Annotated in this window: 50 protein-coding genes and 1 pseudogene (2 of these 51 cut by a window edge); 24 read left to right on the top strand and 27 right to left on the bottom strand. The window is 71.6% G+C overall.

The window, feature by feature from the left end; all coding sequences use genetic code 11:
- Positions 1-356 carry the 5' portion of a MerR family transcriptional regulator gene (locus tag ABIA38_RS24635; protein WP_424640976.1) on the bottom strand. It extends 28 nt beyond the left edge of the window, so 356 of the gene's 384 nt are visible here — the first part of the coding sequence; it begins with the start codon at positions 354-356; its stop codon lies off the left edge, out of view.
- 64 nt (positions 357-420) lie between these two features.
- Here ABIA38_RS24635 and ABIA38_RS24630 point away from each other — a divergent pair, with 64 nt between their 5' ends.
- From ABIA38_RS24630 to ABIA38_RS24620, 3 genes are all read left to right on the top strand, one after another.
- A complete protein-coding gene (locus ABIA38_RS24630) occupies positions 421-1,638 on the top strand; it encodes an MFS transporter (protein ID WP_424640975.1) in 1,218 nt (405 codons plus the stop codon).
- A gap of 181 nt (positions 1,639-1,819) precedes the next feature.
- Positions 1,820-2,599 (top strand): SDR family NAD(P)-dependent oxidoreductase, encoded by a 780-nt coding sequence (locus ABIA38_RS24625; RefSeq protein WP_424640974.1) that lies wholly within the window; start codon positions 1,820-1,822, stop codon positions 2,597-2,599.
- A gap of 103 nt (positions 2,600-2,702) precedes the next feature.
- Positions 2,703-3,272 carry a GNAT family N-acetyltransferase gene (locus tag ABIA38_RS24620; protein ID WP_424640973.1) on the top strand — a complete coding sequence of 190 codons (570 nt, stop codon included), beginning with the start codon at positions 2,703-2,705 and terminating at the stop codon, positions 3,270-3,272.
- Positions 3,273-3,371: 99 nt separating this feature from the next.
- On the opposite strand, the gene ABIA38_RS24615 is transcribed toward ABIA38_RS24620, so the two are convergent.
- Complete coding sequence (locus tag ABIA38_RS24615; RefSeq protein ID WP_424640972.1) at positions 3,372-4,811, bottom strand: PLP-dependent aminotransferase family protein; 1,440 nt, start codon at positions 4,809-4,811, stop codon at positions 3,372-3,374.
- On the opposite strand from ABIA38_RS24615, the gene ABIA38_RS24610 reads away from it, so the two are divergent.
- Positions 4,810-5,721 (top strand): DMT family transporter, encoded by a 912-nt coding sequence (locus ABIA38_RS24610; RefSeq protein ID WP_424640971.1) that lies wholly within the window; start codon positions 4,810-4,812, stop codon positions 5,719-5,721. The two genes, ABIA38_RS24615 and ABIA38_RS24610, sit on opposite strands and share 2 nt — an antisense overlap.
- Positions 5,722-5,787: 66 nt before the next feature.
- Here ABIA38_RS24610 and ABIA38_RS24605 read toward each other — a convergent pair whose 3' ends face one another.
- A complete protein-coding gene (locus ABIA38_RS24605) occupies positions 5,788-6,396 on the bottom strand; it encodes a hypothetical protein (RefSeq protein ID WP_424640970.1) in 609 nt (202 codons plus the stop codon).
- Between the two features lie 460 nt (positions 6,397-6,856).
- Between ABIA38_RS24605 and ABIA38_RS24600 the strand changes: the two genes are divergently transcribed.
- Together ABIA38_RS24600 and ABIA38_RS24595 are read left to right on the top strand one after the other, a co-directional pair.
- Positions 6,857-8,137, top strand: coding sequence for a GNAT family N-acetyltransferase (locus ABIA38_RS24600; protein WP_424640969.1), 1,281 nt, complete (start codon positions 6,857-6,859; stop codon positions 8,135-8,137).
- Positions 8,138-9,234: 1,097 nt separating this feature from the next.
- The gene (locus ABIA38_RS24595; protein WP_424640968.1) at positions 9,235-9,519 is read left to right on the top strand and encodes a hypothetical protein; all 285 of its coding nucleotides are present in this window, start codon (positions 9,235-9,237) and stop codon (positions 9,517-9,519) included.
- A 137-nt stretch (positions 9,520-9,656) separates the two neighbouring features.
- On the opposite strand, the gene ABIA38_RS24590 is transcribed toward ABIA38_RS24595, so the two are convergent.
- Together ABIA38_RS24590 and ABIA38_RS24585 are read right to left on the bottom strand one after the other, a co-directional pair.
- Positions 9,657-10,034 carry a MerR family transcriptional regulator gene (locus ABIA38_RS24590; protein ID WP_424640967.1) on the bottom strand — a complete coding sequence of 126 codons (378 nt, stop codon included), beginning with the start codon at positions 10,032-10,034 and terminating at the stop codon, positions 9,657-9,659.
- Positions 10,035-10,137: 103 nt separating this feature from the next.
- Positions 10,138-10,977: an SDR family NAD(P)-dependent oxidoreductase gene (locus tag ABIA38_RS24585; RefSeq protein WP_424640966.1), complete on the bottom strand. Its 840-nt coding sequence runs from the start codon at positions 10,975-10,977 to the stop codon at positions 10,138-10,140.
- 226 nt (positions 10,978-11,203) lie between these two features.
- Between ABIA38_RS24585 and ABIA38_RS24580 the strand changes: the two genes are divergently transcribed.
- Positions 11,204-12,256, top strand: a complete 1,053-nt coding sequence (locus tag ABIA38_RS24580) for a 2-dehydropantoate 2-reductase (protein WP_424640965.1) — start codon at positions 11,204-11,206, stop codon at positions 12,254-12,256.
- A gap of 6 nt (positions 12,257-12,262) precedes the next feature.
- Here ABIA38_RS24580 and ABIA38_RS24575 read toward each other — a convergent pair whose 3' ends face one another.
- The gene (locus tag ABIA38_RS24575; protein WP_424640964.1) at positions 12,263-13,252 is read right to left on the bottom strand and encodes a LysR family transcriptional regulator; all 990 of its coding nucleotides are present in this window, start codon (positions 13,250-13,252) and stop codon (positions 12,263-12,265) included.
- 103 nt (positions 13,253-13,355) lie between these two features.
- Between ABIA38_RS24575 and ABIA38_RS24570 the strand changes: the two genes are divergently transcribed.
- Positions 13,356-14,051, top strand: a complete 696-nt coding sequence (locus ABIA38_RS24570) for a type 1 glutamine amidotransferase domain-containing protein (RefSeq protein ID WP_424640963.1) — start codon at positions 13,356-13,358, stop codon at positions 14,049-14,051.
- Positions 14,052-14,274: 223 nt separating this feature from the next.
- Here ABIA38_RS24570 and ABIA38_RS24565 read toward each other — a convergent pair whose 3' ends face one another.
- Positions 14,275-14,586, bottom strand: a complete 312-nt coding sequence (locus ABIA38_RS24565; RefSeq protein WP_424640962.1) for a PhzF family phenazine biosynthesis protein — start codon at positions 14,584-14,586, stop codon at positions 14,275-14,277.
- A 183-nt stretch (positions 14,587-14,769) separates the two neighbouring features.
- Here ABIA38_RS24565 and ABIA38_RS24560 point away from each other — a divergent pair.
- Positions 14,770-15,804: pseudogene (locus ABIA38_RS24560) on the top strand (acyltransferase family protein); the annotation flags it as partial.
- On the opposite strand, the gene ABIA38_RS24555 reads toward ABIA38_RS24560, so the two are convergent.
- The 6 genes from ABIA38_RS24555 to ABIA38_RS24530 all read right to left on the bottom strand — a co-directional run bounded on the left by ABIA38_RS24555 (position 15,718) and on the right by ABIA38_RS24530 (position 23,966).
- Complete coding sequence (locus ABIA38_RS24555; protein WP_424641047.1) at positions 15,718-17,019, bottom strand: cytochrome P450; 1,302 nt, start codon at positions 17,017-17,019, stop codon at positions 15,718-15,720. The pseudogene ABIA38_RS24560 and the gene ABIA38_RS24555 sit on opposite strands and share 87 nt — an antisense overlap.
- 386 nt (positions 17,020-17,405) lie before the next feature.
- On the bottom strand, positions 17,406-18,785 hold the full coding sequence (locus ABIA38_RS24550; protein WP_424640961.1) for a cytochrome P450: 1,380 nt from the start codon (positions 18,783-18,785) through the stop codon (positions 17,406-17,408).
- The gene (locus ABIA38_RS24545) at positions 18,778-19,914 is read right to left on the bottom strand and encodes a terpene synthase family protein (RefSeq protein ID WP_424640960.1); all 1,137 of its coding nucleotides are present in this window, start codon (positions 19,912-19,914) and stop codon (positions 18,778-18,780) included. The genes ABIA38_RS24550 and ABIA38_RS24545 overlap by 8 nt, the downstream gene beginning before the upstream one ends.
- Positions 19,915-20,333: 419 nt before the next feature.
- Positions 20,334-21,587, bottom strand: coding sequence for an MFS transporter (locus ABIA38_RS24540; RefSeq protein WP_424640959.1), 1,254 nt, complete (start codon positions 21,585-21,587; stop codon positions 20,334-20,336).
- Between the two features lie 330 nt (positions 21,588-21,917).
- Positions 21,918-22,763: a serine/threonine protein kinase gene (locus ABIA38_RS24535; protein WP_424640958.1), complete on the bottom strand. Its 846-nt coding sequence runs from the start codon at positions 22,761-22,763 to the stop codon at positions 21,918-21,920.
- A gap of 207 nt (positions 22,764-22,970) precedes the next feature.
- Positions 22,971-23,966, bottom strand: a complete 996-nt coding sequence (locus tag ABIA38_RS24530) for a PQQ-binding-like beta-propeller repeat protein (protein WP_424640957.1) — start codon at positions 23,964-23,966, stop codon at positions 22,971-22,973.
- 243 nt (positions 23,967-24,209) lie between these two features.
- Between ABIA38_RS24530 and trpS the strand changes: the two genes are divergently transcribed.
- The gene (trpS, locus tag ABIA38_RS24525) at positions 24,210-25,283 is read left to right on the top strand and encodes a tryptophan--tRNA ligase (protein WP_424640956.1); all 1,074 of its coding nucleotides are present in this window, start codon (positions 24,210-24,212) and stop codon (positions 25,281-25,283) included.
- A 46-nt stretch (positions 25,284-25,329) separates the two neighbouring features.
- On the opposite strand, the gene ABIA38_RS24520 is transcribed toward trpS, so the two are convergent.
- Positions 25,330-26,049, bottom strand: coding sequence for a TetR/AcrR family transcriptional regulator (locus ABIA38_RS24520; protein ID WP_424640955.1), 720 nt, complete (start codon positions 26,047-26,049; stop codon positions 25,330-25,332).
- 101 nt (positions 26,050-26,150) lie between these two features.
- On the opposite strand from ABIA38_RS24520, the gene ABIA38_RS24515 reads away from it, so the two are divergent.
- A complete protein-coding gene (locus ABIA38_RS24515) occupies positions 26,151-27,356 on the top strand; it encodes an FAD-dependent monooxygenase (protein WP_424640954.1) in 1,206 nt (401 codons plus the stop codon).
- A 71-nt stretch (positions 27,357-27,427) separates the two neighbouring features.
- Here the strand turns inward: ABIA38_RS24515 and ABIA38_RS24510 are convergent, their stop codons facing one another.
- The gene (locus tag ABIA38_RS24510; protein WP_424640953.1) at positions 27,428-29,008 is read right to left on the bottom strand and encodes an MFS transporter; all 1,581 of its coding nucleotides are present in this window, start codon (positions 29,006-29,008) and stop codon (positions 27,428-27,430) included.
- Between the two features lie 177 nt (positions 29,009-29,185).
- Here ABIA38_RS24510 and ABIA38_RS24505 point away from each other — a divergent pair, with 177 nt between their 5' ends.
- Both ABIA38_RS24505 and ABIA38_RS24500 read left to right on the top strand, forming a co-directional pair.
- Positions 29,186-29,950, top strand: a complete 765-nt coding sequence (locus tag ABIA38_RS24505; RefSeq protein ID WP_424640952.1) for a TetR/AcrR family transcriptional regulator — start codon at positions 29,186-29,188, stop codon at positions 29,948-29,950.
- 454 nt (positions 29,951-30,404) lie between these two features.
- Positions 30,405-32,534 (top strand): MMPL family transporter, encoded by a 2,130-nt coding sequence (locus tag ABIA38_RS24500; RefSeq protein ID WP_424640951.1) that lies wholly within the window; start codon positions 30,405-30,407, stop codon positions 32,532-32,534.
- 72 nt (positions 32,535-32,606) lie between these two features.
- On the opposite strand, the gene ABIA38_RS24495 is transcribed toward ABIA38_RS24500, so the two are convergent.
- Both ABIA38_RS24495 and ABIA38_RS24490 read right to left on the bottom strand, forming a co-directional pair.
- Positions 32,607-33,278, bottom strand: a complete 672-nt coding sequence (locus ABIA38_RS24495) for a response regulator (protein WP_424640950.1) — start codon at positions 33,276-33,278, stop codon at positions 32,607-32,609.
- A complete protein-coding gene (locus tag ABIA38_RS24490; RefSeq protein WP_424640949.1) occupies positions 33,275-34,468 on the bottom strand; it encodes a sensor histidine kinase in 1,194 nt (397 codons plus the stop codon). The genes ABIA38_RS24495 and ABIA38_RS24490 overlap by 4 nt, the downstream gene beginning before the upstream one ends.
- 230 nt (positions 34,469-34,698) lie before the next feature.
- Between ABIA38_RS24490 and ABIA38_RS24485 the strand changes: the two genes are divergently transcribed.
- Together ABIA38_RS24485 and ABIA38_RS24480 are read left to right on the top strand one after the other, a co-directional pair.
- On the top strand, positions 34,699-35,676 hold the full coding sequence (locus ABIA38_RS24485; RefSeq protein ID WP_424640948.1) for an ABC transporter ATP-binding protein: 978 nt from the start codon (positions 34,699-34,701) through the stop codon (positions 35,674-35,676).
- Entirely contained in the window at positions 35,673-36,470 is a 798-nt protein-coding gene (locus ABIA38_RS24480; protein ID WP_424640947.1) for an ABC transporter permease, read from the top strand. The genes ABIA38_RS24485 and ABIA38_RS24480 overlap by 4 nt, the downstream gene beginning before the upstream one ends.
- Positions 36,471-36,494: 24 nt before the next feature.
- Here the strand turns inward: ABIA38_RS24480 and ABIA38_RS24475 are convergent, their stop codons facing one another.
- The 4 genes from ABIA38_RS24475 to ABIA38_RS24460 form a co-directional block, all read right to left on the bottom strand.
- Positions 36,495-37,106, bottom strand: a complete 612-nt coding sequence (locus ABIA38_RS24475) for a GNAT family N-acetyltransferase (protein ID WP_424640946.1) — start codon at positions 37,104-37,106, stop codon at positions 36,495-36,497.
- 392 nt (positions 37,107-37,498) lie between these two features.
- Positions 37,499-39,127 (bottom strand): ABC transporter substrate-binding protein, encoded by a 1,629-nt coding sequence (locus ABIA38_RS24470; RefSeq protein ID WP_424640945.1) that lies wholly within the window; start codon positions 39,125-39,127, stop codon positions 37,499-37,501.
- A gap of 220 nt (positions 39,128-39,347) precedes the next feature.
- Positions 39,348-40,913 (bottom strand): alkaline phosphatase D family protein, encoded by a 1,566-nt coding sequence (locus tag ABIA38_RS24465; RefSeq protein WP_424640944.1) that lies wholly within the window; start codon positions 40,911-40,913, stop codon positions 39,348-39,350.
- Positions 40,914-41,040: 127 nt separating this feature from the next.
- The gene (locus ABIA38_RS24460) at positions 41,041-41,976 is read right to left on the bottom strand and encodes an NADP-dependent oxidoreductase (protein ID WP_424640943.1); all 936 of its coding nucleotides are present in this window, start codon (positions 41,974-41,976) and stop codon (positions 41,041-41,043) included.
- Positions 41,977-42,108: 132 nt separating this feature from the next.
- On the opposite strand from ABIA38_RS24460, the gene ABIA38_RS24455 reads away from it, so the two are divergent.
- Positions 42,109-43,086, top strand: a complete 978-nt coding sequence (locus tag ABIA38_RS24455) for a GlxA family transcriptional regulator (protein WP_424640942.1) — start codon at positions 42,109-42,111, stop codon at positions 43,084-43,086.
- A gap of 70 nt (positions 43,087-43,156) precedes the next feature.
- Complete coding sequence (locus tag ABIA38_RS24450) at positions 43,157-43,945, top strand: SGNH/GDSL hydrolase family protein (RefSeq protein ID WP_424640941.1); 789 nt, start codon at positions 43,157-43,159, stop codon at positions 43,943-43,945.
- A 54-nt stretch (positions 43,946-43,999) separates the two neighbouring features.
- Here the strand turns inward: ABIA38_RS24450 and ABIA38_RS24445 are convergent, their stop codons facing one another.
- Positions 44,000-44,320, bottom strand: coding sequence for a YciI family protein (locus tag ABIA38_RS24445; protein ID WP_424640940.1), 321 nt, complete (start codon positions 44,318-44,320; stop codon positions 44,000-44,002).
- A 108-nt stretch (positions 44,321-44,428) separates the two neighbouring features.
- Positions 44,429-45,427: a DUF5937 family protein gene (locus ABIA38_RS24440; protein ID WP_424640939.1), complete on the bottom strand. Its 999-nt coding sequence runs from the start codon at positions 45,425-45,427 to the stop codon at positions 44,429-44,431.
- Positions 45,428-45,502: 75 nt separating this feature from the next.
- On the opposite strand from ABIA38_RS24440, the gene ABIA38_RS24435 reads away from it, so the two are divergent.
- The 3 genes from ABIA38_RS24435 to ABIA38_RS24425 all read left to right on the top strand — a co-directional run bounded on the left by ABIA38_RS24435 (position 45,503) and on the right by ABIA38_RS24425 (position 47,964).
- On the top strand, positions 45,503-46,834 hold the full coding sequence (locus ABIA38_RS24435; protein WP_424640938.1) for an MFS transporter: 1,332 nt from the start codon (positions 45,503-45,505) through the stop codon (positions 46,832-46,834).
- Between the two features lie 5 nt (positions 46,835-46,839).
- Positions 46,840-47,157 carry a hypothetical protein gene (locus tag ABIA38_RS24430; RefSeq protein WP_424641046.1) on the top strand — a complete coding sequence of 106 codons (318 nt, stop codon included), beginning with the start codon at positions 46,840-46,842 and terminating at the stop codon, positions 47,155-47,157.
- A 234-nt stretch (positions 47,158-47,391) separates the two neighbouring features.
- Positions 47,392-47,964, top strand: coding sequence for a dihydrofolate reductase family protein (locus ABIA38_RS24425; protein ID WP_424640937.1), 573 nt, complete (start codon positions 47,392-47,394; stop codon positions 47,962-47,964).
- Between the two features lie 17 nt (positions 47,965-47,981).
- Here ABIA38_RS24425 and ABIA38_RS24420 read toward each other — a convergent pair whose 3' ends face one another.
- The 3 genes from ABIA38_RS24420 to ABIA38_RS24410 form a co-directional block, all read right to left on the bottom strand.
- A complete protein-coding gene (locus ABIA38_RS24420; RefSeq protein ID WP_424640936.1) occupies positions 47,982-48,494 on the bottom strand; it encodes a VOC family protein in 513 nt (170 codons plus the stop codon).
- Between the two features lie 88 nt (positions 48,495-48,582).
- A complete protein-coding gene (locus ABIA38_RS24415; RefSeq protein WP_424640935.1) occupies positions 48,583-49,200 on the bottom strand; it encodes a hypothetical protein in 618 nt (205 codons plus the stop codon).
- 639 nt (positions 49,201-49,839) lie between these two features.
- Positions 49,840-50,454, bottom strand: coding sequence for a GNAT family N-acetyltransferase (locus tag ABIA38_RS24410; protein WP_424640934.1), 615 nt, complete (start codon positions 50,452-50,454; stop codon positions 49,840-49,842).
- Positions 50,455-50,862: 408 nt separating this feature from the next.
- Here ABIA38_RS24410 and ABIA38_RS24405 point away from each other — a divergent pair, with 408 nt between their 5' ends.
- Positions 50,863-52,821, top strand: coding sequence for a fibronectin type III domain-containing protein (locus tag ABIA38_RS24405; protein ID WP_424640933.1), 1,959 nt, complete (start codon positions 50,863-50,865; stop codon positions 52,819-52,821).
- A 100-nt stretch (positions 52,822-52,921) separates the two neighbouring features.
- Complete coding sequence (locus ABIA38_RS24400) at positions 52,922-55,006, top strand: fibronectin type III domain-containing protein (protein ID WP_424640932.1); 2,085 nt, start codon at positions 52,922-52,924, stop codon at positions 55,004-55,006.
- Positions 55,007-55,132: 126 nt separating this feature from the next.
- On the opposite strand, the gene ABIA38_RS24395 is transcribed toward ABIA38_RS24400, so the two are convergent.
- Positions 55,133-55,597 carry a pyridoxamine 5'-phosphate oxidase family protein gene (locus tag ABIA38_RS24395; protein WP_424640931.1) on the bottom strand — a complete coding sequence of 155 codons (465 nt, stop codon included), beginning with the start codon at positions 55,595-55,597 and terminating at the stop codon, positions 55,133-55,135.
- A 313-nt stretch (positions 55,598-55,910) separates the two neighbouring features.
- On the opposite strand from ABIA38_RS24395, the gene ABIA38_RS24390 reads away from it, so the two are divergent.
- Both ABIA38_RS24390 and ABIA38_RS24385 read left to right on the top strand, forming a co-directional pair.
- A complete protein-coding gene (locus ABIA38_RS24390) occupies positions 55,911-56,546 on the top strand; it encodes a hypothetical protein (protein WP_424640930.1) in 636 nt (211 codons plus the stop codon).
- 85 nt (positions 56,547-56,631) lie between these two features.
- Positions 56,632-56,960 carry the 5' portion of a TetR family transcriptional regulator gene (locus ABIA38_RS24385; protein ID WP_424640929.1) on the top strand. It continues 298 nt past the right edge of the window, so only the first 329 of its 627 coding nucleotides appear in the window; the start codon lies at positions 56,632-56,634; the stop codon falls past the right edge of the window.

Raw genomic sequence — 56,960 nt, 5'->3', positions numbered from 1 at the left:
CCGCCGCGTACTTCGTCGAGGTATTCGGCGATGGCGTCGCGGTTGCGGGTCAGGCAGTCGACACGTTCGGTCATGCGCTGGAGTTCGTGTTCGAGGGTGGCCAACATTTCCGGGGTGGCGTCCGGGAAGTGGATGATTCGGGGCTTGTTCAGGCACGGGAGGATCTGTTTGATGATCCGGGTGGGCAGGCCGGCGTCGAGCAGGCCGCGGATCTGCAGCACCCGGTCGACGAAGAACTCGTCGTAGTCGCGGTAGCCGTTGGGGGTGCGATCGGCGACGATCAGGCCCTGTTCCTCGTAGTAGCGCAGCAGCCGGCGGGGGGTGCCGGTGCGCTCCGACAGCTCTCCGATGCGCATGTGATCCACCTCACGTCTCGTGGCTTGACCCTCACATCAATGTGATGGTTCGAGCATACGTGGCATGAGCCACGAGATCACCGCACCGGCACCTTCCCACACCCCGACCGACGACCGAAAGTTGCCCATGGCCGCGCTGTTGGCCCTGGCCACGGCGGTGTTCATCACCAGCCTGACCGAGACCCTGCCGGCCGGCGTGCTGCCCGCGATGAGCGCGGACCTGGGGGTCGGCGAATCGGCGATGGGCCAGTCCGTGACGATCTACGCGATCGGCACGGCGCTCACCGCGATTCCGCTGTCCACCGCGACCGCCGGGTGGCGGCGCAAGCGGTTGCTGCTGACCGCGATGGCCGGCTTCGCGGCGGCCAACACGGTCACCGCCGTGTCCGGTAACTACCCGCTGACCATGGTCGCCCGCTTCGTTGCCGGCGTGGCTGCGGGCCTGGCCTGGGCGCTGCTCGCCGGCTATGCCCGCCGGTTGGCACCCGTACGGCTCCAGGGCAAGGCGATCGCGATCGTGATGGCCGGCATCCCGCTCGCGCTGTCCCTCGGCGTACCCGCCGGGACCTTCCTCGGCGACCGGTTCGGCTGGCGGATCACCTTCACGATGATGACCGTGCTCGCCCTGCTCCTGATCGGCTGGATCGCGGCGATCGTGCCCGACCACCCCGGACAGCGCCCGGAGGAACGCACGCCGATGTTGCGTACGTTGGCCATCCCCGGGGTGGCCCCGGTCCTGTTCGTCACGCTGGTCTTCGTGCTGGCGCACACCATCCTGTACACCTATATCGCCACCTACCTCGACCACCTCGGCCTGGGCGGCGCAACCGACCTGGTGCTGCTCGTGTTCGGCGGCGCGTCGCTGTTCGGCCTGTGGCTCGTCGGCGCGTGGATCCACCGCCGGCTGCGCGCGCTGACCATCGCCGCGACCCTGCTGTTCGGCGCGGCGGCGGCCGTGTTGGCGGTGTTCTCCGACAGTCACGCGCTGGTCTACGTCGCGGTGGTGTTGTGGGGCCTCGGGTGGGGCGGCGCACCCACGTTGCTCCAGACCGCCGTGGGTGATGCGGGCGGCGACGAGGCGGACGCCGCGCAGGCCATGCTGGTCACGCTGTGGAACGCGGCGATGGCGGGCGGCGGGGTGGTCGGCGCGCTGCTGCTCGACCTGCTCGGCGCGGGGTCCTTCCCGTGGAGTGTCCTGGTGTTGCTGATCCCGGTGTTGGCCGTGGTGGTCGCCGCCCGGGCGCACGGTTTCCCGGCCCGACGGGACCACACGAACGGGTGACCGCGTCGATCGCAACGCCTCGGAACGAACGCCGCAGAATGCCCTGGAGCGATCCGGATCGTCGCGGAACGCCGTTGCCGAACAGCACGATTGCCCCTGATTCCCCGGCCCCCGCCCCCGCTCCCGCCCGCACCGGCGGGGACGGGGGCGTTCCGTTTCGGCTGCGGATTAGGCTGCGGACATGAGTTCACAGGCATATCTCTCCGGACTGTTCGCGCTGGACGGCCGGGTCGCCGTGGTCACCGGCGGCAGTTCCGGCATCGGTCGGGCCATCGCCGGCGCGCTGGCGCGGGCGGGCGCACGTGTGCTGGTCGTCGCCCGGCGGGAGGCGGAACTGGTGGCCACCGTCCAGGAGTTGACCGCGCAGGGAGCCGAGGCGGCCTGGGTGAGCGGCGATCTGGGCAGCCGGGCGGGGATTCGGGCGGCGGCGGACGCGGCGGCGGCCGTGTTCGGGGAGCCGGACATCCTGGTCAACAGCGCCGGGATCAACCTCCGCCCGCCGCTCGGCGAGTTGGGCGACGACGTCTGGGACGCCACCATGGCGGTCAACCTGGAGGCACCCTTCCTGCTCGGGCAGCGGTTCGGGCCCGGGATGGCCGAGCGCGGCTACGGCCGGATCATCCACGTGTCGTCGCAGCAGGCGCACCGGGCCTTCGTCCAGAGCGGCGCCTACGGCGTGTCCAAGGGCGCCCTGGAGTCGCTGGCCCGCTCGCAGGCCGAGGCGTGGTCGGGCTCCGGCGTCACCGCCAACACCCTCGTCCCCGGCTTCGTGATGACCCCGCTCAACGCCCGCCTGTCGAGCGACCCGGAGCGGGTCGCCGAGCTGGCCGCGCGCACCATGGTCGGGCGCAACGGGCTGGCCGAGGACTTCGAGGCCGCGGCGGTGTTCCTGGCGGGCGCGGGGTCGGCGTATGTCACCGGACAGTCGATCTTCGTCGACGGCGGGCTGAGCGTGCACTGAGCGGGCGGCAGACCGTGCGCCGCCTGCCTGCCTGCCGGGTGGGGCGGGCGGGGCCGCGGGAAATGGATTGCACGGCCGGTCGGTGGTCACCGATGATCCTACGATGACCACTCCCGAGAACCCCGACCGCCCCCGCTCCGCCGCGCCCGAACCCCGGGTGCGCTGGGTCTCCCTGATGGGACGACCGCTGAGCGCGCTGGTGGCGGGCGATCTGACCGAGGCCCGCCGACAAACCGGCCTGGACCTGCCCGAGTTCTTCGCCTCCGAGCAGGCCCGCCGGTTGTGGCGATACCGATTCGATCAGGTGACCGCCGACCCGGAGAGTGCGCCGTGGGTGGCCCGGGCGGCGGTCTCCGAGCCGGACGGCGCGGTGGTCGGCTACGCCGGGTTCCATGGGCCGCCGGACGAGGTGGGCATGGTGGAGATCGGCTACACCGTGGTGCCCGAGGCGCGCCGCCGGGGATACGCCCGCGCGATGCTCAGGGCGCTGCTCGAGCGCGCGGCGGACGAACTCGACGTGGCGATCGTCCGGGTCACCATCTCGCCGGACAACGCCGCGTCGCTCGCCACCATCCGGGGCTTCGACTTCGTCGAGGTGGGCGAGCAGATCGACGAGGAGGACGGCTTGGAGATCATCTACGAGGTGGCGGCCGACCGGATCCGGAAGGTCTGAGCCGGCTCCTCGGGCCGGTCGGGGGTGGGCGGGCCCGGGGCGGTTCCGGGTGGCTTCCTGCCGGGTGCTTCCCTGTCGTGTGGTCGGCCTGGGTGGGCCCTACGGCCGCGACTCGGTCGCGACGTACGCCCGGTACAGCCGCTCGACGCCCTCGATCAGCCGCTCCGGGCCCTCGGCGTACGCGTAGCCGACCCGCACGTACGGCGCCGGCGGCTCGGCGGTGAAGTAGGCGGGCCCGGGGGTGACCGCGACGCCGGCGTGCAGTGCGGCCGAGGTGAGCGCGCGGACGTCCCGGCCGTCGGGCAGGCGCAACCAGAAGTGGTAGCCGCCGTAGGGGAGTCGGTCCGGGAGCAGTTCCGGCAGGAGCCGGTTCAGCGCACCCGCGAGGACCTGTCGCCGATCGCGCAGCGCGGCGCCGAGGGCGCGCAGGTGGTGTGGCCAGGATGGGGCGCCGACCAGTTCGAGGGCGGTCTCCTGGAGCGGGCGCGGGACGAAGAAGCTGTCCACCGCCTGTACCGCGCGCAGCCGCTCGAACGCCGGACCGTGTGCGGTGAGCGCGGCCACCCGCAGGCTGGGCGAGGTGGTCTTGGTCAGCGAACGGATGTGCACCACCACGCCGTTCGGATCGTCGGCGGCCAGCGGCGCGGGCAGCGCGGGCGCGTCGGCGTGGGCCAGTCGGCGGGAGAAGTCGTCCTCGACCACGAATGCGCCCGCCGCGTGCGCGATGTCCACCACCTCGGCGCGCCGGGCGGGCGTCAGTACCGTACCGGTCGGGTTCTGGAACACCGGCTGACAGACGAAAACCCGGGCCCGGGTGGCCGCGAAGGCGTCGGCGAGCAGATCGGTACGGACTCCGTCGGCGTCCATCGGCACTGGCACCGGCCGCAACCCGGCGGCCTGCGCGACGGCCAGGACACCCGGGTAGGTCGGCGATTCGACCAGTACGGGCGAGCCGGGCGCGACCAGCGAACGCAGCGCCGTGGTCAGCGCGTTCTGCCCGCCGGCGGTGATCAGTACGTCGGACGTGGCGACCACGCCGCCGATGTCCCGGGCGAACCACGCACGCAGCTCCGGGAGTCCCTCGAGGGGTGGCCGCTCCCAGGCGCCGGGTCGACGGCCGGCCCGGGTCAGCGCGCCGGCCAACGCGCGTTCCGGTTGCAGCGACGGGTGCAGGTAGCCGCTGTTGAGGTCGACCACCTCGGGCGGCGCGACGGCGAGCGCGGCCAGCACGCCGGACGCGTCCGGGCTGCGTTGTGGGGGTACGCCGGGCTCGGCGCTGAGTGCGACCTCCTGCCACGAGGTGTCGCCGACGGCCGGCGTCGGGCGGCGCGGCGCGGCACGGTAGACCCCGGCGCCGGGGCGGGAGACCACCAGGCCCTCGGCGGCGAGCGTGGCGATCGCGCGCGAGACGGTGACCGGGCTGACCCGGTGCCGGTCGACGAGCGCACGACTGGACGGCAGCTTCTCGCCGGCCGAGTAGCGGTCGAGATCACTACGAAGGATCGCGACCAGATCGACCGCACCGCTACTCTTGTCCATGACAGTACAAGATAGCGCTATTCGACCGGCCTCGATAGCGGTCGGCGGGACCACCCTCGCGGCGGTCGGCATCCTGACCTTCTCGCTCAGCCTGCCGGCGACCGCCTGGGCGCTCGACGGGTTCGGCCCGTGGACCGTCACCGGCCTGCGGGGACTGCTCGCGGCCGGGTTCGCCGGGGCGGCCCTGCTCGCGGTGCGGGCACCGCTGCCCGCCCGGGAGGACCGGTTCGGGCTGATCGTGGTCGCGGTCGGCTGTGTGCTCGGCTGGCCGCTGCTCACCACGCTCGCGCTGCGGACCGCGTCGACCGCGCACTCCGCGGTGGTGGTCGGGTTGTTGCCGATGGCCACCACGGTGTGGTCGGTGCTGCGTACCGGCGAGCGGCCGAGTCGGACCTTCTGGGTGGGGGCGATGGCGGGTGCCGCGGTGGTCTTCGGCTTCGCCGTACAGCAGAGCAGCGGCGGGCTCGGCCTGGCCGACGCCTTCCTGTTCGCGGCGCTGGTGATGTGCGCCGGCGGCTACGCCGAGGGGGGCACACTGGCCCGACGGATGCCGGGGTGGCGGGTGATCGCGTGGGGTGTGGTGGTGGCCGCGCCGATCACCGCGCTGACGGCGGTACTGGGCCTGGCGGCCGAGCCGGTGCATTGGAACGTGCACGGGGTGGGTGGGCTGTTGTACCTGGCCGCGGTGTCGCAGTTCCTCGGCTTCGTGATGTGGTATCGCGGGATGGCGGCGATCGGGGTGCCTGCGGCCGGCCAGCTGCAACTGGCCCAGCCGTTGCTGACGTTGGTGTGGGCGGTGCTGATTCTGGGCGAGTCGTGGTCGCCGGCGATGCCGGTCGCCGCGCTCGGCGTGCTGGGCTGCATCGTGCTGACGCAGGGGGCGAGGGTGGGACGTAGGGGGTCGGTGTAGCGCGGTGTCGAGCGGCGCGCCCGGGACGGTGGCGCGCCGCTCGATTGCTCGCCCTGTCCGGGGTGCTCAGGCGGCCTTGGTGATGTTCTCGCCCAGATAGCCGCCGCAACTGTTCGTCTGGTAGACGTTGGTCACCACCCACCCGCTGGGCACCGTCGAGTTGGCGCAGACCGACATCCCGTTGGACAGCCGGTTGGTGATCACCTCGCCCAGGTACCCACCACAGCCGTTCGTCGTGTAGAGCTGGGTCGCCACCCAACCGTCCGGAATCGCCAGGTTGCCGCAGACGCTGAGGTAGTTCGTGCCCGCCGAATTGGTGATGTTCTCGGCCATGTAGCCGCCGCAGCCGTTGGTCGTGTAGAGCTGGGTCGACACCCAGCCGGCGGGGATCGTCGAGTTGGCGCAGACCGACATCCCGTTGGACAGGCTGTTGGTGATCACCTCGCCCTTGTAGCCACCACAACTGTTCGTGGTGTAGATGCTGGTGATCACCCAGCCGTCCGGGACCGTCGAGTTGGCACAGATGCTGAGGGTGCTCATGATGTGCACCGAATCGGTGGTCCTGGCCGCCGAGTCGGTGCTTGCCTGCGCCGAGCCGGCGGAGAGTACGGCGCCGCCGCCGAGCAAAGCGAGTGCCGCAAGCAGGCGAACCAGCCACATCCCGGTGAGTTTCACGTGGTCTCCCTTGTCTCCCCAGTGCGCTCGTCCGGAACTCGGATGCACCGGTCGGCCACCACAGTGGAGGTGCGGAGGGGCGGAACCAACACCCGGCCGGTTCGGACAATCAATCCCGGAAAACCGGCCATCGCGGGTCAACCGCCGTTCGGCGTACGGAAAATCAACTCCGAGGCCGCTACCAGGGGGAGAACCCGCGACGGGCCGCGAACAACGCGCCTGCCGCCACTGCGTGTACGTCGCTCGGTGGGGGCGGGGTGTCGGCCCTCGCGGGAGTGGTCGACGGCATGGCACGGCTCGGCGACAGGCCGACGCGGGTGGCGGACGGTCGGCCTCGGGAGTGACGGCGGGCCCGACCGCAGGCCGACCGTAATTCGCTTGACCCGGCCGCGGGTCGACGCTGCACTGTGGCGGGCACCGCGAGTCGTGGTGCCGGTATCCCAGGGAGGCAGCGGCAACAATGGAGATCCGTTCCACGACCGACCAGGACCTCGACGTCTTCGTCGACACGCTCCATGCCGCGTTCGGGCGCTTCCGGGATACCCCCGCCGAGGGCGAGGGGGTGTGGTGGTCGGCGCTCGAGATGGACCGCAACCTGCTTGCCGTGACGTCGGACGGGCGGCCCGTCGGCACCGCCGGTGCATTCTCCTTCGAGCTCACCCTGCCCGGTGGGATGCTCGTCCCGACCTCCGGGGTGACCGCCGTCGGCGTCCTGCCCTCGCACCGGCGCCGGGGCGTGCTCCGCGCGATGATGCGGCATCAGCTCACCGAGCTGCGCGCCCGAGGGGAGTTCCTCTCCGTACTGCTGGCCTCCGAGGCCCTGATCTACCGCAGGTTCGGCTACGGACCGGCGACCTACACGCAGCGGCTGACGGTGCCGCGCCACCGGGCCGCCTTCGCCCTCCCCCGGGCGCATGGCACGGCCGACGCGCCGGTGACCGGCTCGGACGTCGGTTCGGATGCCGGCTTGGACTCCGGCTCGGACCTCGGCTCGGACTTCGGCTCGGTCGAGCTGCTACGGCGGGCCGAGTGTGGCGAGATCCTGGAAGAGGTCTACGACCGCTATCGCCGCACCCAGCCCGGTGCACTGTCCCGGCCGCATCACTGGTGGGCCTCGGGCGCGGGGCACGCACCGATCTCTCGGGCGCCGCGTTATGTCGCCGTCCACCGGGACGCCGACGGCGTGCCGGACGGATACGCAAGCTACTCGCTCGGCGAGTCCGACACCTTGACAGTCGACGAGACCATCGCCGTCGACGACGTCGCCTACACGGCCCTGGCCCGCTTCGTGCTCGAACACGACCTGGTCGCGCAGGTCGTGTTCGAGCACTTCCCGCCCGAGCACCCGCTGCGCTGGCAGCTTGCGGACTTCAACGCCGGCCAGGTGAGCCACGACACCGACTGGCTGTGGGTGCGGCTGCTGGACGTCCCGCGTGCGCTGACCGCGCGCGGTTGGCGCACGGACGGCGAGCTTGTCCTCGACGTGGACGACCCGTTCCTCGGCGAGCACGGCCGCCACCTGCTGACCGTCCGGAACGGCCGGGCCGACTGCGTCCCGACGGACCGCGAGCCCGACCTGTCCCTGGACGTGACCGACCTGGGCTCGGTCTACCTCGGCGGCACCACCCCGAGCACGCTCGTGCGTGCCGGACACATCCGGGCCCACCGCCCGGGCGCGGCCACTTTGGCCGACGAACTCTTCCGCGCCGAACGCTCCCCACACTGCCTGCACCGATTCTGACCGCGCACCCGGCGACGCCGTGGGCAGGTCTCAAGAGCGCGCGGGATAGGTCATCGTGTCCAAGCGGACTCGCTACGCCCACTTCCGCTCCCGGGACGAACCGGCGGTTGCCTACCTGCAGGCGCTCGCCTCGTCGGGGGTGTCCGCGAACTGCCCGTCTACGGGGGCGATATGCGTACGGAGGGAGAGTTCCACCCGGAGTTCGGGTTCCTCGGCGCCGAGGTATGGTGCTCGGGCCTTCGGAGGTTCGCGAGGCTCCGGAAGGCATCGTCCCACGGCATGAAGCAGTCGTGGTGCGAGGAGCTCGCCTTGCTCGGGACATTCTTCCTCGGAGCCGCGAACGTGGGTGACGCCGTGGTCGAACCAGCGATGGAACGTTCACTGTTCCAGCGGGAGTGACGGCTGTCACCGTGTATGTCTGGGGCGGTGGCGGTGCGGGCGGCTCGGCAGGTGCCGGCGGGGGCGGGGGCGGGGGCGGCGGCGGAGGCAGCAAGGCACCTTTGATCGCCAATCCCATCGGTGGGGGCGGCGGCGGTGGGGGTGCCGGCGGCAGCGGCGGCGGAGGGGGTGGTGGCGGAGCCGGCGGCAGCTACACCAGCTGCACCCTGGCCGTCACCCCGGGGGAACACCTCGACATCGGCTTCATCGGTGGCCCGCAGCCAACCTCCGGGCCTGGTGGAAGCGCGGGAAGTGGCGGCTCCGGAGGTGCCGAGGGCTCGACCCTGACGAGCGGTGCGCCCGGCAATACGGGCGGCCATGGCGGCGCCGGGGGCTATAGCTCCCAGTCCACGAAGGGCGCGAACGTCGTGGTGGACACCGGCCTCCAGTCCCCGGGGGGATTCAAGAGGGTGCTTGCCCTGGGGGGTCCCAACGGGAATCCGACAGGTGGCGGGAACGGCGGCGGGGGTGGCGGAGGTGGCGAGAACGGCAAGATCGGAGGCTCGGGAGGGGCAGGAGGCGCGGGCGGCGCTGCCGGCCCGGCCGGGCCGGGTGGAGCCGGTGTGAACGGGTCGACGGGCGGTTGCTACGGCGGTACGGGGGCCACGGTTCTCAGCGGTGTCCCAGGCGGCACCGGCAGCGCAGGCACGGTCGGCACGATGGGTATCACCGGCGGCCGGGGCACCACGAACAGGGGCGGTGCCGGCGAGCGTGGCGGCATTGGTGGCAGCGGCGGCAAGGGGGGCGCCGGCGGTGCGCTGCCGTCGACCTCCGTGACCCCGCCCGCCGGCACCGGCGTCGGCGGGAGCGGTGGCAGCGGCGGCGCCGGCGGCGGCGGCATCCTCTCCAACGGCGGCCAGCAGCCTGGAGCGGCCGGAGCCGCAGGCGCGCCGGGCTCGGTGGGCGGCACAGGCAGCAATGGGTACGCCCTCATCACCTGGTGACGCCCCAGGACGATGGTGATCTCGGGGGGCATCAGCCGCAGCCTGAACGGCACTTCGTCGACCCCGTCGTGGTCGGTCGGGTCGGCGGTGTCCCGAACTCGACGCGCCCGCAAGCGCGTTCGCCCGCCCGCCCGGGCTCAGGCCACCGGGCGGATTCGGTCCACGCCGGCTCGGTGGAGGGCGGCGGCGAGGGTGTTGCGGGTCTCGGTCTGGGCGGCGATTCGGGCGTCGAGGACGGCCAGGCGGTCCAGGGCGATGCGGAGGGTGGCGGCGCTCGGGGGTTGGCCGGCCACATCGATGCCGGCGTCGAGGCAGGGGAGGAACGCGCGTACGTCGTCCAGGGTCAGGCCGACCGCGAGCAGATCGCGGATCGAGCGAACCCGGGCCACGTCCCGCTCGGCGTATACGCGATAGCCGTTCGCCGACCGCGTCGACTCGATCAGCCCCGCCTGCTCGTAGTGGCGCAGCGCGCGCGGCGTCGTCCCGGTCGCCTTCGCCAGTTCACCGATCCGCATCCGGACACCTCACACCTCCGATAGGTACCACCACCACACCTATCACGCGGGCCCGGCCCCGAATCCGATCGGGGCCGGGCCCGCGCCGACAGGTGCGCACCGGCTACGACAACACCGCGCCGCCGTCGACCGGGAGGACCACGCCGGTGACGAAGGAGGCGCCGGGTGCGGTCAGCGCGGTGATCGCCCAGGCGACCTCTTCCGGCTCGCCGATCCGGCCCAGCGGGGTGTGCGCGAGCTGCCAGGCCCGGATCGCGGCGCGTTGTTCGGGGCTCCAGCCCTGGTGGTCGGCGATCGGCGTGGTGATCGCGCCGGGGGCGACCGCCACGACCCGGACGCCGCGCGGCGCGAGTTCGACGGCCCAGCTGCGGGTGAGCAGTTCCAGACCGGTCTTGGTCGCGGCGTACAGCGAGTTGCCCGGCCAGGCGCGCTGTCCGACCGACGTGGTGATGTTGACGATCACCCCGCGTGCGGCCTCCAGGATCGGGAGCGCGGCCTGGGTGAGCAGGACGGGTGCGATCAGGTTGGTGGCGAGCAGCGGGTCGATCATCGTGCGGGTGTAGCTGCCGAGGTTGCCGGTGCCGACGATGCCGGCGTTGTTGACCAGTACGTCGAGCCGGCCGTACGTCTCGGCGACGACGCGCACGATTTGCTCGGGCTCGCCCTCGGCGGTGATGTCGGCGGTCAACGGGGTGATCCGGTCCTGCCCGGCGGCGGTCTCGGCGAGCGGCTCGGCGCGGCGTCCGACGGCGATCACGTACGCCCCCTCGGCTGCGAACGCGCGCGCCGTGGCCCGGCCGATACCGGTTCCCGCGCCGGTGATCAGGACGACGCGGGGGTGGGCGGCGGCGGGGGTGTCGGTCCGGGCCTCGGTCTCGTTCCCGGTCTCGTTCTCGTTCTCGTTCTCGGTGAAGTCCATGCGCTCGGTCTCGGTGAAGTCCATGCGCCGATGCTTCAACGTTGCCGCCAACGGCAGGGTCAAGCGCCCCTGCGCTCGGCGAGGATTTCCCGACCGGGTCCGGACTGGGAAGGGCCACCGATCGTGCCCGAACCGGTCCCCGCGCCGGTCGCCGACCCGACCTCCGATGCGTCGAACGCGAGTGCGGGTCCGGGGACGTACCCTTGCGGATTGGTCCCCTGGCTTGTCCCATCCGTAGCGGAGGCTGTACATGTCCCAACCCGCTCCACGTTCGCGGCCCCGACCCCGGATCGCGATCTTCGGCGCCGGCAGCGTCGGCTGCTATCTGGGCGGTCGGCTCGCCGCCCTCGCCGACGTCACCCTGATCGGCCGGCCGGCCGTGCTGGCCGCGCTCGCCGACGGGTTGACGGTGACCGGGGCGGGCCGTCCGCCGACCGAGGTCGCGCCCGAGCGGCTGACCCTGGCCGCCGAGCCGGACGCGGTGACCGGGGCCGACTTCGTGCTGGTCACCGTCAAGTCGGCGGCGACGGCGGAGGCCGGTCGGGAACTGGCCGGGCGGCTGAGCCCGGCGGCGATCGTGGTCAGCCTGCAGAACGGCGTCCGCAACACCGCCGTACTGCGCGCCGCGTTGCCCGGGCACACCGTGCTCGCCGGCATGGTGCCGTTCAACGTGCTGCGTACCGAGTCCGCCGTGTTCCACCAGGGCACCTCCGGTGCGCTGATGGTCGACGCGAATCCGCGCGCGATCCCGCTCGTGGACGTGCTGGCCGAGGCGGGCCTGCCGGTCCAGGTGCGCGAGGACATGCCCGAGGTGCAACACGCGAAGTTGCTGATGAACCTGAACAACGCGATCAACGCGTTGTCCGGCCTGCCGCTGCGCGAGCAGCTCGGGCAGCGCGACTACCGGGCCTGCCTGGCCCTGTGCCAGGGCGAGGCGCTCGCCGCGTTCCGGGCCGAGGGGATCCGGCCGGCCAAGCTCGGCCCCGCGTCCGCCGCGCGTACCCGGCATCTGCTCGCGCTGCCCGATCCGTTGTTTCGCCGGTTGGCGAGTTCGGCGCTGCGGATCGACGCGCAGGCCCGCTCCTCGATGTGGGAGGACCTGGAACGTGGCCGGCCCACCGAGATAGCCGACATCCAGGGCGAGGTACTCGCGATCGCCGAGCGCAACGGACTGACCGCGCCCGCCAACGCACGCCTGGTCGAGCTGATCCACGACGCGGAGGCCGCGCCGGCGGGAGCGGCTCGGCGCTGGAGCGGCCCGGATCTGCTGGCCGAACTCGATGCGGCGGTGTCCGGCGGCTGATCCCGCTCACCACTCCCGCGCCGCCCGCACCAGGTACTCCTGGACCATGGCCAGCTGCGGATGGTCCGCCGTACCCGCGCGGCGGACCAGGTAGCCGGTGTTGATCGGCGGATCGTCCGGAACCAGCAGTGCGACGAGCGTGCCGGCGGCCAGTTCGGCCGCGCACAGGTAGCGGGGCAGTACGGTCAGACCCGCGCCGGCCAGTACCGCCGCCAGCACGCCGCGCAGATCCGGGACGGTGATCGCGGCCCGCTCGGTGAGCCGGGTGCCGAAGACGTGTCGCCAGTAGCGGCGGGCGATCGGCAGGTCCTCGGCGTAACTGACCAGCGGTACACCGCGCAGCGCGGCCGGACCCTCGGCGGCGACCCGCGCCGGCCCGCCGATCCGCTCGGCCCAGGCCGGCGCCGCGACCAGGACGAACTCCTCGTCGAGCAGTGGGACGGCGGCCAGCGTGCGCCCGCGTGGCCGGGTCGTGGCGAGCACCAGGTCGTAGCGACCCGCGCGCAGCCCTTCCAGCAGGTCCTCGGTCATCCCGGTACTGATCCGGAGCAACACCCCGCGCTCGACCAGCGGCGCGAGTGCGGGCAGGGCGAGGGTACACAAGACCTCGGCGGGACCGGCCAGATGCACCGGTTCGGCGGGTGCGTCCGCGCCGTACCGGTCCCGTTCGGCCACCTCCGCCAACGCGTCCAACGGCTCGGCGATCCGGATCGCCAGATCGTCCGCGACGGGTGTGGCCGCGACGCCCCGGGGCAGCCGTTCGAACAACTCTCGGCCCAGCCGGCGCTCCAGCGCGCGGATCTGGGTGGTCACCGTGGGCTGGGACAGGCCGAGCACCCGGGCGGCGCCGGTGAACGAACCGGCCCGATGCACCGCGAGGAAGGTACGCAGCACGGTCAGATCCAGCGGACCGCGCGGAGCGGTGTCCGGTATCGACGCCCCGGCCGACGTGGACCCGGGGGACCCGGGCGACCCATTGGATTCTTCATGGCTCATGGTGGAGAGCCTATTTGAATGGTGATGGGTGCGGGATCTACGTTCGACTACGACAGAGCGACAGAGCGACAGCGCGTCTGCGGTGCCGAATGGAGAAATGACGATGGCGAAGATCCTGTTCGTGCTCAGCGGTTCCGACTTCTGGACGCTGGCCGACGGCACGCGGCATCCGACCGGCTTTTGGGCCGACGAGGCGGCGGCCCCGTTCGCGGCGTTCACCGCGGCCGGTCACGAGGTGGTGGTCGCGACGCCCGGCGGGGTGCTGCCGAGCCCCGATCCGGCGAGTCTGGCGCCCGAGGTGAACGGTGGCCCGGAGGGGGCGGCCGAGGTGGCGGCCACGGTGGCGCGGTTTGCCGCGCTGGGCACTCCGCTGGCCCTGGCCGACGTCGAACTCGCCGACTACGCGGCGGTGTTCTACCCCGGAGGGCATGCGCCGATGGAGGATCTCGCGGTCGACGCGACCTCCGGCGCGCTGCTCACCGCGGCGCTGGACTCGGGCCGACCGCTCGGCGTGGTCTGCCATGGGCCGGCCGCGCTGCTGGCGGCCGAGCGGGCGGACGGCAGCTCGCCGTTCGCCGGCTACCGGCTGACCGCGTTCACCAATGCCGAGGAGACCCAGGCGGGCTTCGCCGACCGGGCCCGCTGGCTGCTTCAGGACCGGCTGGTCGCGCTCGGCGTGGAGTTCGAAGAGAGCACGCCGTGGGCGCCGCACGTGGTGGTCGACCGGAACCTGTACACCGGCCAGAACCCCGCCTCGGCGGCCCCGCTCGCGGCCGAGCTGGTCAAGGCGTTGGGCTGAGCCCGGCGGCCGGGCCGGCCGGTCGAACGACCCGCGGGCCCGGCCCTACTCGGGCGACCCGGCGAACTCGCGAAGGATGCGCGCGCCGTACCGGGTCGCCGACCGCGACCGGTGTCGGGGTCGGGCGCCGGTACGTCCGACCCTTCCTGAGCGCCCTCTCGCGAGCAACGCCGCCGACCGCGCCGGGCCGGGCCGGTCGGCGGCGGTCCGGGCCGGACCGCGCTCAGAGATGCAGTTCGGCCCGGAACGCGGTGACCGCGTCGCCGGTGACCGAGACCGTGAGCGCACCGTCGGCGCCGGCCCGGACGAGCACCTCGACCTCGCCGGGCCGGCCCATCGCGACGCCCTGCCGCCCGGTGAATGCGAACCCGCCGTCGGTGAGCGGCGCCAGGCCGTGCCGGACCGGGTAGGCGCCCAGGGGACCGTGGCCGTTGCCGGTGACGGGGTCCTCGGCGATGCCGATCGCGGGGGCGAACATCCGCGACCAGGTGAGCGGTTCGGCACCTCCGTCGTCGGGGTAAGGAACCGCACCCACACATCGTGATCCGGCCCGTCCGCGGGCAGTACGGACGCCGTCTCCGAGTTCCCGGTTCGGCGCCCCCGCACTGCCGAGAACGGCGTGGGTCGATCACCGCGCGGCCGGCCGGTGGGATGCTCTGGGCCCGGTCACGGTGCCGCATCCCGCCGTGCCCTTCGAGGGGTTCGCCTCGTTGGCAGCATGACGTGCGAGAGGAGGCGGCGCCGGCTCATGACCATCCCGACGCCACCGGCGCGGCTGAATTCGCTCACGAGCCTGCGTTTTGTGCTCGCCGGCGGGGTTCTGACGTGTCACATGGCCTTTGTCACGAAGGTTTTCGACGGACCCGTGCAGCAGGCCCTGCGAACGACGATGCCCGTGGCCACGACGGCGGTCAGCGGTTTCTTCGTCCTGTCCGGATTCGTGCTGGCCTGGTCGTACCGGGAGGGGGACCGACCCCGCTCGTTCTGGCGCCGCCGCGCGTGGAAGATCTACCCCACGCACGTGCTCGCCTGGGTGGCCACCGTGGTGTTGTTCGCGGTCGCGACCCGCCCGCCGCTCACCGTCACCCAGCCCGGCCACGATCCGGTGGTCGCCGTCGCGGGGTTGTTCCTGCTGCAGGACTGGGTGCCGCGCGCGGGCTGGTTCAGCAGCTTCAACGTCCCCGCCTGGTCGCTCTCCTGCGAGGTGTTCTTCTACGCCCTCTTCCCGCTCCTGTTCGTCGCCGCCCGCAGGATCCCGGTGCACCGGCTTCGATCCCGCTGGGCCGCCGTCGCCGTGCTGATCCTGCTGCTGCCGGCCGTGTCCGCGCTCGTGCCGGGCCCGATGTCCCTGGACTGGGTACCGATCAACGAGACCAGTCTGTGGTTCGGCTACGTCCTACCCGTGGTCAGGCTGCCCGAGTTCGTGCTGGGCATCCTCACCGCCCGTCTGGTCCGGGCCGGCCACTGGCCACGGTTGACCCCGTGGGCCGTATACGCCCCGATCGTCCCCGGTTTCCTGCTCCTGCCGGTGCTGCCGCCGCAGTACGGAATGGCGGCCGCGGCGGCGCCGTTCCTCGCGCCGATCATCGCCCACCGGGCCCTGGCCGACCTCCAGGGCACCACGCGGCGCATGGCCCACCCCGTGCTCGTCGCCCTCGGGGAGGCGTCATATGCCCTGTACGTCACGCACTATCCGCTGATGATGGCCGTCCGCGCCGCCCTGGGGGACCGATCCTTCACCCCGTGGGCCGCGCTCGCCGTCGTGTTCGCGTTGATGGCGTCGTCCGTGTTGTTGTCCCTGGTGGTGTATCGCTGCTACGAGGCGCCGCTGCAACGGCGTTGGGCGCGGGCACGGTGCGTCCGTCCGGTCGGGACGGTCGTTCCGGCGATGGTCGAGCGAGACCGGCCTCGGCCGGCCGGACTCGCTCCCTCCCGGCGCGGCCCGGCCCGGCGCACGGGAGGGTCGGGTCGGCCGTGGCTCGTTGTCCCCGGTCTGTTGTCGCCGGGCGGGGCCGAGGAGGACCGGCAGGGACCGGTAGTCGTTGACGATGAACGACGGCACGGGTTCGAGGCCGGCGGACCCGGCGGCGAGGGTGAGCTGCGGGAATCGGCCGAACAGGGCCGATACCGCGATGGTGGACTCGATCCGGGCGAGGTGGGCGCCGAGGCAGAAGTGTGCCCCGTGCCCGAAGGCCAGGTGCTGCTTGTCGGCTCGGTCGAGGTCGAAGTCCTCGGGGCGGTCGTGGACTTCCGGCGCGCGACCGTGCGCGCCGAAGGAGGGCAGCAGCAGGTCGCCGGCGCGCAGGGTGGTGTGTTCGTCGAGGGCGATGTCGCCGGTGACGAAGCGCAGGGGCATGTGCATGATCGGAGCCTGTAGGCGCAGCGACTCCTCGAAGACGTCGTCCCAGCGGTCGGGGTCGCGAAGTGCCGTGACACGTTGCTCGGGATGGGTGAGCAGCGCATGGATGGTGTGGTCCAGGTGCGCGGCGACGGTTTCGGTGCCGGCGCCGATCATCAGGAACAACGTGCAGACGAGTTCCCGGTGGCTGAGCCGGTCGCCGTCTTCGTCGTGGGCGTCGAGCAGGGTGCTGGTCAGATCGGCGCCGGGATCGGCCTTCCTGACGGCGACGAGGTCTTCCAGAACGGTGTAGATCTCCTGCGTGGTCCACGCCGCGAGGTCGGGATCCTCGACCGTGGCGGGCAGGATCTCGAGGGCGTGCAGCAGCCTGGCGCGTTCCCGATCGGGGACGCCGAACAGGTCGCAGATCACCTGGCTGGGGATGCGGCGGCAGAAATGCTCGCGCAGATCGACGACGCCGTCCTCGGCCGGCAGCTCCGCGAGACGGTCGAGGAGAGCGTCGACCGTCGCCTGTACGGCGGGCCGCAGGGCCTCGACGCGGCGAGGGCTGAAGGCCTGGGCGATCAGGCCGCGCAGGCGGCGATGGTCGGCTCCGTCGGTGGTGAGCATGGAGACCTCGTCGATCCACGGGGCCAACCACGGGATGCTGCCCGGCTGGTAACCGGGCCAGTTGTGGCGGGCGTCCAGCGCGACGTGCGGGTGGGTGACCAGGTGCCGGAACACCTCACCGCGAGTCACCGACCAGGCCGTGAGGTCTCCCGGGAGTCGGACCGGGGCCACCGGTCCGTGCGCCCGCAGCTGGGCTGCCTGCTGGTGGAGGAGACGGCCCGAAGTGTCGAGCACGGTCGGTGTGGCGGGGCACAGGGGGGTGCGGTCGGGCATGGCGCTCCTCGTCGTTCCGGCTTCGTCGTTCCGGCTTCGTTGTTCCGGCTTTGTTGTTCCGGGTTCGTCGTGGTGGCTTGGTCGTTCCGGCTTCGTCGTTCCGACTCGGTCGTTCAGTGCGTGGTGGTGTGGCGGGGGTGCAGGACCAGGGGGAGGTGGTCGGGGAGCAGGAGCATTCGGGCCGCGGGGCGAACTCGGGTGTGTGGCGCCGGGGTCAGGGTCCAGCGCTGGGCCAGGGTGGCCAGGATGGTGATGGCCTGGGCCCAGGCGAGGGGTTCGCCGATACAGGAGTGGATGCCCGCGCCGAAGGCGACGAAGGTGTCCCTGGGGCGCCGGCTCGCCGGGCAACCGGCCGGCGAGGTCTGCCCGGTGCTGAAGCGGTCGGGGTCGAACCGGTCCGGATCGGGATACCAGGCCGGGTCGTGCTGGACGGCATGCGGCACGTAGCAGACCGCCGCCCCCGCCGGGATGCGGAAGGGGCCCAGGCGTACGTCGGTCAGGGCGCGGCGGGTGAGCAGCCAGACCACCGGGTACGCACGCAGGGTCTCGGTGATGACGCTGCGGGTGTACGGCAGCCGGTCCAGCTGGTCGGCCTGCACCGGTTGCCCGGCCAGGACGTCGTCCACCTCGGCCTGCACCCGGCGTTGCATCTCGGGATGGCGGCCGAGTTCGTGGCAGACCCAGCTGAGCGTGGAACGGGTGGTCTCCGCACCGGTCATCAGGACCGTGATCACCTCGTCGTGCACCTGCTGCGGCGACATGGCTTCGCCGGTGTCCGGGTCCCGGGCCTCCCGCAACATCGTCAACAGGTCGGCACCGCCGCCGGCATGGCGGGCGATCACGGTGTCGACGGTGGTGTGCATGTCGGCCAGGGCCGCGGCGAAGCGCCGGTTGGCGGGCAGCGGCAACTTCTCCAACAGTTCGGTGGTGTCCAGACAGCGCCACAACACTCCGTCGAGGATGACCGGAAGCGCGGCCTGCAAGGTGGCCAGGTGTCGTTCCTCGACCGCGACGGCGAAGAGATTGCGCAGCACCATGCTCAGGGTGAGTGCGTACAGTTCCTCGTCCAGGGCGATCGTCCGGCCGCTCGGCCAGGCACCGATCCGCTCCTCGGCGACCTCGCGCATGGCCGGGACGTAGGCGGCGATCTGCCGCCGGTGGAACGCCGGTTGCATCAGCCGCCGCTGCCGCCGGTGGAAGTCACCCTCCGAGTTGGCCAGGCCGTTGCCCCACCATGGGCGCAACTTGTCGTACTGCCGCCCCTTGTCGAAGGAATGCGCCTGATCGACGAGCACCTGCCGGACCAGAGCCGGGTCGTTGACCACGTACATCGTCTGCGGTCCGATCCGGATCGTCACCACGGGCCCGCGTGAGCGCAGCGAGCCGAAGAACCCCAGGGGGTCCCGGACCAGCGGCACCGCGCTGCCCAACAGCGGCCATCCGCGCACCGTGGGCACGGCCCGGGCCCGCCCGGCAATGGTCGCGTCACCCATGGCCCCGCCCTTCGAGTACGCCGTCGCGGGGGTAGCGGCCGGTCTCCAGGGACCAGGCCAGATTCCCGCTCATCCAGAACCGCAGGCCGTCCAGGTAGCGCCGCAGCGGCTCGGAGGCCCGGGCCCGGACCGGCCGTTCGGCGGCCAGATAGCGCTCCACCTGGTCGTCGTGCATCCGGGCGGCGACCCACAGCGCCTCCTGCGGGTCCAGGTCGCGCCAGGAGCCCAGGACGGCGGGAAGGCTGTGCACGACACTGCTGCGGGCGACCTCCTTGGGGTAGGACATGATGTCGTTGGCCCAACAGGCCACGTCCACCGCCATGTCCGTCAGCGCGACCACCTCGGGATCGTCGTAGTCGTCCGCCGACAACTCGAATCCGGCGGCGACATCCGTCAGCGCGATACAGGTCCGTACCGCGCCGCTGTGCCGACGCATCCGCACGTATTCCGCCGGCGACGGCGGTGCGCCGCCCGCGCCGGCGGCCGACCTGTTGGCCGCCTCCCAGCACTGCGACATGAAGTAGCCCTGTACGGCGGCGAGGAACCGGGCCTGCTGAAAGCCCGTCGCGCGCTCACGCACGCGCACCCCCAACTCGCCCAGCACGCCCCGGAAACGCGCCTCGACATCGCGCCGAGACTCCGCGCCGGCCGGTGGCGGCTGCGCAAGCGGCGCTTCCGTATCCGCGTCCGTGTCCCTATCCGTGTCCGTATCCGTGTCCGTATTCGTGTCCGTATCCGTGTCCGTATTCGTGTCCGTATTCGTGTCCGTTGCGTGTCCGGTTCGGAAATCATCCGGCCCCGCTTCCAACACGCCCAGGAAATCCACCACACGCCGGATCATCGTCGACGGACAGGCGCCGTGTTCGGACTCGTCACAGAACCCGTCGTCGAACGCGAACAACCACATCTGCCAATCAGCCAGCAGCCGCAGACCCGCCGGCGTGGCATCCGGAGCCGTCCAGGCCGCCAACCACCCCACCCGGGTCCCGCGATACTCCCCCGGATCCCCCAGGCAGTAGATGCCACGCTCCAGCCCCCACCGATAGGACCCTTCATCCACCTCGTCGGCCAGCGGACTGACCTGCCACCCGAACGGATACTCCAGAAGCGGAAGTTCCAGACCAGACACGAACAACTCCCTCGACCGAACCCAAGACCCGCCGCACCCCACGCCACATCGCCAAGACCGAGAGGCGGCTTTCGGGCGGCAGCGGCCCACAAAGCGCAGCCGACGAACGCGCCGACACCACATGGCGAGACGACCGCGCAGACCGGAGCGACGAACCAACTCGAAGCCGCCCCATCCGAAGTGCGAACCCGAACAACACCGCCATGATTTCCCCCGATCCGACCGATCACGCCCACCCGTGAGCCCCGGATGGAGCACAAAACCCCCACCACCCCACCCACACGCCGGAGCACACACACGCGCACCCCGGGCGATCCACCCCCCGTCCCGCCCACCCTCGTCGTTTGCCGATCACCTGGCGGCCAGGCCGGCCCGGCGGCTTTGGGGTCGGCTGGTCGAACTCGGCGGTTACCGGATTCTCATCGGCGGAGAGCCCAACGCCCGGCCCGACCGGGCGCCTTCGGTGCCTCGGAGGGGCCGCCGAGTAGCCGCGCCGTCGGGATCAACGTTGCCGTGAGCACCGCCACCAACGCGAACGACGTGCCCAGGGACGTGTGGTCGGCGATCGTGCCGACGATGGCGGGGGCGATCAGGCCGGACGTGTAGGTGACGGTGGCCACGCCGGCGATGGACCGGCTCGGGTCCTCGCCGGTGCGGCCGGCGGCGGCGAAGGTGAGGGGGAGCACCGCCGATACGCCCACGCCCAGGAGGGCGAAGCCGAGGGCGGCGGGCAGTGCGGAGTGGGTGGCGGCCACCACGGTCGCGCCGATCGTGGCCAGGACCGCGCCGGCGCGGACCGTACGGATCACCCCGAATCGGTCCACCACCGGGCCGGACAGCAGCCGGGCCAGCGTCATCGTGGCGGTGAAGCCGGTGAAGGCCAGGGCCGCGACGCCGGGGGAGGCGTGCGCGACCTGTTCGAGGTGTACCGCACTCCAGTTCGCCCCGGCACCCTCGGCGAATACCGCGCAGAACCCGACCGCGCCGATCGCCAGCACCGCCCGGGACGGCAGCACGAAGCGCGGTGGGGCCTTGGCGTCGGCGGCCGGCCGTGCGTCGAGGAGGTTGCGGCCCGCCTGCCAACCGGCCGCGGCGAACAGTACGGCCAGGGCGGCCAGGTGGATCCGGGCGTCCAGGCCGGCGAACGCGGCGGCGGCCCCAAGGCCCGCGCCGACCAGGGCGCCGGCGCTCCACATCCCGTGCAGCAGTGGCAACGTCGAGCGGCCGACCCGCTGTTCGACGACCAGGCCCTGCGTGTTCATCGCGACGTCGGACATCCCGGCGCCGACGCCGAAGACCAGCAGCGCCGCGCACAACCACGGCAGGCCGGGGGCGAACACCGCGAGCAGCGGCACCGCGCACCACACCACGATCAGCCAACGCAGCGCGGTCCGGCCGCTGTGCCGGTGCACCAGCGACGCGGCCAGCGGCATGGCCAGCGAGGCACCGACCGCGGGGGCGGCCAGCGCGAAGCCCAACTGGCCCGCGCTGAGGTCGAGATGCTCGCGCAGCCAGGGCAGCCGGGAGGCGAAGCCGCCGCCGATGGCGCCGTGCACGGCAAAGATCAGGCACGCGGCGATCCGGGCCCGGCCGGCCTCGGCGACTCGGGCGGCGTCGGGGGCGGCGGCCGAACCTGCGGGCGGGCAGGCCGGCGACGGGGAAGTCTGCGTCATGGCCCGTTAAACTATCAGGAAGGCTTCCTGAAAGAAAGATCCCAGTCTGATTCGGCGAGAGCCTTGGCCGGCCCCGGCCCCGGCCCCGGCCCCGGCCCCGGCCCCGGCCCCGGCCCCGGCCCCGGCCCCGGCCCCGCCCCGGCCCCGGCCCCAGCCCCGGCGTCGGGGCGTGCGTGATGTGGGATGTACGGCTGTGGCAGGGCACCTCCGGGATCGGCGGCGACGAGCCGTTCGGCGGCCCGCCTGGCCGAGGACTCCCTGGGGCACCCGGGGATTCCCGGGGACGCCCGGAGGCTCCGAGGGATGCCCGGTGCGTACCGAGAACGAGCCTTATACCCGGTATGTACCGGAGACCAGGCCCGCCGGCGCGACCGCGCTCCACGCGTCGAAGAGTTCGGTGACGTTCGAGTAGCGCTCCGCCGGGTCGCGCCGGGTCGCACGTTCGACCACCGCGAGCTGGGCCAGCGTGCCGCGCCAGGCACGTTCCTCGTCGCCCGCGTCCAGGAGCAGGCGCAGCGTACGGCCGAGCAGGAACACGGTGCCGGCGCGGGTGACCAGCGCGCCGCGCCGGGTGTGCTCGGGCGGCATGTAGCGCACCGACCCGGAGAGCCGGGCGGTGTCCAGGACGAACGGCGCGCTGCGGTACTCGTCCAGGTCGATCAGGTGCACCCGGCGGGCGGCGAAGTCGTACAGGACACAGCCGTCGTACCAGTCGACGCCCACATAGCCGGCCGCGTCGATCATCCGGTGGGCGTCGAGGATCGCGTCCAGGGCGGCGTGTACGTGGTCCAGGGGCAGCGCGCGGAAGCGGGCGAGCGGCGAGGCGGCGCCGGTCCGCAGCAACTTGCCCGCGCGCTTGACCGTCGAGTGGTAGAGCACCTCGCCCGCCCGCCACGGGCCCACCGTGACCGGGACGCCGTTCGCGGTGAAGGTGTGCAGCACGGGCACGATCGCCGGGTGCCGGACGTGCGCGTGCAGGTCGATCGCGCGGCGCAGGCTGAGCGCGGACGCGGGGTTGGGGCCGGTCTTGACGAACCAGTCCCCATCGGCACGCACACCGTAGGAGACCGCACCCGAGTCCTGGTCGCCGAACGTCGTGTGCACGGTTCCGATCGAGCGCAGGAAATCGCCGGGATCCTGTGCGGTGTCGATGGCGTCGAGCAATGGGTGCGGCACGGTGGGCCTTTCCTGGCGGGTGTTCCGGACCCGCCGCCCGGGGGTCGGCAGCGTGGACGGATCGAGCCGGTGGGCATCGGGTCCTGACCCCGACGGTAGCGCCCCGGACAACCCCGACGGGCCCTTTTCCTCGGAAGCTCCGCACCCGAGCGCCCGCCGATATCCCGGAACGCCCCAATTGTGCCGACCCGGCCGGCCCGCCGATCGTCAACCGGCGGGACCGGTGGCCACCGCCATCACCGTGCCGCGCGCGAGTACGAACACCTCCGGGCCACCGTCCCCACGCACCTCGGCGACCCTGCGGTGCAGCGACAGGCGCCGCACGACGTGTCCCTGGGGGTCGAGGTCGAGCAGCGTGCCGTTGCCGGTGACCACGGCGAATCCGGACGTGGTGGGGGCCACCCCGTGGGCGAGCGACTGCGCGATGTCCACGCGCCAACGGAGCGAGCCGTCGGCGGGATCGACGGCTCGGAAGGCGGTTCGGCCCTCCCGGACGAACAGCGTGCCGGCGGCGTACTCCGGCACTCCGAACGGCAGTTCGGCACCGCCCAGCGGCAACTCCGCCACCACGTCCGACCCTTCCCGAAGCACCGCCGCCGAATTCGCGCCGCGCCGCACGAGCAGCCGACCGGAGCCCATCGGTACGAACGCCGCGGTGTCGTGCATCTCGTCGAGCGCGTCCGGCAGCCGGATCCGCCGTACCTCGGCACCGGTCCGGGGCTCGAACACCGACACCCGCGAACTCCGCACCCGCGCCGACACGGCGTCCGCCCCCAACCGGGCGGCCGGCACGACGGCCCGGGGGTGCGGTGCGTGCCAGAGCGGTGCGCCGGTGCGCAGGTCGTACGCCCGCGTCGGGGTGCCGTCGCGCCACCCGCCGATCAGCACCACGTCCCCGATCACCGCGATGTGCCCGGTGCACGGCATGACGTCCACCTGCCAACGGATCGTCCCGGTGGCGACGTCGAGGCAGGTCAGCCGGTCCGGAGTCGGCGCGAGGACGAGATACGCGTCGTCCGCGCGCACGATGTCCCGAGGCCAGGCGCCGACGTGGGTGTCCCACAGCACCGAGCCGTCCCGGCGGTTCAGTCGCACGAGCCGGCTGCATCGTTCGAGGACCGTCACGTGGTCCGGGTCGAGGAACACCTTCGAGACGGCCCCGCGCTGGTGCAGCGGGCGTTCCCACAGCGGTGGTGTGATCATCGGGCCACCTCGGGAGCGGTGTCGGGGTGCCGGCAACGGGGTTGTCGGCGGGACGGGGGTACGGGCTATTCTCGATGTATGCAACACGTGGTGGGTTCGGGTTCGAGCTGGTGGCGCTCCGAGTAGGAGCGACCGCCGGTTTGTGCTTGCCCAGGGTCGTTCGGACGGACGGCCCTTTTTTCGTGCCCTGGATCGGGGTGGGTCGTCGGGACGGCGGCCCACCTATCGACCAGGAGAAAGATCGTGACCACTTCTTCGCTTCCGCCGGAGACGACTCCCGCACAGGCTCGAAGTGCGCTCCTCGAGGAGCGGATTCGGCAAGAGCCGGGGCGCTTTCGGGTGCTCACCGGGGATCGGCCGACCGGACGGCTGCATCTGGGGCATTACTTCGGCACCCTGCACAATCGGGTGCGGCTTCAGGACCTCGGCGTCGAGACGTTCGTCATCATCCCCGACTATCAGGTGCTGACCGATCGGGACGTGGCGGACCACCTGGTGGAGTACGTCGAGGGGTTGTTGCTCGACTACCTGGCCATCGGGATCGACCCGGCGCGCAGCACGATCTTCACGCACAGCGCGATCCCGGCACTCAACCAGCTGCTGCTGCCCTTCCTGAGCCTGGTCTCGGTCGCCGAACTCGGCCGCAACCCGACGGTCAAGGACGAGATCGCACACTCGCGGCAGGCCGCCGTCAGCGGGCTGATGCTCACCTACCCCGCCCACCAGGCGGCCGACATCCTGTCCTGCAAGGCCAACCTGGTCCCGGTCGGCCAGGACCAGTTGCCCCACCTCGAACTCACCCGGACCATCGCCCGCCGGTTCAACGACCGGTATCCGGGCGCCGACGGGCCGGTCTTCCCCGAACCCGACGCGCTGCTCTCGGCCGCGCCGCTGCTCCCGGGCACCGACGGCACCAAGATGAGCAAGAGCCGAGGCAACACGATCGCCCTCGCGGCGGACGCGGACGAGACGGCCCGGCTGATCCGCGGCGCCAAGACCGACGCCGACCGCCACATCGACTACGACCCGGTGAACCGGCCGGCGGTGGCCGGCCTGGTACTGCTCGCCGCGCTGTGTACGGGCGGCGATCCGCACGATGTCGCGGCGCAGATCGGTACGGGCGGCGCCGCCGCGCTCAAGCGCACGGTCACCGAGGCGGTCAACGAGTTCCTGGCCCCGATCCGGGCCCGCCGCGCCGAATACGCCCGCGACCTCCCCCAGGTCCGCCGAATCCTGCGCGAGGGCAACGCCCGAGTCGACGCCATCGCCGACGCGACACTGCGCGAGGTACGCACGGCGATGCGGGCCGATTATTGACCACTGGCCACTGATCGTCGGAGCGCGGAATGAGTCGATCGGGTCGTCATCGGGCGCGCTGGTCGATGAGCGCGGCCAAGCCGTCCAGGATGCGCTGTAGGCCGAACTCCCACGCGTGATCCTGCCCGTCGGATTGCACTGCCGAGGCGAAGGCCGAGGCGAGCGCGGGGAATTGTGCTCCGTGCTCCTGCATCAGGCCGCCGAGGATGGCGCCGAGTTGGGCCTCGGGATTGTCCCCGGAGCCGGCCGTACCGGCTTGTTGGGCGACGATGCCGCGTAGGTGACCGAGCAGCAGGACCGCCGTGTCCATCCGCTCGGCACCGGTCAGCCCCGTACCGTCCAATGCGGAGACGGCGCGCTCCAACCAGGACAACTCCCCGGGCCCCATGACCCGCGGCCCGACGGTGGCCTCCAACACCCAGGGGTGTTGGCGAAAGCCGACGAACAACCGGCGGGCCCAGTCCTCCAGTTGCTCCCGCCAATCACCACGCACCTGCTCCGCCGTCGGGTAGGGGCCGATCGCAGCGTCGATCATCAGCGCGATCAGCTCGGCCTTGCCCGGTACGTATCGATACAGCGCCATCTTGGTGACGCCGAGTCGCTCGGCGACCCGCCGCATCGAGAGTTCGGACAACCCGTCCCAGTCGGCGATCTGGACGCCGGCCCGCGCGATGCGGTCGAGGTCGAGGGTCGGCCTGGGGCCCCGCGCGGGCTTGGGCTGCGGCTCCCACAACAACCGCACCGTCTCGGCGTACTCGTCGCCCACGCGTCCCCTCGTGCCCTGCCTTGTCGTGACAACTCAATTGTGTCTACTGTACACAGTAATCATCAGTGTCCAGCGGACACAGTTTCTCGAAAGAGGGGCCCGTGAACAGGAACGTCCTCATCTCCGGCGCGAGCGTCGCCGGTCCGGCGCTGGCCTACTGGCTGGGTCGCCACGGCTTCACCCCCACCGTCGTCGAACTCGCCCCGGCCCTGCGCGAGGGTGGACAGGCCGTCGACTTTCGCGGCGAGACACACCTGACGGTGCTGGAACGTATGGGTCTGCTCCCCGAGTTGCGCCGCATCCGGACCGGCGGCAGCCCGATCCGCTTCGTCGACGAAGCCGGCCGCACGCAGCTGTACCTGCCCGCCGAGTTCGCCGGCGGCGAGTTGGAGGTCCGGCGCGGAGATCTGGCCCGGGTGCTGTACGAGCACAGCGCCCCCTGCGTCGAGTACATCTTCGGCGACTCGATCGTCAGCCTCGACGAGACCTCGTCCGGCGTGCGGGTCGAGTTCCGAAGCGGCGCCGCGCGCGACTTCGACCTGGTGATCGGGGCGGACGGTCTGCACTCCAACGTCCGCCGCCTCGCCTTCGGGCCGGAGGAGAACTACGTCAGCCACCTGGGCTACTACGCCGCCACCTGGCAGTTGCCCAACGACGACTACCCGGGTATCGACCAGGGCTCGGTCGGCCACAACGTGCCGGGACGGCTCGCCTCCATCGGCGTCGACCACCGGAACTCGGCGCGGGCAGGGGCATTCCTCGTCTTCGCCGCGTCCGAGTTGGCGTATGACCGGCATGACCTCGAACAGCAGAAGAAGGTGATCGCCGACGCCTTCTCCGGGGTGCGCTGGGAAGTGCCCCGCCTGCTCGCCTCCCTCGACCAGGCGTCAGACCTGTACTTCGATTCGATCAGCCGGGCGGACGTGGACACCTGGTCCATCGGGCGGGTGTGCCTCGTCGGCGACGCCGCCTGCGGGGCCACCATCGGCGGTATGGGTACGGGAACCGCGATGGTGGCCGCCTACGTACTGGCCGGCGAACTGGCGCGGGCTCGGGGCGAGTACCGGATGGCGTTCACCCGATACGAGAGCAGGCTGCGGAAGTACGCCCGCGGCTGCCAGGCAGGCGGTGACCGAACCGGGAAGTTCCTCGCCCCCGCCACCGCCAACGGCATCCGCCTCCGCAACACGCTGATGTCCCGCCCGCTGTTGCTGAACGCCATGCTCAGGATGGGCAAGAGGGTCACCAGCGTGGCGCTGCCCGACTATCCCGCCGACGCGGACGGCGCGGGCGGCGCCGGTTGCTGACCGTTACGGCGGTCCCCAACTCCGGCATGCCTCGCAACTCGCCTATCACGTAAGGCCGTTGGCGGACCGGCTCAGCCCGCGAGCTGCGCGGGTTCGGCGGACGTCGGGTTCGGCGTGGGTGTGGGCGTGGGCGTGGCCGTGGGGCGCGTTCGGATCAGATAGGCGACCAGGAGGGCGGAGACCAGTAGCAGGGCCGAGCCGGTCCACAGGGCCAGGTGTAGGCCGTCGAGGAAGGCGGTGGTGGCGGCATGGCGGACCGCCGGGGGTGCGGTGTCCAGGTGGCCGATGCCTCCGCCGCCGCCCGAGGTGCTCGCGTCGACCACCTTTCGGGCGTCGGCCGCGGGGATGTTCGCTTCGGCCAGAAGGTCGGTCAGGCGGGTGGACATGCGGGCGGTGAGGATCGCGCCGAGGGCGGCGATGCCGAACACGCCGCCGAGTTCGCGGGCGGTGTTGGAGACGGCCGAGGCCATGCCCGCGCGGGCCGGGTCGACCCGGGACATCACCGCGACCGAGATCGGGGTGAAGCACAGGCCCAGGCCGGCGCCGAGGAAGGGCAACACCCAGCACATTTCGAGGTAGGTCACGTCCCGTCCGTAGCAGGAGAGTCCGGCGAGCGCGATCGAGCACATGGTCAGGCCGCACGCGAGCGGTACGCGCGGGCCGATCCGGCCCGCGACCACACCGGACAGCGGCGCCGCGATCATCAGGCCGAGGGTGGACGGCAGCGAGGCGAAGCCGGCCTCGGTGGGGGTGTAGCCCAGTACGTCCTGGAGGTAGAGGCCGAGGAAGAACAACGCGCCGAACATCCCGAAACTGACCGCGAATCCGCCCCAGATCGCGGCGCCGATCACCCGGTCGCGCAGGAAGCCCACGTCCAACATCGGCTGGTCGACCCGCAGTTCGACGCAGACGAAGGCGATCAGCGCGAGCCCGGCCAGGGTCGCGGCGCCGAGTACCCGGATCGAGGTCCAACCCTGTGCCGGGCCCTCGATCAGCGCGAACACCAGTGCGCCGATGCCCACTACGCCCAGGACCAGGCCCGGCAGGTCGAACCGCCCGCGCCGCTCGGCGAATTCGGGTAGCACCAGGGCGCCGACCAGCACACCCACGACGCCCACCGGGACATTGATCCAAAACACGCTGGCCCAGCCGAACGTGTCCACGAGCGGCCCGCCGATCGCCGGGCCCAGGGCCAGTCCGGCGCCGGAGACCCCGGACCAGATGCCGATCGCCCGGGCCCGCTCGCGGTCGTCGGTGAACACGTGTCGGATGATCGACATGCTGCCGGGCAGGAGCAGCGCACCGCCCACGCCCTGTACCGCGCGAGCGCCGATCAGCGCCGGCAACGACCCGGCGAGCGCGCAGCCGACGGAGCCCGCGGTGAACACGGTCAGCCCGATCAGGAACACCCGGCGCCGGCCGTATCGGTCGCCCAGGGTGCCGCCGGTCAGCAGCAGCGCGGCGAAGACCAGGCTGTAGCCCTCCATCACCCATTGCAGGCCGCTGACCCCGGCGTCGAGGTCGCGGTCGATGCTCGGCAGCGCGTTGGACACCACGACGTTGTCGAGCATCGACATGAACAGCGCGACACACAGGGTGGCCAGGACCAGGCCCTTGCGCGGCTGGTCCCCCCTGAGCGGATGATCCCCCATGGCACCTCTCCCTAACAGTGTTAGTTGCTAACTAATGGTGTTAGGTTGCACTGCGGGAGGCCGCGATGCAAGAGGATTGGCCCAACCCGATCGACGCGGCCCGATCGACGCGGCCCGATCGACCCGGTCCGCTCGGCACACCACGATCGAGGCGACGGATCGACGACAGGAGTTCGCATGACGGGGAAGGCCCGGGCGCAGGCGGCCGGCGCGCGACGGCGGCCGGCGGTGACGCTGGACGCGTTGGTGCGCGCCGGGCTGGTGGTGTTGGAACGGGATGGGTTCGACGCGTTGTCGATGCGCTCGGTGGCCGCCGAACTCGACGTCCGGGCGCCGTCGCTGTACTGGCACGTGCGGGACAAGGACGAACTGCTCGATCTGCTCGCCGACGGCCTGCTCGGGCTCGGTGCCCGGCGGTTGCCGCCCGCGCGTGGTGACTGGCGCGTCGAGCTACGCGAGCTGGCCTGGGAATTCCGCCGCTTCCTGAACGAACACCGGGACGCGGTACGGGTGTTGTTGGGCCGCTTCCCGTCCGGTCCGGGAATGGCGAGTGTGATGGAGCATCAACTCGCCCTCCTCGACCGGGGCGGGTTCAGTCGACAGGACGCGGCGTACATCACCTACGGCCTGGGCCTGCTGGTGAACGGCTTCGTATACAGCGAGCAGCGACCGATCACGGCGGCGGTGGCCACCGGCGACGTCCACATCCGTGCGGCGGTGGCCGCGATCGGCGAGACGATCGCCGCCTACCCGGTGGACACCTATCCGCATCTGGTGGCCGCGGCACGGGAGTTGACCGAGCCGCACATCGACGAGCGCTTCGCCTTCGTCCTGGAACGGTTCCTGGACGGCCTGGCGGCCCTGCCCCGGAACGGACAGGGCGAGCCGAACGACTCGCCGAACGACTCGCCGAACGACTCGCGGAGCGACCGAAGCGACTGAAGCAACCGAAACGACTGAAGCGACCGAACGACGGCCCAAATCGGCCGCGTTGGCGCCGCCGGAGAAGCACTCCCGAACTGCGACTTCATCGCCCGCGCCCGGGGCGGGGCAGCCATGGCGGCAATATGGCGCCATAAATGGCTCACTATGGGGCCGTGTGTGTGCCAAGATAGAGCCACGGGGATGGAGCCGATCATCCGCCCGATTCGGCGAGTTCACCGTGCACCGACCCGCCCGGTGGCCGACCGGGCGATATTCGGTGGACGTTGGGCGCGTCCACTCGGGAGAATCCGCCGTCGGACCGCGGCCAGGCGACCTGCCCCACGGCGTCGCGCAGTCTGAACTCCCATATGAATCAAGACTTTTCCGGCAGCGCTCGATGGACTGCCGGTAGCGTTTTGTTGTTGATCGGTCGCTGCTCCGCTGCGGAGACAGCCCACCAGCTGGGGGATACATGAACCGGATCAAGGCGCTTGCGGCGTTGCCGTGCGGGCGTCGATCCAAATGGGTCGTACTGGCGCTGTGGTTAGTCCTGCTCGTGGCGGCGGCGCCGCTGGCGAGCAAGCTGACCGGGGCACAGAACAACGAGATCTCGTCGTGGCTGCCCGCCAAGGCCGAGTCCACCAAAGTGATCAACGAGCAGAAGGACTTCAGCCCGGACACCAAGGTGCCGGCCGTGGTCATCTACGAACGGGCCTCGGGCCTGACCGACGCCGACAAGAAGGCGATCGCCGACGAGCGGGTCAAGTTCGCCAGGGCCAAGGACGTGACCACGCAGATCGAGCCGACCAGGTTCGACCCCAACGGCAAAGCCGCACAGGTCGTGGTCCCGATCTCGATCAAGAACAGCCACTGGAACGATGTCACCGACGCGGTCGATCAGCTCAAGGACGATCTGAAGGACACCCCCGACGGCCTGAAGTCATACATCACCGGCCCCGCCGGGACCGGCTGGGACTCGGCCAACGCGTTCAAGGGCATCGACGGCACCCTGCTCTACGCCACCCTCGGCGTGGTCGTGTTGATCCTGCTGTTCACCTACCGCAGCCCGGTGTTGTGGCTGCTGCCGGTGATTTCGGCGGTGGCCGCGCTGTTCAGCGCGCAGGCCGTGGTCTACCTGTTCACCAAGGCGGGCCTGGTCGTCAACGCGCAAAGCGCGGCGATCCTGACCGTGTTGATCTTCGGTGCCGGTACCGACTACGCATTGCTCCTGATCGCGCGCTATCGCGAGGAGTTGCACCGCTACCAGGACCGGCACGAGGCGATGGCGGTGGCGCTGTACCGCGCCGGACCGGCGATCGTGGCCAGTGCCGCGACCGTCGGCGTGGGCATGTTGTGCCTGATGGCCGCCGAGATGCAGTCCTCCAAGGGCCTGGGCCCGGTCTGCGCGCTCGGTGTCCTGGTCGGCCTGGTCGCGATGACCACGCTGCTTCCCGCGTTGTTGGTGATCGTCGGCCGCTGGGTGTTCTGGCCGGTGCGCCCGGCGTACGAACCGAACGCGATCACCCACGACGAGCAGGGCCTGTGGGCCAGGATCGGCCGGCTCGTCGCGGGCCGCCCGCGGCTGGTGTGGGTGGTGACCGCGATCATCCTCGCGGCGATGACCTTCGGGCTGAGCAACCTCAACACCGACGGCATCGCCAACAAGGACTCGTTCACCAACAAGCCGCAGTCGGTCGTCGGCCAGGAGGTCGCCGAACGCTACTTCCCGGCGGGCGCCGGCGACCCGATCGTGGTGATCGGTCGGGAGTCGGCGGCGGGCAAGCTGCTGGAGACCATCCAGGCCACCGACGGGATCGCCCCGGGCGGGGTGAAGCAGACCGGCGCGGCGGCCGGCCGGGTGCAGTTCGAGGCGGTGATGAGCGCGTCCCCCGACTCGGCGGCGGCCAATTCCACCGTCGATCGGGTACGTACCGCGGTGCACGCGGTCCCGGGTGCGGACGCCAAGGTCGGCGGTGGCACCGCGACCCGGCAGGACGTGACCAAGGCGACCGAGCACGACGACAAGGTGATCATGCCGTTGATCCTGCTCGTGGTGATGATCGTGTTGGGCCTGCTGCTGCGGGCGGTGGTGGCGCCACTGGTGCTGATCGCCACCGTGGTGTTGTCCTTCGCGGCGGCGCTGGGGATCAGCGTGTTCACCTTCGAGCACCTGCTCGGGTTCAAGGGCACCGACGTGGGCTTCCCGCTGTTCGTGTTCGTGTTCCTGGTGGCGCTCGGCATCGACTACAACGTGTTCCTGATGAGCCGGGTGCACGAGGAGTCCAGGAAACACGGCACCCGGCGCGGCATGCTGATCGGGCTGTCCGCGACCGGCGGGGTGATCACCTCGGCCGGCCTGGTGCTGGCCGGTACCTTCGCCGTGCTCGGCACGCTCCCGGTCGTCGTGTTCGCCGAGATCGGCTTCACCGTCGCACTCGGCGTGCTCCTGGACACGTTCATCGTGCGCTCGATCCTGGTCACCGCCCTCGTCCTGGACATCGGCCGCAAGATCTGGTTGCCGAGCAAGCTGGCGCAACACCCGGACGAGGACGATCCGGAAGCCGGCGGGGACGGTAGGCGCAGGCGCGTCCTGGTGAGCTGATCGGTACCGGGCGAACGGGTGGTGGGCGGAGCGGGATTCGCCCACCACCCGCTCGTTTGTCCGCCCTCCGGATCAGTCGACCGGCACCAGCCCCGCCCGGTGCGCCAGGATCACCAGCTGCACCCGGTCGCGCGCGTCGAGCTTGGCCAGCAGATGGCCCACGTGTGCCTTCGCGGTGCCCGGACTGATGTGCAGGCGGCGGCCGATCTCGTGATTGGACAACCCCTCGCCGACCAGGACCAGCACCTCGCGCTCGCGTTCGGTGATCGGCGCGAGTACGGTCGCCGGCCGCGCGGGGGTCGGCGGCGGTGTGTCCCGGCGGGCGAACTCGGCGATCAGCCGGCGAGTGATCCCGGGCGCGAGCAGCGCGTCCCCGGCGGCGATCACCCGGATCGCGTCCAGGAGCTCGGCCGCCCGGCTGTCCTTGAGCAGGAATCCGGCGGCGCCCGCGCGCAGCGCCCCGTAGACGTATTCGTCGTGGTCGAACGTGGTCAGGATGAGCACCCGCACCCCGGCGGTGGCCGGCTCGCCGGTGATCAGCCGGGTCGCCTCGATCCCGTCCAGGCCCGGCATCCGGATGTCCATCAACACCACGTCCGGCCGCCGGCTCCGGGCCGCGGCCACGGCCGCCGTGCCGTTCTCCGCCTCGCCGACCACCACCAGATCCGGCGCGGACTCGATCAGGCCGCGAAAGCCGGCGCGGACCAGGTGCTGGTCGTCGACGACGAGCACCCGGATGCTCATCGGGCCACCGCGACCGGCGGCAACGGCAGCCCGGCGGCCACCCGGAAGCCCCGCCCCGGCAACGCCTCGGCGCTGAACCGGCCGTGGCACAGGCCGACCCGCTCGCGCATCCCGATGATCCCGTGCCCGCCGACCGGCGCCGGGCAGCCCCGCCCGGCGTCCACCACCTCGATCGCCAACTCGTCGTCGCCGTAGTCCAGCGTCACCCGGCACGACGAAGTCCCCGCGTGCTTGACCACGTTGGTCAGCGCCTCCTGCACGATCCGGTACGCGGACAGCTCCACCCCGGCGGGCAACACCCGTACCCGACCCAGCACTTGCGCATCGACCCGGACACCCGCCTTGGCCGTGCCGGCCACCAGCCGGCCCAATTCGGCCAGCCCCGGCGCCGGCGCCAGGGTGGCCGGCTCGGGATCCTCGCCCGCGCCGCGCAACACCCCGAGCAGTCGGCGCATCTCCACCAGCGAGTCGCGACACGTGGTCTCGATCGTCTCCAGCGCCGCGCGCGCCTCGACCGGCCGGGTCTCGATCACATGGTTCCCGAAGGTGGCCTGGACCGCGATCACACTCATCCCGTGTGCGACCACGTCGTGCAACTCCCGCGCGATCCGCAGCCGTTCCCCGGCCAACGAGCGCTCCACGAGGGCCTCGGCCTGACGCGCCTGGTACTCGCGCAGGCGCAGTGCGTACTCGCGGTGCTCGCCCACCGCGGCGCCGATCGTCCACGCGGTGATCAGGATCAGCCCCGGGATCACGAATTGACCCGTGGTCCGGCCCTGCCACAACAACCACCCGGTCCAGACCACGAGTTGGACCAGGGGCGCGGCCAGCGCCAGGATCGCGGTCCGCCGCGCATGGGTGGCCGCCGCCTGGTACAGCACCAGCGTCGTCGGCACGATCGCCAGGAATTCGATGAGGGAGGAGGCCGCGAAACACGAGGACACCGTCGACCAGGTCAACACCGCGCCGAGCGCGCCCAGGGTGAAGCGGCGGCGCAGCACGATCGACAGCGGCAGGACGACGACGGCGAGCGAGCCGCTCCAGACGATCGGCTGTTCGTCCGGCGCCGAGGTGAACAGCAGCATGGTCAGCAGCAGTGCGGCGTAGACCGCGGCACCGACGCGGTCGATCGCCACCCAGTGGCCGCGGCGAAACCGCTTGGTCAGCGGCGGGCGCGGTTCGGGATCCATACCGCGACCGTACGGCCCACGGCCCACGCGGCGCTTCGTACGAAAGGACTATGCCCGCAGGCGTACGTACACCCCTGCCGGGCGCCCGAGTTCACCTCGGGGTCATCCCGAGTGTGGCCGCCGGCGCAATGCCCGACCGGGTACGCGGCGGGCAACGTGGAGGTCGTCATCGGGCCGGCCGCGACCGAGCCCGCGCTCGTACCCACTTCATCCCCACTCCGGGAGCAACCTTGATCACCGCCAGAGAACTCACCAAACGTTACGGCTCCTCGACCGCCGTGGCCGGGCTGTCCTTCGAGGTGTTGCCCGGCCGGGTCACCGGCTTCCTCGGCCCCAACGGCGCGGGCAAGTCCACCACGATGCGGATGATCATGGGCCTGGACGCGCCGGACGCCGGCGAGGCGCTGATCGACGGCCTGCCCTACGCCGCGATGGACCAACCGCTGCGCCGGATCGGCGCGTTGCTCGACGCGGACGCGATCCACGGCGGGCGCAGCGCGTACGACCACCTGCTCGCGATCGCGCAGAGCAACGAGATCACGCGCGGTCGGGTCGCCGAGGTGCTCGCGCTCACCGGGTTGGCGAGCGTTGCCCGCAAGCGGGTCGGCGGCTTCTCGCTGGGCATGAAGCAACGCCTTGGCATCGCGGCGGCGCTGCTCGGCGATCCGGGCATCCTGATGTTCGACGAGCCGATCAACGGCCTCGACCCGGAGGGCGTGCACTGGATCCGCGGCCTGATGCAGGGCTTCGCCGCCGAGGGCCGCACGGTGTTCGTCTCCAGCCACCTGATGAGCGAAATGGCGGTCACCGCGGACCACTTGATCGTGGTCGGCAAGGGCCGACTGATCGCCGACGTGAGCATGCGGGACTTCGTCCGCAGCAGTACGCGCAGCGACGTGTTCGTCCGCACGCCGCAGGAGACCGAACTGGCCCGACTGTTGTCCGCCGCCGGCGCGGTGGTGGTGCCGGAGACCGAGGGCGGCCTGGCGATCACCGGCGCCACCCTCCACGAGATCGGCGACCTGATCGCCGAGCGGCACTTCACCGTGTACGAACTCACGCCCCGACACCCGTCGTTGGAGGAAGCGTTCATGGAACTTACGGAGGAAAGCGTCGAGTTCCGGGCGGATCCGGATGGACCGGTGGACCCTCCGGGCGGGCGCACCGCCACCGCCGCCCGGGCCGGCGCAAAGGTGGTCCGGTCATGACGCACGCCACCATGTCGCCGGCCCTGTCGCGCGCCGCCCTCGTCTCGGAGTGGACGAAGTTGCGCTCCCTGCGCTCGACCCACCTGAACGTATTGGGGGCGGTCCTGCTCAGCCTCGCCGTCTGCGCGATGGTCGCGAACAGCACCGTCACGCACTGGGACACCGCCTCGGCGGCGGCCAAGGCGACGTTCGACCCGGTCGGCGAGAGCTTCAACGGGATGAACTACGCGTGGCTGATCTTCGGTTCGCTCGGCGTGCTGGCAATGAGCTCGGAACACACCACGGGGATGATCCGCACCACGTTCGCCGCCGTGCCGCGCCGCCGTACGGTGCTCAACGCCAAGATCGTGGTCGTCGGCGGGGTGACCCTGGTCGTCGGGATGTCGTGCGCGTTCGCGTCGTACTTCCTCGGCCAGGCGGTGTTCGCCCGGAAACATCTGGATGTGGGGCTCGGTGACCACAATGTGCTGCGGGCGGTGACCGGCGCGGGGTTCTCGCTGGTCTGCGTCACCCTGTTCGGCCTGGGTCTGGGGGCGATCATCCGGCACACCGCGGGGGCGATCGCCGTGCTGTTCGGCCTCGCGTACCTGCTTCCGGGGATCACCCACGGGCTGATCCGATGGAGCTACACGCCGTCGAAGTGGACGTTGTCCCGGGCCGGCGAGTCATTGAGCACCACCCTCCCGCAGGGCGCGGAGAATCCCTCGCCGGGCATGGGGGTGGTGGTCCAACTCACCTATGTCGTGGTCACGTTGGCCATCGCGAGCTTCCTGATCACCCGCCGCGACGCGTGACGTGGACCCGGCCTGCCCCCGTTGTCACTCCGGGGCCGGGGCCGGGGCCGGGGCCGGGGCGGGGGCGGGAGTGACAACCGGGGCCGGAGCTGGGGCCGGGGCCGACCGCCACTGTTCGGCGAGCAGCCCATAGAGCAGATCGTCCGTCCACTCGCCCTTGAGCCAGGTGAACGCCGGCCGCAGGCCCTCGCGGCGGAAGCCCACCCGCTCCAGCACGGCGGCGGAGGCCAGGTTGCGGGCGTCGCAGTCCGCCGACACGCGGCGCAGCCCACGATCGAACAGGTCGGCCACGACCGCCCGGGCGGCCTCGGTGGCGTAGCCGTGTCCCTGGTGCTCGGCGGCGATGGTGTAGCCGATCTCGGCCTGCCTCAGGTTCTCGTGCAGGTTGGCCCCGATGTCGCCGATCAGGCGGTGCTCGGCGGTCAGTTCGATCGCGTACTGGAACCAGCCCGGCCGGTCCGGATCGCCGGCCGCGAACCGCTCGATCCGGGCCGCGGCCTCCGCCACCGAGAACGGCGTGGACCAGCTCTGATAGCGGGCCACCGCCGGATCCGAGCGGTACGCGGCCAGCGCCGGTGCGTCGTCGGCGCGAAAGCGGCGCAGCGTGAGTCGGGGCGTCTCGAGGAGATCGGGCACGCCCCGACCCTCTCACGACCGGGCCGGGTCGGGCCCACTCATTGGATCGGCCCATTGCCAGTGCGCCCACACCGTACCGTTGCAGGTGTCGTACTGCTCGCTTCGTACTCGTGCTTCGCACTCCCGTACTCCTTCGTTTGACCGGTTCATGACCCGTCGGCCGAGCCGGACCGGATCCGGTCGGCGCGTTCCGCCCTCGGCGACGTCGAACGTCGGCGCGACCCGGAGGCAGGGTGGGGACCTGATCCTGGCCGACCGGGGCCAGGATCGACAGGCCGGTCCGGCGGGCCGGTTCGCCGATCGAATACAGCGTGGTCGTGGCGGCCATGTCCCCTGCCGTGTCGTCTCCACCGGGTGGAGATTCAAGCCCCACCCGGTGAAGTCGGCCGACGTCAGCTCTTGAGGCCGATCCGGTCCATCAGCACCATGCCGTCGTTGGTCAACACCATGCCCACCACGGTGGACCGGTGGAACGCGGTGACCACGGAGGACTGGTACGTCCACAGCGGCGCGTCCTGCTTGAGCTGCGCGGCCACCGCCGTGTACGCGGCCTTGCGTTGGGCCGGGTCGTTGGTGGTCCGTGCCCTGTCGAGGTTTTGGTCCACGGTGGGGTTGGCGTAGCGGAGGTAGTTGTTGGGGCTGGTGCTGTAGAGGTTCACGTACAGGCCGGGTTCGGCGTCCGAGAGGTAGTAGGAGAACATCGCGGCCTGGTAGTTCTTGTTGATCACGATGTCGGTCTGGAACGCGGCGATCGGCATCGGGGCGATCTTGACGCCGATGTTCTTCAGCCCCTGCAGCGAGGTCATGAGGTATTCGGCGGTCCGCTGCGCGTTGGCGTTCTGCGGGATCGAGTAGGTGAAGTCGACCGGCTTGCCCTCCGCCGCCAGCTCGTTCAGCAGCCGCTGCGCCTCCGCGCGGTCGGTGCGCTGCACGGTCTCGGTGCCCGGCTCCACGAGCGGGCTGTCCGGCGGGAAGATGCTGTGGGTTGGGGTGCCGTTGCCGCTGAACGCGATCTTGTCGACCTCGTCGGCGTCGAGGGCGAGTTGCACCGCGCGGCGGGCCCGGACGTCGTCGAACGGCGCGCGCTTGTTGTTGAAGTAGAGCGATTCGCCGCCGATGATCGTGACCAGTTTGGTCTCCAGGCCCTTCTGCTTGGCCTTGACCGGATCTTCGGCGTTGACCGAGACCTTCAGGTCCGCTCCGCCGGAGTAAACCGTCTCCAAGCCCTGGGTGCTGTCCTGGATGATCTTGAACACCACGGTGTCCGCGTAGGGTTTGGCCGCGCCCTGCCAGTAGCCCCGGTTCTTGACGAAGGTCATGTGGTCCCCGGTGGCCCACTCCTTGAACGTATACGGGCCGGCGCCGACCGGGTTGCGGGCGAATCCGGCCGGGTCCTTCCGGTACGCGGTCGGCGAGACGATGAAGGACAGGTTGGAGGCCACGATGTGGTCGAAGTTGGCGTTCGGCCCGGTGAGGGTGATCTTGAGGGTGGTCGGGTCGACCACCTCGGTGCTCTTGACCGCCGCGATCGTGCCCGCCTGGTACGACTTGCGGGCCGGCGCGGCGTGTTCGTCCCAGGTGAACTTGACCGCCGCCGCGTCGTAGGGGGTGCCGTCGGAGAAGGTGACGTTCGGCTTGAGCTTGAGCGTCCAGGACGCGTTGCCAGGGTCCGCGGTCAGGCTCTCGCCGATCTGCGGCATCACCTTGCCGGTCTTGGCCTCGTGCCAGAACAGCGAGTCGTAGACCGCGTTGAGCCGGGTGTTGTCGGTGTAGGAGTTGCCGAGCGCGCCGAACGGGTCCATCGAGCGCATGTCGCTCGCCATCGCGACGGTCAGCGTGCCGCCGCCCTTGGGTACGACGGTGGAGGTGTCGCGGTCCTTGGCTGCCTTGTCGTCGCCTCCGCCGCAGGCGCCGAGCACCAGGCAGGCGGTGACGGCGGGGACCACGGTACGCAGGACGCGGCCGGCGCCGGCGGTGGCTTCGGGGGTGGTGGGAATCGGTATCTCGCGTGCCGAATGCATGCCTGTACCTCGCCTCGTTCAGTGGGCCGACCCCCCAGGGGCAGCGGAGGCGGAGCTTAACCGAAGCGGGTGATGATCTTTGTCGCGGTTTTTCGGGTACTGATGGATGTTTTCGCCCGGTGTCGCACTCGGGTCGCTGCCCGGGCCGGCCCGCGGCCCGGCCGGAAGCCCCCGTCGGTGGGGCGACGAGGACTTCCGGGTCGGTGGGCGCGCCGCGGGGTCAGCGGACCGGGCGCAGTGTCTTGCTCCACAGCACGGTGGACGCGGCGTCGCGCAGGTTGACCGTCAGCTCGCCGGAGGCGCCCTCGACGGCGACCTCGCCGAAGTGTTGGAAGCCCTCCAGCGGCGAGTAGTTCGCGCGCGGCGGGGCGTGCACGTACTCCGCCTTCGGGCCGAACGTGCCGTCCAGCGCATTGGGGCCGAACGCGCCCGCGTTCAGCGGGCCCGAGACGAACTCCCAGAACGGGTCGAAGTCCTTGAACGCGGCGCGGGCCGGGTCGTAGTGGTGCGCCGCGGTGTAGTGCACGTCGGCGGTCAGGAACACCAGGTTGCGCACCCCGCGCCGCTGCGCGGTGCGCAGCACGGTGGCGAACTCCATTTCCCGGCCCAGCGGTTGGCCCGGGTCGCCCTGCGCGACACCCTCCTGCGCGGTGGGACCGTCCGGGACGACCAGGCCGAGCGGCAGGTCGTTGGCGATCACCTTCCAGGTGGCCCGGCTGTGCGACAGGCCCTCGATCAGCCACTGTCGTTGCCGGTCGCCGAGCATGCCGCGCTTGGGGTCGGCGTAGCGGTTGTCGTCGTTGGGGTCCTTGTAGGTGCGCATGTCCAGGACGAACACGTCCAGGTGACGACCGTAGGAGAGTTTGCGGTAGACCCGGTCGTCGCCGATCGGCACCCACTCGCGGAACGCCTGCTTGGCGCGCGCGGCGAGCACGTCGATGCGCTTCTCGGTGTAGCGCGCGTCGTCGAGGATCTGGCCCGGATACCAGTTGTTGTGCACCTCGTGGTCGTCCCACTGGTTGATCTGCGCGATCTCGGCGGCGAACGCGCGGTAGTTGTGGTCGAGCAGGTTGTAGGCGAACTGGCCCCGGTATTCGGTCAGCGACTCGGCGACCTTGGACTTCTCCGGGGTGACCACGTTGCGCCAGATCCGGCCGTCGGGCAGCGTGACGCTGGGCAGCAGCGGGCCGTCGGAGTAGACGGTGTCGCCGCTGTGCAGGAAGAAGTCCGGGCGCAGTCGGCGCATCTGCTCGAAGATCGTCATGCCGCCGAGGTCGGGGTTGCTGCCCCAGCCCTGGCCGACACAGTCGCCGGACCACAGGAACCGTACGTCGGCGCGGCTGTGTTCGCTCGGCGCGGTGAGCAGCGAGCCGGTCACCGGCTCGCCCGCCGCGCCGCGTTCGCCCTCGACCCGGACCCGGTAGTGGATCCGCCGCCCGGCCGGCAGGTCGCGCAGCCGGACCCGGCCGGTCAGGTCGCCGTCGGGGGTCAGCCACGGGCCGCGGATCCGGTGGGCGTCGCGCAGGTCGGGCCGGGTGCCGTAGTCCACGATCAGCCGGCCCGGCCGGTCGGCCCGGCCCCACACGATCGCCGAGCACGACGTGGCGTCGCCGCTCTGCACGCCGTGGCTCAGGCTCGGCCGGCCGGAGGCCACGAAGGCGGGCGCGGTCGACGCCGGGTCCGCGCTCGCGGCGGCCGAGGCGGTGCCCACGACGGGCGCGATCGCCAGGCCGGCACCGAGCACGGAACCGGTGCGCAGGAGGGTCCTTCTGTCCACTGAGGTCATGGACACGTGTGTAGTGGCGCGATGCGACGTATCGGCGAACACGGCCTTGCCGGCTCGTGAGGTCTGGTCGGCGGGGAAAAGGCGGCGGGCGGGCCGAGCGCCTGCCCGGCCCGTCGGGCCGCCCGCCTCACGCCGCCACGGTGAGCACGATCTTGCCCGACGTGCGTCCGCTCTCGCCGAGCTCGTGCGCCCGCCCCGCCTGGGCCAACGGCAACACCGCGTCGACGATCGGCCGCAACCGGCCCGCCTCGACCAGCGCCGCCAGTTCCTTCAGCCCGCCCTGATCGGGCTCCACGATGGTGAACCCGGCCCGCCGCCCCGACCGCTCGGCCTGCGCCGCGAGCGCGGTCTCCGCCGGTGAGGCCAGCGACACCACCAGGCCGCCGGGGCGCAGCGTACGCAGCGAGCGCGGTCCGTACTCGCCGCCGATCGTGTCCAGCACGATGTCCACGTCGCGCACCACCTCGGCGAAGTCGACGACGGTGTAGTCGATCACCTCGTCCGCGCCCAGTCCGCGCACCAGTTCGTGCTTGGCGGCCCGGGCGGTGCCGAGCACATACGCGCCGCGGGCCTTGGCGATCTGTACCGCGAGGTGACCCACGCCGCCGGCCGCCGCGTGGATCAGTACGCGCTGCCCCGGCCGTACGTCGGCCGCGTCCACCAGGGACTGCCACGCGGTGAGCCCGGCCACCGGGAGTGCGGCGGCGTCCACGTGCGACAGCGTGGCCGGCTTGCGGGCCAGGTGGCGGGCCGGCGAGGTGACGAACTCGGCGTAGGTACCGGCCGGTTGCGGCAGCCGCGGCATCCCGAAGACCTCGTCGCCGGGCCGGAATACGCTGACCCCCAGGCCGACCGACTCGACCACGCCGGACACGTCCCAGCCCAGCGGCACCGGCCCGTTGGCGAGCAGGCCGCCGGAGGCGCGGTGCCAGTAGTCGGTCGGGTTCACCCCGGCCGCGTGCACCCGGACCAACACCTCGGACACGCCCGGCTCGGGCCGGTCCAGCTCGACCACCTTCAGCACCTCGGGCCCACCCAGCGTGTCCTGACCGATGGCGCGCATCGTCCTCACCGTTCCCTTGCCGTGTTCCTGCGGTATCCCCGCGCGTCGCGTCGTGCGGCGTGTGATCAACTCTGCCGCCGCCCGCACCCCCCATCGAGTGGCCGAGTGGCCAACATGTGCAAGGATCCGGCCATGCATCGAGTCGTCGTCCTCGCGATGGAAAACGTCTATCCGTTCGAGCTGGGCATCCCGGTCCGGATCTTCGGCACCGCGACCGGCGCCGACGAGCAGCCGCTGTACGAGGTGATCACGTGCAGTCTGGCCGGCCGCCCGGTCCGCACCAGCGCCGACTACTCGATCGCGGTGGAACACGGCGTCGAGGCACTGGCCGACGCCGACACGCTGGTGATCCCGCCGTTCACCTGCGGTGTGGACGAGCACAACGAGCCGGACTGGCTCCCCGAACCGCTCGCCCGCGCGCTGGCCGGCCTGCGACCGGGCACCCGGATCGTGACCTTCTGCACGGCGTCCTACGTACTGGCCACCGCCGGCCTGCTCACCGGGCGCCCGGCGACCACACATTGGAACGAGGCCGAGCACTTCCGCAGGCGTTTCCCCGAGATCGACCTGGACCCGGACGTGCTCTTCGTCGACGACGGCGACATTCTCACCGCGGCGGGCGTCGTCGCCGGGATCGACCTGTGCATGCACCTGCTGCGCCGGGACCACGGCAGCGAGGTGGCCAATCGGGTCGCCCGGCGCTGCGTGGTGCCGCCGTGGCGCGAGGGCGGCCAGGCGCAGTTCATCGAACGCCCGGTACCGGCGCCGTCCTCGGCCACCACGTCGGCGACCCGGGTCTGGGCGCTCGAACACCTGCACCGGCCGCTGTCGTTGGCCGAGTTGGCCGAGCACGCGCGGATGAGCGTACGCACCTTCACCCGGCGCTTTCGGGACGAGGTGGGGATGACCCCGGGGCAGTGGTTGACCCGACAGCGGGTGGAGCACGCGCGCCGGTTGCTGGAGACCACCGACCTGAGCGTGGACCGGATCGCCGACCGGGCCGGGTTCGGCACGGGCGCCTCGCTGCGGCAACATCTCGTGGCCACGATCGGGGTGCCGCCGATGACCTACCGTCAGACGTTTCGCCCGCACGAACCCTCGGTGGGGTGATGCGGGTCAAGTCGGCGGCCGGGACGGCCGATACCTCCGAACAACGTGCCCACGTTCCGGAGGGATCAGCATGCCGTCACTCGTTCGTGCCGCGTCGATCGTGGCCGGCGCGGCCCTGCTCCTGCTCGCCCCGGTCGCGCGCGCGGCGCCGGCGGCGGGTGGTTACGCGGCACTGGGCGATTCGTACAGCTCGGGTGTGGGTGCGGGGGGCTACCTGGCGGACAGCGGCGACTGCAAGCGCAGTGCGAACGCCTACCCGTCGCTATGGCACCTGGCGCACGCGGCCACCGAGTTCGCCTTCGCGGCCTGTTCGGGCGCCACCACGGCGCAGGTGCGGGACCGGCAGTTGTCCGTACTGAACGCCGGCACGACCCTGGTCACGATCAGCGTGGGCGGCAACGACATCGGCTTCTCCGACGCGATCGAGACATGTGTGCTGGGCACGGACGAGGACTGTACGGATGCGGTGGCCAAGGCCACGACGTACACCCGCGACCGGTTGCCGGCCGATCTGGACGCCACCTACGCGCAGATCCACCACCGGGCCCCGAACGCCCGCCTGGTGGTGCTGGGTTACCCGCGCCTGTTCGAACTCGGCGGCTGCTTCCCGGGCCTGAGCGAGGCCAAGCGCCGGGTGCTCGACCGGGCGGCCGACTTCCTGGCCGATACGACGGCCGGGCGGGCGGGTGCGAACCGGGCCGAATTCGCGGACGTACGGGGCCACTTCGCGGGCCACGGAGTGTGCGCGTCGGACGAGTGGATCCACGGCGTGACCCTGCCCCTGGACGAGTCGTACCACCCGACGCGCACGGGACACGCGAAGGGCTACCTGCCGGCGTTGACCGGGGTCGCGCCGTGAGCGGGTGGACGGGGCCGGGCCGCAGCCGGGCGTCCGCCCCGGCCGCCGGCCGGCTCAGTCGTGGGGATGTGGTGCGTCGAGATGTGGTGCGTCGAGATGCTCCGCGAGGAAGCCGAATGCCGGATTCCACCGGGTGATCCGGACCCGGCCGAGTACGTCCGCCGCGCGGTATGGGTCCTGCTCGACGATCTCCCGCACCTCGGCTTCGCCGTCGACCCGGAAGACGAGCAGCCCGCCGGTGTCGTCGGCCCACGGCCCGGACAGGGCGAGCCTGCCCTCCTTCCCGAGCCGCGCCAGATACTCGCGGTGCGTGGCTCGCACATCCAGATGGCGGTTGTCGGGGGTGAAGACGTACTCGACGGCGTAGTAGGCCATGACGTCCTTCGCGCGCTTGCTCGGCCTGGCCCGGGCGGCCGGTGGCACCGATCGGTTCGGTGACCGGGGCACGGTATCGCGACGCCTCGCCGGCGGGGAATACTCCGATCACCCGACCCGCCCCGCCGCCAACACGCCGCCGAGCGCGGTGCGCTGGTAGCGGACCGAGCGGCCCACGCGTAGGCCGGTGACCAATCCGGCGCGGCGCAGCACGGCCAGGTGGTCGCCCACCGTGCCCAGGCTCAGGTTGAGGCGGGCGGCCAGTTGGGTGGTGGTGGACTGCACGCTCAGGGCACGCAGGATGCTCGCCCTCGTGGTGCCGAGCAGGTCGGCCAACGCCTCGTCGTCGGATCGGGCCGGGGCGCCCAGCAGTTCGGCGATGCCGCGGGCCGGATAGACGATGGCGTACGGCCACGGGGGCTCGACATACACGATCAGCGAGCCGAAGGCCGAGGGGACCAGGAGCAATCCCGCGCCGTCGAGGGCGACCCGGGTGCCGAATTGGCGGGTCACCTCGATCACCCCCTCGTCGCGCCAGCGCAGGCGGGGGGAGAGATCGCTCAGTGCCGAGCCCCAGCCGTAGGCCATCAATCGGCCGGCGGTGCGCACCAGATCGTGTTGCAGCACCGCGCGCAGGGCCGGCCACTCCGGTTCGAGCAGCGTGCTCCAGGCGGCTTCGAGGGCGTCCGCGCAGCGCGGTACCAGGTCGGGGGAGTCGAGCAGGTCACGCAGCGCTGCCGAGGGGTTGCGCAGGCCGGCCATGTTGCGGGCCATTTCGCGGTACGCCTGCTCCCGCGACGTGGCCCGCAGCGCGGCGAGTTCGTCCTCGATGGTGACCTGCGATCCGGCCGGCGGTGGGTGCAGGAAGTCGGCGTTGTAGCCGCCGCGCCAGTAGAGCGAGGTCAGCGCGGGCAGGGTCCGCTGATTCCGGCGCAGGTGTTCGTAGGTCGGCCGAATCCGCTCGATCCACGGTCGCAGCGGCCCCGCGTCGTGGCTGCCGGACAACGTCCGGAGCAGGCAGACCGTCTCGCCCAGCGGCGAGATGCCGAACCTGCTGCGCGCCACGTCGGCCGGGCCGACCTCGATCCTGAGCGTCCTGCGCTGCACCCGTCCGAGTCTGCCAGGTTTCGGTTGTGGCCGAAAGGTTGGCGGGGTCGGCGGGCGGCCCGGCACGCTCACCGCATGATTGGCGATGACGTCAAACCGGCCACCTACCGTGAAGTGTTCGCGGTCAGCGCCTTCCGCGTGTTGTTCGGTTCCTATGTGCTGTTGTTGATCGGCGACACCGTGCGGATGCTCGCGCTCGCGGTGCTGGTGTACGAGCGGACCGGGTCGCCGGCGCTGTCCGCGCTCGCCTTCGTCGCCGGGTTCGTGCCGCAGGCGTTCGGCGGCGCGCTGTTGCTCTCGCTCACCGACCGGCTGCCGGTCCGGACCGCGATGGCCGGCTACGACCTGATCCGCTGTGCGCTCGCGCTGGTGTTGGCCGTCGACGTGCTGCCCGTGTGGGCGGTGCTGGTGCTGCTCGCGAGCGTGGGCCTGGTCAGCCCGGTGGCGGGCGCCGCACGGCAGCGCACGTTGCCCGAACTGCTGCACGGCGACGCCTACGTGCTGGGCCGTTCGGTGTTCGGGGTGACCGCCGGTGCGATGCAGGTGCTCGGCTACGCGGTCGGCGGGCTGTTGCTCGCGCTGGTCGGCGCCAGTGGTGCGCTGCTGTTCGCCGCCGGGACCGCGCTGGCGTCGGCCGTGCTCGTGCGGGTGGGTCTGGCGCCCGGATCGCGGCCGGCGGCGAATCCGGCCGAGGGCGCGGTACGGGCGACCTGGCGGGTCAATCGTGAGCTGCTGGGCGATCCCGTGGTGCGTGGGCTGCTGCTGGCCCAGTGGATACCGGCGAACCTGGCCGTGGCCGCCGAGGGCGTGATCGTGCCGTACGCGCCCGACCACGCGGGCGTGTTGTACGGGTCGGGCGCGGCCGGGATGTTGCTCGGCAATCTGCTGGTCGGCCGCTTCGTCCGGCCGGCGTGGCGCGAACGGCTGGTGCCGTGGTTGGCGCTGCAACTCGGCGCGCCGCTGGTGTTCTTCGCTCTCGGTCCACCCCTGTGGGTGACCGCCGCGCTGTTCGTCCTGTCCGCCGCGGGTCTGGGCTACCAACTCGGCCTGCAACGCCGCTTCCTGGCGGCCGTCCCGGCGGCGACCACCGGCCAGGCGATGGGCCTGGTGAACACCGGCACGATGACCCTCCAGGGCGTGAGCATGGCCGGCGCCGGCGCGCTGGCCGGCCTGCTCGACCCGGGCCAGGTGATCACCCTGATCGGTGTCGTCACGCTCGCCGGCACGCTGGCCGTCCTCGGCGTCCTGCGCGATTCCGCGCGCCGGGATGTCGAGCAGCGCCGATCGGCTCCGACCCCGCGCCGAGCGATCGCACCGGATCGGCTCGAACCGGAGCACAATGGACCGGCCCGAACCGGAGCGGGATCCGCCGATCAAGCCCGGACCGACCCCGGAGTCACGTCGTGAGGTGCATGCTGCCGATCCACAACCGCCCCGGATTCGTCGAGGAACTCTCCGAGACCGAGCACACCGAGCTGTTCGGCGAGGTGGACGCCCTGATCGCGGAGCCGACCGGGTCCGGCGAACTGCTCGGCGGCGAGGCGCTCGCCGATCCGGCACAGACCCGGACGGTCCGAGGCCACCTCCTCGAACCGGCCGGGGACCGGGACGCGGCCCGGGAGGCGTATCGCGCGGCGGCGCGCCGGACCACCGGTACGCCGGAGCGGCGTTACCTGGAGATACGCGCGGCGCGGGTGGCGGGCGGAGCTCCGGGTCGCGGCGAGGCCTGATCGGGCGCGGGCAGGGGCGTCGGCGGGGCCGTCGCGGCCGGGCCCGACCGCCCGGACCCGCCGCGAAGAATTCTTTTCGAGAAATATCCCCGCCGATGTCGAGAACCGGCCGGCGGCTCCGACCTCCCCGCGAAAAGGCGAACACGCCGACCCACTCACACCCAACCCACACCGACGGCAACACCCACACCCAACCCACGCCCAACCCACACCCACACCGATATGGAGCCCACCATGCGCAAGATCCTCTACCTGGTCCACCAGTCGCTCGACGGCTACATCCAGGGCCCGAACGGCGAGTTCGACTGGGCGGAGATGGGCCCGGAGTCGTCCGACTTCGGGCAGACCCTGAACGACGAGGCCGACACGTTCCTGTACGGCCGCGTCGTGTGGGAGATGATGTCCGGCTACTGGCCGATCGTCGAGAGCATCTCCACCGATCCGCACGACCTGCGCTTCGCGCCGATCTGGCGGGCGACCCGCAAGGTGGTCGTGTCCTCGGCCCTGGACCGGGCCGAGCACGGCGCCGAGGTGATCGGGCGGCGCAACCTCGCCGAGGAGATCGCCGCGCTCAAGGCCGAGCCCGGCAAGAACATCCTGCTCACCGGCGGCGCGGGGCTCGCCAACACGCTCACCGGGCTCGGGCTGATCGACGAATACCTGATCTTTGTACACCCGGTGATCCTCGGCGGCGGCAAGCCGGTCTTCCGGGCCGACGACATCCGCCACACCCTCCGGCTCACCGACTCGCGGACCTTGGACGCGCGCACCGTGCTGCTGCGCTACGAGCGGGCCGCCGGCGAGTAGCCCCGCCGCGAAAACGGTCAGCCCGGCAGTCGCCCGGCGGCGCGATCGGCGAGCCAGTCGTCGAACGCCGATCGCGCCTCGTCCGCGTCCTGCTTGGTCAACGGGCGGGACTGGTGGGTGATTTCCACGTGCACCCCGTTGGGGTCGAAGCAGTACACCGAGTACCAGACGCCGTCGTGGTCGATCGGACCCCGGACCTCGACCCCGTGTCGGCGGATCTGCTCGGCCATCGCGTCGACCTCGGCGATCGAGTCCACGCCGAGCGCGACATGCCGGGTCCACGACTCCAGGCCGTCGGGCACGGGGGCGTACTCCTTGGCCACGTCGAAGAACGCGATGCACTCGCCGCCCGCGAGCGCATAGAACACGTGCAGGAAGGGCGCCGTGACGTCGCCGCTGCTCGTGGTCATCGACTCCTGCCGGACCGCGCCCGCGAGTTCGGCCCCGACCGCCTCGGTCCAGAACCGATGCGTCGCGGCCAGGTCCCGGGTCTGGTAGGCGAGGTGGTTCATTGCCACCGGTACGGCCATGGTGTGCTCCTGCCACTCGACGAGACGATGGGCAACTTCGGTGCCCTGTACACGATATCGACGTCGTCGTTGCCGCGACACCGCCGGCTCAGCCCGAACGCAGGCCCAATCCGTAGAACTCGACGTCGAAGGCACCCACCCGCTCGCCCTCCTCGCCGAGGATCAGCCCCTCGGGACCGGCCAGGCCCGCCGCACGGGCGGTGGCGACCAGGAGTTCGGCGATCGTGCGCCCGTCCACCTCGCCCGCACCGCCGGCGTCGAGGCGGGCCCGCGGGTCGGCGTCCGAGCCCCACCAGGCCCGAGTGCCGGGGTACTCCTCGGCGGTGCCCCAACCGAGCGCGCGGACATCCGCACCGGCGGGCGGGAAGCAGCCGATCAACAGCCGGTTGCCGCAGACCAGGTCGAACAGGATCGGCGCGCCACCGTGCGGCGTCCGCCCGAAGACGGGAAGCGCGAGTCGCACCCCGAGCGCGGTCGTCTCGGCGGGCAGCGAGCCGAGGAAGTCGGCCAGCGCATGGGTCAGTTGCGACCAGTCCCGGGCGAACCAGCGGCCCGGCAGCTCGAGTCCGCCGTTGGCGGGCACCCGCGCGCGGCCGAAGAAGCCGGTGATCGCGCCCGGTTCGCCGTGGCCCTGCTGCCGGAACCAGTTCTCCACGGGCGCGGTGGGTTGCAGTACCAACTCCGGCCCCGCCTCGCCCGCCCGCAACTCCAGGGTGTCCGGCTCGCCGCGCCAGCGCAGAAACGGCGTGCCCCAGCGCGCACCACCGTCGTAGAAGGGACCGAGCCCCCGTACACCCCCATGATCGACGCGTCGCCGAGCGTTGCCGCCAGCTCCTCGGCCGCCCGTCGGAACGCCGCCGCCCGGGCGGCCGGTTCCGGCGCGGTGGGCCCCAGCGGCACGGCCAACTCGACATAGGCCTCACCCGAGACGTACTGCTCCTCGAACCGCCCGGCCACCCGCAATCGTGCCCGCCCGCCCGGTAACCCGGTGCCGACGAGGGCCCGATCCGGCGCCCCGTCCCAGTCCCACCCCAGCATCTCGACCAGCCCCCGCACCCCCTCCAAGGACCACCCACCGGTGGTCACCCCACCCAACCGCCGAGCCAACCGACCCACGTCCCCCGACCGCCACCCCTGCACGTGTCCCGTCATACCCCGATGCTTCCCCACTCGACCGACATCGGCCCCGGCGGGACGACAGCCGATCCCGACGAACCGGCCGGCCTGGGCAACTCGCCTGCCCGGCGGCGAACCACCTCGGCTCGGCCGCCGTTGCCGCGAGCGTGGCGCCCTATCCGGCGCCCGTCCGGAACTGATCCCGGGCTCGCTGCGGGCCGGCCGCCGCTCAGCCGGTTCGGGCCGGTCGCCACATCGTGGTCACCACGTGTCCGGTGTCCAGGGTGATGTCGTCGAGCGGGGTGAAGCCGGCCCTGGCGTAGCGCGCGTGGTTGGCCGGATTGCACGACTCGAGGTAGGCGGGCATGCCGAGGGCGTCGATCCGGGCCAGGTTCTCGGTCAGCAGACCCATGCCCAGTCCCCGGCCGCGGTGCTCGTCGTGGGTGGCGAGCAGGCTCAGGTAGAAGTGCGGTTCGCTCGGCTGCGCGTCCCCGAGCAGCTCGAAGATCCGCAGGATCCCGTCGGCGGTCGCCCGGTCGGTGATCTCGACCAGGAAGTCCGCCAGACCCGCCTCGGCCTCCGGCGCCAGTTCGGTCCCGCCCGGCGGCACCCACAGCGCCGCGGCCTCGACGTGTTCGGTCACCAGCGCCCACGGGTAGCGCAGCGCCGACGTGGCGAACACCCGCCACAACCGCGCCGCCTGCTCGGCACGATGTTCGACGTCCGGAAACGCGGGCCCCCACATCGGGTCGTCGAAGAACGCGGTGGTCAGGGTGGCAACGATCGTGTCCACATCGGCGTCGGTCGCCACCCGGGCCGGCACGGGGCGGAAGGGGGTGCTCATCTCGCCACCCTAGCCCCGCCCCGTCGTACCGACCCGGGCCGAGTCGCGCCGGCGATCGGCCCGACGCGCCCGGCAGCGCACCGGAACGTCCCGGGTCGGCGAGCCACTTGGCGGGCGGCATCGACATGGCCGGCGACATCGACACCCTGTGCGCGGTGTTGGTGGCGGCGCTCCCGGGCCCGGTCGAGGACCCGGTCGAGGGCGCGCAGGAGACACGCCGAACCGGCCGCTGCGGAGCGTAGCCGGCCGGCGACTCGGAGGTAAACGGAATCGGATCGGGTGGAAAACCTTGACACGCTCTATTGGTCTGGACCACTTTGGCCTAGACCAATAGGCGCGCAGGGCGGGCTGTCGCGCCCCGGTCGTATCGCTTGTTCCCACCTCGCTTCTCCACGCACGGAGGCAGTAGTGGCACGCGTTTCGCACGTCCCGCGAGCGAAGTCCCCTCGCCGCGGCAATCCCACCCTCGCCGCCCTCGCGGCACTCACCCTGGCCGGCGCGGGACTCACCGTCGCCGTCGCCGGCAGCGCCCAGGCGGCCGACAATCCGGTGAGCAACCCCGGCTTCGAGGACGGCCTTTCCGGCTGGACCTGTTCGGCCGGCTCCGGAACGGCGGTGAGCAGCCCGGTACACAGCGGCACCGGCGCGCTCCAGGGCACCCCGGCGGGCCTGGACAACGCCAACTGTGCGCAGACCGTCACCGTCCTGCCGAACTCGGCCTACACGCTGAGCGCCTGGGTCCAGGGCAGCTACGTCTACCTGGGCGCCACCGGCACCGGCACCACCGACCCCTCGACCTGGACCCCGAACGCCGGCACCTACCAGCAGCTCACCACCACGTTCACGACCGGGCCGGCCACCACGTCCGTGACCGTCTACCTGCACGGCTGGTACGGGCAACCCGCCTACTACGCCGACGACATCACCCTGTCCGGTCCCGGCGGCGGCACCCAGGTCCCGGCCGCGCCCACCGGCCTGACCGCCGGCGCGCCGACCGCCACGAGCGTCCCCCTCTCGTGGAATTCGGTCCCCGGCGCCACCGGCTACAACGTCTACCGGGACGGCACCAAGGTCCAGTCGGTGACCGGCACCAGTGCCACCGTCACCGGTCTGACCGCGTCCACCGCCTACAACTTCCAGGTCACCGCGAGCAATTCGGCCGGCGAGTCGCCGAAGTCGGCGACGGTGACCGCGACCACCACCGGGGGCGGCACCCAGATCCCGGCCACCCCAACCGGCCTGACTGCCGGCGCGCCGACGTCCACGAGCGTCCCCCTCTCGTGGAATTCGGTCCCCGGCGCCACCGGCTACAACCTCTACCAGGACGGCACCAGGGTGCAGTCGGTGACCGGGACCAGTGCCACCGCAACCGGCCTGACCGCGTCCACCGCGTACGGCTTCCAGGTCAGCGCCACCAACTCGGCGGGTGAGTCGGCCAGATCGGCCGCCGTCACCGCGACCACCACCGGCGGCGGAGGCGGCGGCACGCTGCCCAAGCACGCACTCACCGGCTACTGGCAGAACTTCAACAACGGCGCCACCGTGCAGACCATCGCCCAGGTGCCCGCCGACTACGACATCATCGCCGTCGCGTTCGCCGACGCCACCGCACAACAGGGCGGCGTCTCGTTCACCCTGGACCCGGCGCTGAACTACTCCGAGGCGCAGTTCAAGGCCGACATCGCGGCCAAGAAGGCGGCCGGCAAGAAGGTGATCATCTCGGTCGGCGGCGAGAAGGGCACCGTCTCGGTGAACAGCTCGGCGTCGGCGAACACCTTCGCGAACACGCTGTACACGCTGATCCAGACCTACGGATTCGACGGCGTCGACATCGACCTCGAGAACGGCATCAGCTCGACCTACATGTCCCAGGCGCTGCGCTCGCTCTCCGGCAAGGTCGGCGCGGGTCTGGTGATCACCATGGCGCCGCAGACCCTGGACATGCAGTCCACCGGCACCGAGTACTTCAAGACCGCGTTGGCGATCAAGGACATCCTCACCGTCGTCAACACCCAGTACTACAACAGCGGCGCGATGCTCGGCTGCGACGGCAAGGTCTACAGCCAGGGTTCCGTGGACTTCCTCACCGGCCTGGCCTGCATCCAGCTCGAAGGCGGCCTGGCCCCCTCCCAGGTCGGCCTGGGCCTGCCCGCCTCACCGCGCGGCGCCGGCTCCGGCTACATATCGCCGGCCATGGTGAACAACGCGCTCGACTGCCTGGCCCAGGGCACGAGTTGCGGGACGTTCAAGCCGAGCAGGACCTACCCGGATCTGCGCGGCGCGATGACCTGGTCGACCAACTGGGACGCACTCAACGGCAACCAGTTCTCCAACACGGTCGGCCCACACCTGCGCACGCTCCCGTAACGCGGCGCGCCCGGGCCGGACCACGCGACCGGCCCGGGCGCCCCCATCGCCCATCGTCCGCCCACCCCGCATCGTCCGTCCCGACCACGCGAGGAATCCCATGCCCGGATCCACCAGCGTCCGTCCCCGCACCCGGCCGCGTGCCCTCGTCGCCGCGACCACCACCGCCCTGCTGACCGCCGCGATGCTCACCGCCGGCGCGACCGGCGCCGACGCGGCCGACGCCGAACTGCTCCAGAACGGCGGCTTCGAGTCCGGCCTGACCGGCTGGACCTGCAGCGCCGGCAGCGGAGTCACCGTCAACACCCCCGTACACAGCGGCACTTCGGCCCTGAAGGCGACCCCGGTCGGCAACGACAACGCGCTCTGCGCGCAGACCGTCACCGTCCAGCCGTCGTCCGACTACACCGTTTCCGGCTGGGTACGCGGCAGTTACGTCTACCTCGGCGCGACCGGCACCGGCGGCACCGACCCCTCCACCTGGACCGGCTCCGCGCCGGACTGGACGAAACTGACCACCACGTTCCACACCGGCCCGAACACCACGTCGATCACGGTGTACACGCACGGCTGGTACGGCACCGGCGACTACTACGCCGACGACCTGTCCCTGTCCGGCCCCGGCGGCAACACGCAGATCCCGGCCACCCCCACCGGCCTTGCCGCCGGCACCCCGACCGCGACGAGCGTGCCGCTGTCCTGGTCGGCCGTTGCCGGCGCGACCGGCTACAACGTCTACCGGGACGGGGTGTTGGCCCAGTCGGTCACCGGGACGAGCACCACCGTCACCGGGCTGACCCAGGCCACGACCTACACCTTCCAGGTCAGCGCGACCAACTCGGCCGGCGAGTCGGCCAGGTCGACGGCGGTCCCCGCGACCACCACCGGCGTGGTCGAACTCCCCTCCGTACCAACCGGGTTGACCGCAGGCACGGCCACCTCGACCACGGTGCCGCTGTCCTGGTCGGCCGTCCCCGGCGCGACCGGCTACAACGTCTACCAAAACGGCGCCAAGGTGCAGTCCGTGACCGGCCCGAGCGCCACCGCGACCGGCCTGACCCCGGCCACCGCGTACACCTTCCAGGTCAGCGCGACCAACTCGGCGGGTGAGTCGGCCAGGTCGGCGGCGGTCACCGCGACCACCGGCACCGGCGGCGGAGGTGGCCAACTGCCCGCCCATGCCCTGGTCGGCTACCTGCACGCGAGCTTCGCCAACGGCTCCGGATACACCAAAATGGCGGATGTGCCTGCGAGTTGGGACGTGATCAACCTGTCCTTCGGCGAGCCGACGTCGGTCACCTCCGGCGACATCCGGTTCAACCGCTGCTCGAGCACCGAATGCCCCGGCGTGGAGAGCGACGCCGACTTCAAGGCGGCCATCCGGGCCAAGCAGGCGGCGGGCAAGAAGGTACTGATCTCGATCGGCGGCCAGAACGGCCAGGTACAACTGTCCTCGACCGCCGCCCGGGACACGTTCGTCGCCTCGGTCGGCAAGATCATCGACGACTACGGACTCGACGGCCTGGACATCGACTTCGAGGGCCACTCGTTGTCCCTGAACACCGGCGACACCGACTTCAAGAACCCCACCACTCCGGTGATCGTCAACCTGATCTCGGCGGTCAAGACGCTCAAGGCCAAGTACGGCAGCCGGTTCGTGCTGACCATGGCACCGGAGACGTTCTTCGTCCAGATGGGCTACCAGTACTACGGTTCCGGCCAGTGGGGCGGCCAGGACCCGCGCTGCGGTGCCTACCTGCCGGTCATCTACGCACTGCGCGACGACCTGACCCTGCTGCAGGTCCAGGACTACAACTCGGGCTCGATCATGGGCCTGGACAACCAGTACCACGGCATGGGCGGCGCGGACTTCCACATCGCGATGACCGACATGTTGCTCACCGGCTTCCCGGTCGCGGGCAACACGAACAACGTGTTCCCGGCGCTGCGCCCCGACCAGGTCGCGATCGGCATGCCGGCCTCGGTGCAGGCGGGCAACGGCTGGGTGTCCACGACCGAGGTGAACAAGACCCTGGACTGCCTCACCAAGGGCAACAACTGCGGCGGCTACACCCCGCACGGGGTCCGGCCGAACCTGCGCGGCCTGATGACCTGGTCGATCAACTGGGACCGATTCAACAACTTCGAGTTCTCCCACAACTTCGACACCTACTTCGGTAGGTGACCGAAGGGGGGCTCGGCCGCCGACGTCCCCCGGCGGCCGAGCCCCCACCTCCCACCGGCGAGCCCCGCCGCCGGCACTACGAGAGACCGGCGGCGTGCCGGTCGATTCCCCCGACGGCGAGCCGAGTCAGGACTCCCGCCAGACACCGTCGCGGAACAGCTCGCGGCCGGGCAGCTCGTTGGACTCGCGCCAGGCCTGCACGCGTCGCGGCCTGATCCGGAAGTAGTGGTAGGCCGTGCCGAGTTCGCGCGGATCGAAGCCGGTCTTGGCGGCGAACGTGTCACCCTCGTCGGCGCTGATGTCGGCGACCGACAGGGCCTCGGCGGTGGCCTCGATCAGCACCACGTCGCGGGTCGGACCGAGGCCGAGTCGCAGGGTGCCGCCGGCGAGCAGGTTGCGCGCGGTCGCACTCGCCGAGGCGGTGGCGATCAGCAGCGTGTCGCCGTTCCACAGGTAGGACAGCGGCACCAGATACGGTGTGCCGGTCCTCGCGTCGGCGGTGGCCACCCACGCGTCGACGTCGTGTTCGAGTCGGTGCAGGGTGTCCCGTCGGCGCTGTTCGGCGCTGCGCGGGGGAGGTGCTGCGGCCATGGGTACGGGCTCCTTCGGACGGTGTGTCGCCGACCCCAGTCTTCCGGACGCACCGCTCGCGGCAGCCGGCGGCCCCGATCCCGGTCGGCCCGGAATGTGTGGTGTGGGTGGGTGGACAGCCCTATAGGCGGCGCGAGTTCGATGTTGCCGGCCCGGGCGGGTAGCCTCGTGGTCGCCTGATGTTCGCCCGGTCGATCCTGCGGGGGCATCCCGGGGTCAGGCATCGTGGAGGGGCGACGGCCGGCTACGTGCTCGCACGCTCGGGCGGGTCCGTCCGCGACCGACGGCCATCCCAGCGAACCAGGACACCGCGATGACCCCGACCACGCTCGCAGGGCCCGCTCCCGCCGGGCGCACCGACCACCACACGTTCATCGCGATCGAGGGGCCGCCCGGAGCCGGCGGCGCCGCGCTCGCGGACGCGCTCGGTACCGCGCTCGGCTGCACGCCGATCGCCGGCCGGGCCGCATCGATCCGCGTCGACGACCGCGCCGGGCACGGCCTGGGGCTGGCCGGCCTGCTCCGGGCCGACGCGCTGGTCAAACGCCGCCGGCCGGCCGGGCCGGTGGTCGTGCACACGTGGGCGGCGGGCGTCGCCGCCGACGGCGCGGTGATCTACCGGGCCGACGGGGCCCGGCTCAGCGCCCAGGTCGCCGAGTATCGGGCGGTCCTTGAGGAGCCGACGGTCACCGTCCACCTGACCGCCTCGGCCCGCACACTGCGCGACCGGCTCTCCGCACAGCACGTGCTCTCCGCCGACGACCGCGGCTGGCTCACCCGCCGGGGCGCGCTGGAGCGCATCGCCGAGGCGCATGTCGCACTGGCCCTGGAGGCGGACCCGCGCGAGGTGATCGTGGTCGACATCGACACGTGCGGCTCCCGCTCGGTGCCGGACCTGGTCCTCGCCGACCTCCAGGCCAGGCGCATCGGCGTCGCGGACGCGGCGTAGCGCGCCACGACCGGTGGCCGGGCCCCGAAGCGCGGCCCGGTCGGTGGTCCGGGACGGTGCGCGGGGGGCGCGTATCGTGCCGGGCATGACCGGTGAGATGGGGCTGCGGGAGCGGAAGCGGCTGCGGACGTTGGAGACGATCTCGGATACCGCGATCGCGCTCTTCCTGGCGAAGGGCTTCGACGCCGTGTCGGTCGCGGAGGTCGCCGAGGCCGCCGCCGTGTCCAAGCCGACGTTGTTCCGCTACTTCCCGACCAAGGAAGACCTCGTGGTGCACCGGTTCGCCGACCATCAGGACGAGGCCGCCCGGGTGGTGCGCGCCCGCGCCGGGGACGTCGCCGCACTGACCGCGCTGCGCCGGCACTTCGTGGCCGGCCTGGATCGGCGCGACCCGGTCACCGGGCTCAACGACGA

It is taken from the genome of Embleya sp. AB8 (assembly GCF_049739465.1).
In the GTDB taxonomy this organism is placed as follows: Bacteria; Actinomycetota; Actinomycetes; order Streptomycetales; family Streptomycetaceae; genus Embleya.
The sequence above is the reverse complement of the archived record's forward strand: the minus strand, read 5'-3'. Positions and strand labels throughout refer to the sequence as shown.

Coding starts and splice junctions, on each gene's coding strand:
- ABIA38_RS24420 (WP_424640936.1), bottom strand. CDS start 48,494: ATGGCCGTACCGGTGGCAATGAACCACCTCGCCTACCAGACCCGGGAC.
- ABIA38_RS24540 (WP_424640959.1), bottom strand. CDS start 21,587: ATGACGCAGACTTCCCCGTCGCCGGCCTGCCCGCCCGCAGGTTCGGCC.
- ABIA38_RS24480 (WP_424640947.1), top strand. CDS start 35,673: ATGACGCACGCCACCATGTCGCCGGCCCTGTCGCGCGCCGCCCTCGTC.
- ABIA38_RS24395 (WP_424640931.1), bottom strand. CDS start 55,597: ATGGCCGCAGCACCTCCCCCGCGCAGCGCCGAACAGCGCCGACGGGAC.
- ABIA38_RS24615 (WP_424640972.1), bottom strand. CDS start 4,811: ATGGACAAGAGTAGCGGTGCGGTCGATCTGGTCGCGATCCTTCGTAGT.
- ABIA38_RS24445 (WP_424640940.1), bottom strand. CDS start 44,320: ATGGCCTACTACGCCGTCGAGTACGTCTTCACCCCCGACAACCGCCAT.
- ABIA38_RS24550 (WP_424640961.1), bottom strand. CDS start 18,785: ATGGGTGACGCGACCATTGCCGGGCGGGCCCGGGCCGTGCCCACGGTG.
- ABIA38_RS24495 (WP_424640950.1), bottom strand. CDS start 33,278: ATGAGCATCCGGGTGCTCGTCGTCGACGACCAGCACCTGGTCCGCGCC.
- ABIA38_RS24390 (WP_424640930.1), top strand. CDS start 55,911: ATGACCCCGACCACGCTCGCAGGGCCCGCTCCCGCCGGGCGCACCGAC.
- ABIA38_RS24595 (WP_424640968.1), top strand. CDS start 9,235: ATGGGTATCACCGGCGGCCGGGGCACCACGAACAGGGGCGGTGCCGGC.
- ABIA38_RS24555 (WP_424641047.1), bottom strand. CDS start 17,019: ATGCTCACCACCGACGGAGCCGACCATCGCCGCCTGCGCGGCCTGATC.
- ABIA38_RS24630 (WP_424640975.1), top strand. CDS start 421: ATGAGCCACGAGATCACCGCACCGGCACCTTCCCACACCCCGACCGAC.
- ABIA38_RS24510 (WP_424640953.1), bottom strand. CDS start 29,008: ATGGGGGATCATCCGCTCAGGGGGGACCAGCCGCGCAAGGGCCTGGTC.
- ABIA38_RS24575 (WP_424640964.1), bottom strand. CDS start 13,252: ATGAGCCATGAAGAATCCAATGGGTCGCCCGGGTCCCCCGGGTCCACG.
- ABIA38_RS24400 (WP_424640932.1), top strand. CDS start 52,922: ATGCCCGGATCCACCAGCGTCCGTCCCCGCACCCGGCCGCGTGCCCTC.
- ABIA38_RS24585 (WP_424640966.1), bottom strand. CDS start 10,977: ATGGACTTCACCGAGACCGAGCGCATGGACTTCACCGAGAACGAGAAC.
- ABIA38_RS24435 (WP_424640938.1), top strand. CDS start 45,503: ATGATTGGCGATGACGTCAAACCGGCCACCTACCGTGAAGTGTTCGCG.
- ABIA38_RS24425 (WP_424640937.1), top strand. CDS start 47,392: ATGCGCAAGATCCTCTACCTGGTCCACCAGTCGCTCGACGGCTACATC.
- ABIA38_RS24610 (WP_424640971.1), top strand. CDS start 4,810: ATGACAGTACAAGATAGCGCTATTCGACCGGCCTCGATAGCGGTCGGC.
- ABIA38_RS24465 (WP_424640944.1), bottom strand. CDS start 40,913: ATGACCTCAGTGGACAGAAGGACCCTCCTGCGCACCGGTTCCGTGCTC.
- ABIA38_RS24625 (WP_424640974.1), top strand. CDS start 1,820: ATGAGTTCACAGGCATATCTCTCCGGACTGTTCGCGCTGGACGGCCGG.
- ABIA38_RS24530 (WP_424640957.1), bottom strand. CDS start 23,966: ATGATCACACCACCGCTGTGGGAACGCCCGCTGCACCAGCGCGGGGCC.
- ABIA38_RS24490 (WP_424640949.1), bottom strand. CDS start 34,468: ATGGATCCCGAACCGCGCCCGCCGCTGACCAAGCGGTTTCGCCGCGGC.
- ABIA38_RS24620 (WP_424640973.1), top strand. CDS start 2,703: ATGACCACTCCCGAGAACCCCGACCGCCCCCGCTCCGCCGCGCCCGAA.
- ABIA38_RS24410 (WP_424640934.1), bottom strand. CDS start 50,454: ATGAGCACCCCCTTCCGCCCCGTGCCGGCCCGGGTGGCGACCGACGCC.
- ABIA38_RS24455 (WP_424640942.1), top strand. CDS start 42,109: ATGCATCGAGTCGTCGTCCTCGCGATGGAAAACGTCTATCCGTTCGAG.
- ABIA38_RS24600 (WP_424640969.1), top strand. CDS start 6,857: ATGGAGATCCGTTCCACGACCGACCAGGACCTCGACGTCTTCGTCGAC.
- ABIA38_RS24505 (WP_424640952.1), top strand. CDS start 29,186: ATGACGGGGAAGGCCCGGGCGCAGGCGGCCGGCGCGCGACGGCGGCCG.
- ABIA38_RS24460 (WP_424640943.1), bottom strand. CDS start 41,976: ATGCGCGCCATCGGTCAGGACACGCTGGGTGGGCCCGAGGTGCTGAAG.
- ABIA38_RS24470 (WP_424640945.1), bottom strand. CDS start 39,127: ATGCATTCGGCACGCGAGATACCGATTCCCACCACCCCCGAAGCCACC.
- ABIA38_RS24430 (WP_424641046.1), top strand. CDS start 46,840: ATGCTGCCGATCCACAACCGCCCCGGATTCGTCGAGGAACTCTCCGAG.
- ABIA38_RS24590 (WP_424640967.1), bottom strand. CDS start 10,034: ATGCGGATCGGTGAACTGGCGAAGGCGACCGGGACGACGCCGCGCGCG.
- ABIA38_RS24450 (WP_424640941.1), top strand. CDS start 43,157: ATGCCGTCACTCGTTCGTGCCGCGTCGATCGTGGCCGGCGCGGCCCTG.
- ABIA38_RS24500 (WP_424640951.1), top strand. CDS start 30,405: ATGAACCGGATCAAGGCGCTTGCGGCGTTGCCGTGCGGGCGTCGATCC.
- ABIA38_RS24570 (WP_424640963.1), top strand. CDS start 13,356: ATGGCGAAGATCCTGTTCGTGCTCAGCGGTTCCGACTTCTGGACGCTG.
- ABIA38_RS24580 (WP_424640965.1), top strand. CDS start 11,204: ATGTCCCAACCCGCTCCACGTTCGCGGCCCCGACCCCGGATCGCGATC.